We start from the raw sequence: 57,671 nt of genomic DNA, 5'->3' as shown, positions 1-57,671 counted from the left end.
TTTGGGGGGCTGGATAGCCTTGCGGAAGAACTCTATTTTGGAATTGGTGATCATCTCAATGAAAGAGGTATTGCCCTATTGGCAATGGATGGTCCTGGTCAAGGTGCTGCGTTACGATTAAACCATATACATTCAAGATATGATTATAACGTAGCCGGAACTGCTGTGTTAGATTGGGTTCTGGATAATTTAATGGGAGAGGTTGATACAGCCCGAGTTGGTATTGCGGGTGTCTCTATGGGCGGCTATATGGCGGCCCGTTGTGCTGCTTTTGAGCCCCGTTTTAAGGTTTGTATGATTTTTGGTGCTGTATGGTCTTACTACTCCGTATGGGCGGGTAGAAGCGGTAAACACCCATTGGCTGAAATTGTAATGCATATTATGGATGCAGATTCTTATGAGAAGGTGCTAGAGAAACTAAAAGGGTTTACACTCGAAAATGGGGTGGCTGAAAAAATCTCGATGCCAACTTTTGTGATGCATGGGGGTGGAGACAAACAAAATTTTGTTGAACATGCTATAACCTTAGAAAAACATTTAACGTGTGAACATCAAATAAAGATTGTTCCTGAGGGAGAAAGTGGTTCACAACATTGCCAAGTAGATAACTTCATGCCAACATTGGATATGTACGACTGGATAGCTAAAAAAATTAAAGCATAACAGAATAAGAAATCAACTAAACAAAACTATAATTATGGCTGCGGTAAAAAAAGTATTGATTGTAGGTGGAGGAATTGGTGGGCAATCTGCTGCTATTGCTTTTGCTCAAAAAGGTGTAAACGTGGAAATTGTTGAGATACAACCCGCTTTTAACGTGTATGGGGTAGGGATAATTCAGCAAGCTAACGCCTTGAAAGCCTTAGATAAAATAGGTATTGCAGATGAAGCCATGAGGAGAGGCTTGCCATATGGTCAAGTAAGGATGTATGCTGCGGCTGGTAGGCATTATATTGGTGAAGCCGGTCCTTTACCTAGTGATAGGTACCCTAGTCATAACGGAATTTCAAGGCGTACGCTTCATGAGATTATGTATGAGAAGGCGCAAAAATTAGGGATACCCTACAAAATGGGTATTACAGTTGCAGAATTTCAGAATAACGTTGATAATGTTAAAGTAGTATTTAGCGATGGTACAGAAGGAACTTATGATATTGTAGTAGCATCAGATGGTATTCGTTCCAAAACAAGAGAAATGGTTTTTGGTAGTCATCTAAAACCAAAGTTTATGGGACTTTCTGTTTGGCGTTACGCTTTTCCACGCCATAAAGATTTAGATACGGGTTACATGTATTATGGTAAGCGGAGTAAAGTTGGTTTTATACCCATGTCCAAAGACAAAATGTATATGTTCTTGGTGTCAATGGAAGGGCAGGAGTGGATTGGGGAGTCTCAATTTATACCAATGCTTCAAGATTATTTAAGTGAATTTCCGGTAAAGATTGCACAAGATTGCAGTAAACAAATTACGGATCCCAATTTGGTAAATTATCGCACTTTGGAGGCGGTTAGGATTCCGGAAAAGTGGTATAAAAATAGAATAATAATTATTGGCGATGGTGCTCATGCAACGGTACCACAATTGGGCTCCGGAGCAGCATTAGCTATTGAGGATGCCGTGGTTCTTGCAGAGGAACTAGATAAAGTAGAAAATGTACAGGAAGGTTTTCAAAATTTTATGGACAGACGCTACAAAAGAGCAATTGCAGTAGTAGATGCTTCCGAAAAATTGGCAGAATGGGAAGTTCTTGAACTTAGTGGGGAACCCTTACCGGAAAATGCCAATCCTGGCAAGTTGATAGGGCAAACTATAGGAATGCTTATGCAGCCATTTTAATTCAAGATTACATGAAATTAGTCACATATAAATATAAAGACGCTAAACCAAGAACGGGTTGGCTAGTAAAAAATGGTGTCGTGGATATGCAAAAAGCAGATGCTAATTTGCCATTAGATATGCTTACCTTTATAGACCACCATGAACAATTTTTACCTATAGCGCAAAGTCTTGAAAAAAGTGATCCACATTTTGCCTTGGAAGACGTGAAGCTTCTGGCGCCATTACCTAACCCTAGAAGTATTAGGGATTACTTGGGTTTTGAACAACATATGCTAAACGCCAGTAAGGCTTTTGGGCACAGTATAGGAGAGGCTTATTACCAAATACCTGTATTTTATTTTACAAATCACAATGCTGTTTTTGGTCATGGTGATAGTATCAAAAGGCCATTTAACGAAACCAAAATGGACTTGGAATTGGAGCTAGCTGTTATAATGGGCAAAAAAGGAAGTAACATCTCATTAGAAAATGCCAACGACCATATCTTTGGTTATACTATTTTTAATGATTGGACGGCTAGAGCCCTTCAGCGCCAAGAAATGACACTTCCATTAGGGCCTGCAAAAGGGAAGGACTTTGCTAACGCTTTTGGGCCATGTATAGTAACTAAAGATGAGTTTGAAAAGTATAGATGTACCATTAATAGAGAAACACATCCTGAACAGTTAAAAATGCCCAATACAACAGGGGACCGCTTTAATGTAAAGATGATGGCCAGGATAAACGGAGAAACCATTTGCGAAGGCAACTATAAAACAGCGTATTGGACCTTTACACAAATGATTAAAAGGGCCTCTGACAATGTTGAAATTTTACCCGGCGATATACTCGGTAGTGGTACAGTGGGTTGGGGCAGTTTAATTGAAAATAATTTTTCTATTCATAGACCTATAGAACCTGGAGATGTAGTTGAATTGGAAGTGGAAGGAATTGGAATTTTAAGAAATGAAGTGATTTAGTCATTCAAAGGATCTCACTATGAAGATTATTGATTTATCGGTTACCATATCAGAAGAGATAAAAGAACCATTACCCACCAAAATTGTTTATGAGGACCATAAAGAGGGGGCTAAAAAAATGGGTAGCATCTTGTTTAATGGTTTAACCGATGTTTTTCCTAATGGCAATGGTCCTGCCGGAGAGTTTTTAACAGTAACAAGTCACTGCGGTACCCATGTAGATGCTCCCTATCATTATTATCCAACTTGTAATGGCAAGCCGTCTAGGACTATTGAAGAAATGCCATTGGACTGGTTTTTTAGAGATGGCGTGGTATTGGATTTCACAGATAAACCCGAAGGATACCAATTTGGTGTAGAAGATTTGAAAGAAAAATTGAGTGCTATAAAATACACCCTTAAGCCGTACGATATTGTACTTATCAGATGTGATGCAGATAAGAAAATTCACGAAGAAAATTTTGCTAAAATTCATGTTGGGGCCTCTGCGGCGGCTACGCATTGGTTAATTGATAATGGCATAAGAGTCATGGGTACCGACGGTTGGGGTTGGGATATACCCATGCATCTACAAGCAGAAAATTACAGGGCTAATCCAAGGCCCGGAATTATTTGGGAAGCGCATTATGTTGGTATAGAAAAAGAATATTGTCAAATTGAAAAATTAGCTAATTTAGATCAATTACCGCCTTTTGGGTTTAAGGTGGCATGTTTTCCTGCAAAAATTAAAAGAGGTAGTGCTGGATGGACACGCGCTGTAGCAATCTTTGAAAATTAAACTTTTATGATGAATAAACCAGAATCTATTCCGGTTTGGGATTTCAAAGAAATGAACAAAGGGCACTTTGGAAAAAATGCTATTCCAAAAGAATACGTTGGACCCTACAAAAAATTTTATATTAATACTTTAAAAAACGTAGGGGAAAAAATTAATTTCCCATTACCTCCACATAGAAAACCGGTATTCGATTTTATTTTCTTAACAAAAGGAACAACTAAAAGAGGCAAGGCTTTAACCCAGTACGAAATACAAGAAGACACATTTTTCTTTTTACCAGCATACCAAATAACAAGTCATGAATTTGTAAGTAAAGATATAGATGGGTATTTCTGTCATTTTAACATGGATATTTTCTCAGATTGGTTAGCTCCAAACCTATTGCTCCGTAAGTTTCCATTTTTGCAATTTACGGGAAATCCTGTTGTAAAAGTTAGTAAAAGAAGTAGGCCATATTTAATACCTATAATGGATAGGTTAACCAATATATTAAGAGAAAAGAATGAAATCATTCGTCATGATTTAATCGCATCTCACCTTTTAGCGCTTTTTGCAGAAATTAACCATTTTTCAGATGATAAAGAAGTTGTAAAACAAGAGTCTGCATACCTTATTACGGAACGATATAAAGATGCGCTGGTAAAAAAAATTTATGACAATTTGCAAGTTTCAGAATATGCATCTTATTTAAGTATTTCTCCAAATCATTTAAATAAATGTATAAAACAAACCATGGGAGTTTCTGCTCAAGACTTGCTTAGTGAAATGGTATTATTGGAAGCTAAAGTTCTATTAAAACAGACCGATCTTTCAATAAGTCAAATTGCCTTTCAACTGTCTAGGAAAAATCATAGTGATTTTAGTCGTTTCTTTAAATCAAAAACAGGTACTACACCCAAAGAATATCGCCTAAGTTAATAGCTTTCCTATATTTTTTCAATTCATATTAATAACGTGGTAACTGTTTATTTAATGTTAAAAACTGACAATTATCATATTTGATTGATATTGCATATTTATAGATTAATATAGCTTAAATTTTACATTGCCATATTGATAATTTTAGACCAACATTATTAAGAAGATGAATAATAATGTTGCTAAAAATTAACTAAAAACTAAATGTAAAATGAAAACTCAGAAAAGACCTTTAAAGTTACCTATCCTTTTTCAGGTGGCATTTGCTCTTAGCTTTCTTTTTTGCTCCCTAGCCCACGCTCAAGATATTTCTGGGAAAGTGGTAGACGAAAACAACGCTCCGCTCCCTGGTGCAAATGTAATTGTCAAAGGAGAGACAAAAGGAACATCTACAGATTTCGATGGAAACTTTTCCTTAAATGAAGTGGAAATTGGTACTATCCTAATAGTATCTTACACGGGCTATACAAGTCAAGAGATTGCTGCTGCAACGAGCATGCAAATTCAGCTTTTGCCTGGTAATCAATTAGATGAAATAATTGTTACAGCAGAAAATAGAAATGTGTCGGCACAAAAAGTTTCAATTGCCATGGATATTGTAAGTGGAGCTAAGCTTTCTGATCAAGGAATATCAGATATCAGACAATTACAAGGATTGGCTCCAAGTTTAAGTATAGTTCAAAATGAATCGTTTACCCCAATATTTATTAGAGGGGTTGGTACGCAAGAAACAGGTGTTTTAACCGACCAATCGGCCTCTTTAAATATAGATGGTGAATTTGTAAATAGGCCGGTTGCCTTAAACGTAACACTATTTGACTTGGAAAGGATTGAGGTCTTAAAAGGTCCGCAAGGAACTTTGTATGGTAAAAATTCAACTGCTGGGGCGGTTAATATTTTAACGGCAAAACCAAAGCTTGGACAATTAAATGGTAATGTTCAATTAAATTATGGAAACTACAATACTGTTAAAATAAATTCGGCATTGAATGTACCCCTAGGAAATAAAACTGCCATAAGAGCAGCCTTTATAATGGACAAACATGATGGATATAGAGAAAGCAACGGTGATCCTGCAAATGGAGGGTATAGAGGAGAATTAGATAATGGGAACGCTTTAGGGGCACGTCTTGGTTTTTTGACTAAACCTACAGATAAATTATCTATATATATTGCTGGAGAGTATAACGAAGTGGACCAATTGCCAATTGCGCAATATGGTATTAGTAGTGATCCAAACGAGCCTTCTTATGATCCAGGATTTGCTCCTTTTGAAGGTCAACAACCAAAGGATTTTGAAACTGAACTACCGGACGATTGGAATGTAGGGGTTGCGGGTTTTCAAAAAATTAACCAAAGAGCGGTTAGGTCAAATATAACTTATGATTTTACCGAAAATGTACGATTTACTTACCGTGGTGGATTTAGAGATATTTCAATGAGTACTTATCAGCCGTTAAATGGATACGTACCGGAATCTTTTAGTTTTGAAAGAAACAGGGAATTTAGTAATCAAAGTCATGAGTTTAGGTTAAATGGTGAATCTGATAAATTTATATGGCAAACCGGAGTGTTTCTTGGTAAAGATGTAAGTACGGCTACAGGTGGTTTAATATTCGCTTTCGCAACTTTCTTAAGTCCAGAAAACAATCAAAAACCTTATGGTTTTTACAATAATTGGGATACGGAAGTTTCAAATACCGGGGTATTTGGCCAAGCAACCTATAATTTTTCTGACAAACTTTCATTGACAGGAGGACTTAGGTATACTAACGATAATAAAACCCAGAGTGGTTATTCATCAGGGGCACCTTTCGGCCCACCGGGAACACCAGTATATTTTTATCCTAATGGACCAGAAGAAGGGGATCCAGGAACTGAACCAATCGTTGGAGGAGATGAGTCATGGAGTCAATTTACCTGGTTAACAAATTTGGAATATAAGCCTAACGAGAATTCCATGCATTTTGCTAAGATAAGTACTGGGTATAAATCTGGAGGATTTACCATAAGAGGGCCTTTTGACGCTGAATTTTTGACCGCGGTTGAAATAGGAAGTAAAAATAGGTTAGCCGATAATTTTAGATTAAATGCTTCTGCTTTTTATTATGATTATCGTGATCAGCAAATACCTGTTTTTATTGATATTGAGAATGGTTTTGATGTGGCCAATGCAGGTGAGTCTAGAATTATTGGACTAGAATTAGAAGGGGACTATTTGATTACCTATAAGGATCGGTTAAATTTTAATATAAATTATTTAAACTCTAAACTAACCAATTTTGTTACAGAAGTAAATAGGGTTAATGCAGAGGCGGTTGCACAAGATCTAAGTGGAAATAGACCTGCTCAAAGTCCTGAGTTGATAATAAACCTTGGTTATTCTCACAAATTCGATATTGGATCAAAGGGTGCAATCTTAGATGCAGGCTTCAATACTTTATTTAAGTCTAACTATTACGTTACTCCTTTCAACAATAGAATGGATAGACAAGATGCCTATACCAGAACAGATCTTAACTTAACATATACTACGGCCAATAATAAATGGGATTTAGGAGTATATGTGAATAATATTGAGGATACTAGGGTGATTACCTATGCAAGTTACTTAGGGGGACCTGATATTAATCTATACAATTGGACATTTGGTGCACCAAGACTTATAGGCGCTAAACTTGCGTACCGCTTTGGAAAGTGATTTGGCAATAAGATTAAAAATGGTTTATAAGCTTATTTTAAGTTTGAGTTAGTAATTTTTAATTGGAACCGGGGTATGTGCACATGCTCCGGTTTTCACTATGAACAATGCTTATTTAATATAGATTTATGTTTAACCTTCCCTAAATACACTAAAAATAAAAACATGACAAAGGTGCGCGTATTATTAGAATATAGGTTTTTCTTAGTTTTTATATTGGTGTCCTTTGTTGCTTGTAAGCAGCAAGGCACTAATACGAAATCTGATGTAAACAAACATACAAAACCAAATATTTTATGGTTAATTGCTGAAGATATGAGTCCGTATTTAGCGGCCTTTGGCGATTCAACCGTTTCTACACCCAATATTGATAGGTTAGCTTTAGAAGGGGTTACCTATACAAATGTTTATTCACCTTCAGGAGTTTGTGCGCCAAGTAGGGCCGCCATCGCAACGGGGATGTATCCAACAAGTATTGGTGCAAACCATATGCGTACAGGTTCCCATACCGAAAAAACGGGTCTGCCAAAATATGAGTCTGTGCCTCCTGCTCAAGTCAAAATGTTTAACCAAATATTGCGAGAACAAGGGTATTATACCACTAATAACAGCAAAGAAGATTATCAGTTTAACGCTCCCAAAGCTGCCTGGGATGACAGTAGTCCCTATGCACATTGGCGCAATAGCGATGAAGGGCAACCTTTCTTTTCAGTTTTTAGTTTTATGACAACACATGAATCTGGATTATTTGAACCTTATGGTATTCTAAAAAATGAACTTCGGTTATACCAAGCAGGTGATACTACTTATCAAATGGGCCACCCTTATGCGAAAACGGCAATTGAGGAAACTACAATTCATATCCCACAAGATACAAAGTTTGAGGTGCCACCTTATTTGCCAGATACCCCAACAGTTCAACGAGATTTGTGGAAAATGTACAATAACATTGCAGAGATGGACAAACAGGTGGGTGCCATATTAGATCAACTTGAAGCTGATGGTTTGCTGGAAGATACGGTGATTTTCTTTTTTTCAGACCATGGTGGGCCACTGCCTCGACAGAAACGATTGATTTATGATTCTGGGCTCAAGGTACCTATGGTTGTGCGTTATCCAAAGAAAAAAAATGCTGGAACTATAGATGACCAGTTGATAAGTTTTGTGGATTTTGCTCCAACGGTTCTTGAACTTGCCCAAGTAGAATCTCCCGATTATTTACAGGGACAGAATTTTATTGATAGCAAAAAGGAGAGAGAATATATACATGCTGCAGCAGATCGTTTTGATGGCCATACAGATGTTATTCGGGCAGTGCGTGATAAGCGTTTTAAATATGTAAGAAACTATAGACCCGACCAGGGTTATTATTTACCCATTGCATTTCGGGAGAATATTCCAACAATGAAGGAATTGCTTAAACTAAAAGAAGAAAACAAGCTAACCCAAGAACAAGAACAATGGTTTAGAACCTCTAAAGCCCCTGAAGAATTGTTCGATTGTAAGAACGACCCACATGAGCTGAATAACTTGGCAACGAACCCAGAGTATAAAGAAACGCTTCAAGTTTTAAGGAAAGAAATGGATAGGTGGCTCACAGAAATAGGGGATAATCCTGACATGCCCGAAAGGGAATTGATTACCAAATTATGGAATGGTAGTGACGAGCAACCAAAAACAAAAGCCCCAATATTAGAAGTCAAGGACGGGCTCCTTTCTGTAAAATGTAAAACAGAAGGTGCAACAATAGCGTACAAAAGTACCAAGGACAAGGCTTGGCTTTTATACCAAGAACCAATTTCCATTGAAAATAAAGGTCAATTGGAATTTCAAGCACATCGCATAGGTTTTCAACCAAGTGAGATTTTAACGTATCAAAATGAAGGAATGTAATATCATTTCTTAGAATTCAAATTCTAATGCAAACGCAAAAAACAGATGTAATTGTGATTGCTGCAGGCCCAGCCGGGCTAGCAGCTGCAATTAGCGCAGCTGAACAAGACCTTTCTGTAATCGTACTCGAGAAAGAAGCCATTACAGGGGGTACTGCAAACAGGGGCATGGGGCCTTTAGGTATTGAAAGCCGCCATACACGAGCTAGACTTTTGGAGCCAACCAAAGACCAAGCCTTTAAGGCTTTTATGGACTATACCCATTGGCGCGTAGATGCCAAATTGGTTAGGGCATTTCTAAACAAATCTGGTGATACCATTCATTGGTTGGAAAGCATGGGTGTGCAATTTGTGGAACCCGCCACTTATTTTAAAGGTTCCTATTCTACTTGGCATTTGGTAAAGCCAGAAAAAGGTCCTCCAGGACCGGGTGGTGCGGCAACTATGATGAAAATATTGACTCAAAAAGCAAAAGAACTAGGTATTGAGATTTTATTGGAAACCCCAGCCAAAAAGCTTATTACAAAAAACGGGAAGGTAGTTGGTGTCAAGGCAATAAAGAATGGTGAAACCGTTGAAATTTTGTCTAAAGCTGTTGTAATTGCTACTGGAGGTTATGGTAATAACCCAAAAATGATTAAAGACCATACGGGTCTAGAGGTAGATACCGATTTTTATCCGTTTCGTGTTCCGGGGATTACGGGTGACGGTATTCGAATGGCTTGGGAGGTGGGTGCCCAAAAAACCGAAATGGGCATGGAATTGGTTTACGGTATGCCCAATCCATTAAAAGTACCACCAGCATTGCACGAGGCATGTCGCCAACCCCATCTTTTGGTCAATTATGCCGGAGAACGTTTTATGGATGAGTCGGTTATGGCCAATGTCACTTTCACGGCAAACGCTATTGTCCTACAGCAGAGAAAAACGGCTTTTTTAATCTTCAACGATGCCATTTTAAAAATAATGGAAGATGATTTTGATAGCAGAAATAGGGTATTCCCAGCAACGAATTTTAAAAATAGCCAACAGGTAATTGATACCTACCTAAATTCAGGAAACGGTAACTTTTATGTGGCTGATACTCTAGAAGAACTTTGTGACCAAACCGGAATTGAACTGAACGGATTACAGCAAACAATTCATCAGTACAATGGTTTTTGCGCAAGCGGATATGATGAACAATTCAATAAAGAGCACCGGTATTTGCGTCCGCTAAAAGATGGTAAGTGGTATGCGGCGAGGCATTTTCCAAGTGCCTATGGCAGCGCAGGAGGCATTAAAATCAACGAAAAGGCAGAGGTTATAGGCAAAAATTGGAAACCCATACCCGGATTGTTCGCCGCTGGTACTGATGTTTGTTCAATTTATGGGGATAGTTACCCTTTTATCTTTCCAGGAACGTCTATGGGTTTTGCATTGAATACGGGTAGAATTGCAGGAGAACAAATCAATAAAGTACTAACAGCCTAAAAATAATCGGAAATGAAAAAGCTTTTTACCTACGAAAACGGTACAGTGTCTTTAATGGCGCTTACCTTCGGAGCCTTATTTTTTGATCGCTTGGCCCTAAACTATTTAGGCCCATATGTTGCCAAAGACCTTGGTTTAAACAATACACAACTTGGAATTTTAGCCGGGGGTCTGGCTTTGGCTTGGGCGTTTTCAAGTTATTTTACCACAGCTTGGTCAGAAAAAAAGAATCGCAACAAACTTGTTTTTGTAATGGCGGTAATCATTTTTTCAATCTGTTCGTTTGGATCCGGATTTGCCGTTAGCTTTGCTACCCTGTTGATTGCAAGAATAGTTATGGGCCTTGCAGAAGGGCCTGTAATTCCTTTAGCGCAGTTATTCGTTGAGCGCGAATCTTCCAAAGGAAGGTTGGGCTTAAATGTTGGTATTTTACAGGCCGTAGGTGCGGCGTTATTCGGATCTATTTTGGCCCCTGTTGTTCTAATAGGCATCGCTGAAGAAATGAGTTGGCGAGAAGCATTCTATATAGCCGGTATACCTGGGTTGGTTTTGGCTTTGATTGCAATTTTTTTCATAAAAAAATCAACGGCCCAAAGTGTGGTGGATAAAGAAAAACAAAAGCTCAACGTTAAAGAATTGTTTAAGTACCATAATATAAAATGGGGCCTGGTGGTAGCTTGTTGTGTTTTGGGCTGGTGGTTTGCAGTACTTCCTTTCATTACGAAGTATTTTACCGATGTACAAGGCATGTCTGCCCCTGAAATGCAAAAAACAATGGGGCTTTTAGGCGTGTTCATGCTTGTTTTTTCTATGTTTTTTCCTGGAATTTCTGATAAGATTGGCAGAAAAAAAGCCCTTTTAATTGGTATAGGTATTGGCATCCTTTATCCTTTTGCAATATATTTTTTAAATGGCACAGTAATACATTTACCCGCCATGTTGTTGACTTATGGTATGGTGGGCACCATTCCTATTGTTGCAGCCGTCATTCCGTCTGAAGCTGTTCCCAATCATTTGAAAGGGTTGGCCATTGGTTTTATTACAATGGTTGCCGAGGTAGTCGGCGGGGTTATAGTTCCTGCTATTTCTGGAGTTTTATCCGATGTGGTTGACCAATCGGCCTTTTTATGGGTGGCAGCAGTACTAGCTGCATTCGCTTTTTTTGCTACCCTGAAATTAGAAACTAATCCAAACCCAGAAAACCATGTCTAATGTAGTCAATTGCCCAACCTGCGGAGGTAAGGCTAAATACAAAGAAAAAGATGGTGAGCCAATTTATATAGGTCTTACCGATGAAGAAAAAGGAAAAAAAATTCAACAGCTTAAAAAGGCAATGATAAAATTTCGCGAAAAGGCCGAAAATCTAGAACGAGAACTAGAACAACTTAAATCCGAATAAAGATGAAAAAAACTTCAATCATAATGACTCTGGGATTCCTTTGTATAGGATGTGAACCAGCCGTTGAAACTCCGTATAGAGATCTAAATAAAAATGGAAAAAAAGATGTGTATGAAGATACTTCGCAATCCATAAACAAACGCATTGATGATTTGTTATCCCAGATGACGTTAGAAGAAAAAGCTGGACAGCTTTTTAATGCACGATGGAATGGTGAAATGGGCGAACCTCCAGCTGTGATGGATTCCTTAATTGAAAAAGTAAACATCAGCCATATAAATATGCCGGGCATGCCTACGGCTAAGGCCATTTTGGAGCATCACAACCGAGTACAAAAACTGGCCGAAAACACAAGATTGGGCATTCCAGTAACTTTCTATTCAGACCCAAGGCATAATGTTCGATTTAATGAAAGCGTTGGGGAAAATCGATATCATTCCTATTTTCCTTCAGAATTGGGTTTTGGAGCTACTGGAGATGAAGATTTGGTTCGTGAGTTCGGTGATATTTCTAGACAAGAGTACCTTGCTTTGGGTATTAGATTAGCCTTGCACCCCATGGCCGATTTAGCTACAGAACCTAGGTGGTTTAGAGCAAATGCCACTTTTGGCGAAGATGCCGATCTAAGTGCAAAATTGACCAAAGCATACATTGAAGGTTTTCAGGGTAAAGAACTGGGCAAGGAAAGTATACTGACCATGATAAAACATTTTCCGGGTGGTGGACCGCAAAAAGATGGTATGGATTCGCATTTTGCAACAGGTAAAGAACAGGTCTATCCAGGAAATAATTTTGACTATCATTTAAAACCCTTTACAGAAGGTGCTTTTCCGGCAGGCACGGCACAAGTAATGTTGTACTATGGGCAACCAATTGGTATAACTGAGGAAGAAGTTGCCTTTGCGTTCAATAAAGAAATCGTAACAGGTTTATTGCGCGATTCACTCAACTTTAAAGGCGTGGTGTGTACCGATTGGGTATTGATCAACGATAACCCTGCAAAACCAGCTTCCGCCTGGGGTGTTGAACATTTGTCGCCCAAAGAGCGTGTTCAAAAAATTATTGAAGCAGGGGTAGATATGTTTGGTGGTGAAAGTTGTGCTGATTTGGTTGTAGACCTTGTTAACGAGGGTAAAGTGACCGAATCAAGATTAGACGAATCCGTACGTAGAATTTTACATGATAAATTTATTCTAGGCATTTTTGATGACCCCTATTTAAAAGAAGAAAATCTTATTGTTTTTAACAATGAAGACTTTAAAGAAAAGGGTAGAGCGGCGCAACGAAAATCACTCGTAGTAGCCAAAAACGAAAGTAATATACTACCACTGTCAGAAGGTGTAAAGGTGTTTGCAAAGGGTATGGACGCCAAATCATTGGAGCCTTATGCTCAAGTGGTTGATGACCCTAAAGCTGCCGATGTTATTGTATTCAAATTTGGAACGCCTTATACTCCTGTTGATGATCCTGAATATTTTCTACAGAGAATTTTTCAGGAAGGACGTTTGGATTTTCCAGAAGAAGAAAAAAAAGCAATGCTAAAACTCATTGATACGAAGCCTACCGTTTCTATTTTTACCATGCACAGACCTGCCGTAATACCAGAAATAAATAATGCAAGTAAAGCTTTGATAATAGATTTTGATTGTCAGGATGAGATTTTAGCAGAATTGATTTTTGGAAGGTTTAATCCTACCGGAAAATTACCTATTGAGATACCCTCAAGCGTTGAAGCGGTTGAAGCCCAGTTAGAAGATGTACCCTACGATTCTGAAAATCCCCTGTACCCTTTTGGTCATGGCCTAAGCTATTAAAATTACATGTCAACAGAGCTTTTTAAACTACCTAATAAAGTAGCTTTGGTCACAGGGGCAACTAGTGGAATGGGCAAAGCAATTGCCCAAGCCTTAGGGGCTCATGGTGCAAAAATGGCCATAGCCAGCAATGATGAAAACGCCTGTTTTGAAACGGAAAAAGAATTCGCCCAAATAGGTATTACCGTTAAGGGCTTTGTTTTTGATGCGGCAGATAAAAATTCGATTCATGATTTAGCCCAGAACGTAAAAGAACATTTTGGTACCATTTATATTTTGGTAAGTTGTGTGGGTATCGGACCGGCAGTCCCATTTATGGATATAGATTCCAAATTATACAATACCGTAATGGGGATAAATCTTCAAAGCGCCATTTACTTGACCAAGCAAGTAGTGCCCAATATGCAAGCTCAAAAAGAAGGTGTTATCATTTATTTAGCAAGCATTGCCTCAGTTAGGGGAAATAAAAACATCGGACTTTACGGAATATCAAAAGCCGGTCTGGTGCAATTGGCCAAAAATTTGGCCGTCGAATACGGGCCAGATAACATACGGGTAAACGCAATTTCCCCTGGATTAATCGATACGCCCTTTGCAGCTAGTTTAACTGAAAATGAGGTCTTTATGAAAAAACGTCTTGCGTTAACGCCCTTGCGCAGGGTCGGTACTGCTGATGAAGTTGCTGGTGTTGCCGTCATGTTAGCCTCAAAAGCAGGTGGTTTTATAACTGGGCAAAATATAATCGTTGATGGTGGTACCACCATTTCTGATGGAAATTAAAGGGTATGGAATTCAATACGAATATACAATCGGTATTAGATGGGTATCATCAACGAATGGGTGATGAAATGAAATTGATGCAATCAATCTCGCAAGAAGAAGGTATGCGCAGACGTGATGAGTTCTTATTGCCCGTTGGCAAAGAGGTAGGTCAATTTTTGAATAACCTGATAAAAGGGGCCCAATCGAAAAGCATTCTTGAAGTGGGCACTTCTTATGGGTACTCAACACTGTGGTTGGCAGAAGCTGCTATGGCCAATAATGGTAAGGTCATCACTTTGGAAATTGACCAACACAAATCTGACTATGCAGCGCAACAAATTAAAAGCGCAGGTTTACAAGATCATGTGGAATTTAAAACGGTAGATGCCGTTTCATGGTTGAAAAATACTACTGAATGTTATGATTTTGTGCTTTTGGATATATGGAAAGAACTTTATGTTCCGGCTTTAAAGGCCGCGCATACAAAATTGAATCAAGAGGCTTTCATAGTAGCCGATAACATGATTTTTCCACCTAACCATAAAGTGGAAGCCATGGAATATCGGTCAGCCGTTAAAGATTTGAATAAATTCAATAGTGTTTTATTGCCCATTGGCGGCGGATTAGAAGTAAGTAAATTACAATGATGAATAGATTTAAAAATAAGGTGTGTCTGGTAACCGGAGCCGCATCAGGTATTGGTAAAGCTACCGCAATTGCATTTGCTAAAGAAGGCGGTAAGGTCGTTGTTTCGGATCTTAGTGAAGCTGTTCAAGATACATTAGCTGAAATAAAGAAATTTAATGGCGAAGCCGTAATGCAAATCTGTGATATTTCCAACTGGCAGTCGGTTCAAGAATTGTTACGAAAAACGGTAGAAACGTACGGAGCTCTAGATTGTGCAGTGAACTCTGCGGGAATAGCGGGTAAGGTAAGTCTTGCGGTTCATGAATATCCTGAAGAAGGTTGGCATCAACAAATAGGTGTGAATCTAACAGGTGCATGGTATTTTACCAAAGCATGTACCACACAAATGTTGCAAAATGGCGGTGGATCAATTGTGTTGGTTTCTTCGGCAGCAGGTTTACGTGGCCAACCTGAAAATTCGCCATATGCCGCTTCCAAACATGGCGTGGTGGGTATTACCAAAACAGCAGCCATCGAGTATGCTCAAAAAGATATTCGCATTAACTGTATTTGCCCTACGGCTATTGAAACGCCAATGATTATGCATGGAAGAAGAAATTTAATTGAGAACCCCAAGGCTTTGGAAGCAGCCAAGAATGTACAGGCTATGGGTAGAATGGGACAACCGTCAGAAGTCGCCGAGGTAAATCTATGGTTATGTTCAGAACAAGCCTCATTTGTTACAGGATTGGCAATGCCAACGGATGGCGGGGCTTTAGCCAAATAGCAATATTAATTAAGTAACTATGCCCGAAAGAATACGAAGAATAGTAACGGGCCATACCAAAGAAGGTAAGGCCATATTCTTGGATGACCAACAGTTTGACACCCATTTGATACCTTCTGGTGATGCCGAATTTGCTAAAATTTGGACTACCGCAGAGGTGCCGGCCGATCTCAATGACCCTACCGAAGGACGAGATCGTGAAGCAGCAACTACACTTATGGGTGGGTCGGTAATAAGAATCGTAGATATGTTACCTGGTGCCCAATCTCCTTTTCATCGTTCGGCAAGTATAGATTATGGTATTGTATTGAGTGGAGAAATTGAATTGGAGTTGGAAGATGGGGTCAAAAAAACCATTGGCCCAGGCGGTATCATTGTGCAGCGCGGAACCGTTCATTTATGGCGTAACCCCAGTAAAACGGAACATTGTCGAATAGTTTTCATTTTAATAGAAGCCAAACCGTTTGAGGTAGATGGCAAACCACTTGAAGATGTTATGGAACCTTAACAGTTATCAAATAGCTTTCAAATAGCTTGGATTTTAAGGTGTTTTTGAAATCCTAACTTAACAAGCCAAAAACAACCTAAATGACTTTTAGGGTTCGGTAATGTCTGCCTTTTTAAATAAAAGAACAGTCAAACCCGCTGCTAAACATGGTATCGCATAAATCACAAAACTCATATTCATGCTGATCCCTGACGCAATGATATAGCCGGCCAATAAAGGTCCCAATACTGCGCCTAGCCTACCAGCACCAATAGCCCACCCAACCCCGGTATTTCGAATCTCAGTAGGGTATAATCGTGTTGCTAAAGGATACAACCCAATGAAGCCCCCTTGCATCGCAAAACCAATTAAGGCAAACATGACCAAAACCGCGGCAGAACCTGTAAAAAATTGAAAGGTAATCATAAGTATCGCAGCAGCAGATAAAAAGATACATATGGTTTTACGAAGCCCAATTTTTAGCGCCAATCCTCCTAAGGATAAAATACCAATAAACGAACCTAGATTAAATACGGCACCAGAATAATACCCCAATTGCTCTGGCATACCTGCCGAGGAGGTCAACTTTGGTATCCAACTTACCAGAAAGTAAAGCACGCCAAATGCCATGAAAAAAGACGTCCACAGGGTTAGTGTTTTACGTTTGAAATCTCCCAGTAAAAGGGACTTTATTCCGGTTTTTGTTTTTTGTTGGGCAGTTTCTGGTAAGGCCGTAAGCGTTTTTAAATTCATTTTAGTTAAAATGCTATTCGCCTTGGCCAATGCGTTTTTTGGTTTTTGGGTTACCAAATAATCCAGAGATTCCACACATAGAAAGTAGATTAGGGGTACGGCCAATAAAGAGAGGATTCCGGCAATTTTAAATAGCATGCGCCATCCGTATTCGGGTATGATCCAATTGGCCAAAAAGCCCACTAAAGTTGCCCCAATTGCATAAGCCCCAACAACAAAACTTACCCAAAAATCTTTATTTCTACTAGGAGCATATTCTGAGGATAACGATGCTGTGCTGGCCAACATTCCGCCAATACCCAAACCGCTTAAAAAACGTAGTGTTATCAATTGGAAGGTTGATTGGCTAAAAGCGCTACAAAATATGCCTATACCCATGAGCGTGGCACAACCCAACATAATTTTTTTACGTCCTATTTTGTCGGCCTGTGGAGCAATCAGTAGCGCACCTATAGTCATACCAACAACAGCTGCACTAAAAACATAACCCAAAATATCTGGGGGTATATTCCATTCTTTGGCAATAGCGTTGGCTGAAAAGGCAATGACCAATACATCCATACCATCTAGCAGATTCATAAATGCACAGATAAAAATTGTCGTGTACTGCAACAAAGACATCGGGCTTTCATCGATAAGTTTTTTTATGTTCATACTAGTAAATGGATTTATAATTTAATTTAAACTGTTTCGGACTTTTACCCACTTGTTTTTTAAAGAACTTGCTAAAATGGGATGGGTCTTTAAAGTTCAAGGAATAAGCTATCTCAGCAATAGACCTATTTTCTTGTAATAGACTGCGCTTAGCAATAATGGCCAGCTGTTCATGTATAACATGTAACGCAGATTTTTGAACCAATTCGTTGCAAATACGATTTAAATGTACCGTACTTATGTTCAGGTATTCTGCGTAATCACTAACCTTTAAGGTCTCTGCATAATGTGTTTTAATGTCCTTTATAAATTGATTGTAGTAAGCTAATTTTCTTTTACTCTGAGGCAGTTCAAAATCTAAATTTTCACTGACCAAACGGTACAAGCGAACAATTAAAATTTGAATCAGTAAGGTAATAAGCTTATCTCGAGCTATTTTTTTAGTTTTAAGTTCTGAACGTAGCCTTTGGCGCGTACCCATTAACTCTATAAAAGAGGTACTGTCTTCTTCAAAAGGAATGTATCGTAATTTCTGAAAATAAAGACTCATGTTCATTAAACCTGACAAAGCATTCGCAATAAGCTCAGATTTAAGGGTAAGAACTTCCCCGGTTATGGTCTCAGAAAATGAAAAGCCATGTAAAATACCTTGTGGAACATAAATAATGCATGGTGACTCAATTGCAACACTTTTTCCTTCTGAAAAAATAGTGGCACTTCCCTCCTCCAAAAAAAATACTTGTATCAATTGGGTGTGTACGTGTTCAGATATTTCAAAATCATACAATGTCGTTCGCTGTTTCAGAGGTTCCATATGCAATGCCATATTATCCGCATTAAATACCTGCTCCCCAAAAACGCCTTTAAAATTCTGTATTGTACTCATGAGAATGTATTAATTGTACTTAAAAATAGAGTTAAAAGTCATATAATTCACTATTAATGTTTGATATATACAAGTTTTGGATATTTTTCTACCTGATTTTAGAACCCGTCTTTTCTACATTTGGTTACATCGAAATGATGACTATGAAAAAGTTAACGACTAAAGTGGGAATTATAGGTGCGGGACCTGCCGGACTAACACTTTCCAAACAATTGCATGCATGGGGCATTGACAATATTGTTTTAGAGAATCGAAGTCGCGATTATGTTGAAAACAGATTGCGTGCTGGGCTTTTGGAACAAGGTACCGTTGACTTATTAAATGAGCTTGGGGTAGCAGATAATCTAGAAGAAAATGGCATACCTCATCATGGGGTGTTGTTAAGTTTTAATGGCGAACGGGCGCATATTCCTTTTGAAGAATTGACAGGAGGTCGAAGGATAACCATTTACGGACAACGTTTTGTAGTAAGAGACCTTATTGCCGATTTGGTTGATAAAAACAACAAACAGATTTTGTTTGAAGCCGAAGCGACCAAAATTGAAAATGTAGACACTGATAAGCCGGTGATTCATTTTACCCATGATGGGGAAGACTCCGAGCTGCACTGCCAATTTGTGGCCGCTTGTGACGGCTACCACGGAGTCGGCAGAAAAACCTTGCCCACGGGTAGTTTTAATCGTTTTGATATTGAATACCCTTTTAGCTGGCTCGGCATATTGGCCGAAACTCCACCTTCTTCAGATGAATTAATTTACGCTTTCCATGAAGAGGGTTTTGCACTTTTAAGTTATCGTTCTCCCACAGTCAGTCGTTTGTATTTGCAAGTTGATAATGATGACCACGTTGATAATTGGTCCGATGAGCGCATTTGGAAAAATCTACATAAGCGTTTGGCAGCTCCTGGGTTTACTTTGAATGAAGGGCCAATCATTCAAAAAAGTATAACCCCAATGCGTAGTTACATGATAGATAGTATGCAATGCGGTCGAATGTTTTTAGCGGGTGATGCCGCTCATATTGTACCGCCTACGGGAGGTAAAGGTCTAAATCTTGCCGTTGCCGATATTAAAACCTTGTCTGTGGCATTACGCCTGTATTTTGAAAATAATGACGATGGAAAGCTAAAGACATACACGCAAGACTGTTTAAAACGTGTTTGGCGTTACCAACATTTTTCAAATATGATGACCCAGCAGTTTCATAAACACCATGAGGATGGGTCTTTTGATTATAACTTACAAAAATCACAATTCAATTACATAAAAAGTTCGTTGGCAATGCGTACCACCATTGCAGAGAATTACGTTGGAATTGAACACGTTTAAAAAAGAAATTATGAGTACATCTACTTTTACAATGAACCAGTCATTTCCTATGAATGCCTGGTATGCCGTAGCTTGGGATGTGGAGGTGAAAAATGAGTTGCTTCCTCGCACTGTTTGTAATAAAAAACTGGTGCTTTATCGTAAAAAAGACGGTGAGGTCGTGGTATTGGAAGACGCGTGTTGGCATAGACTATTGCCCTTATCCAAAGGGTATTTAAAAGATGATGACAGTTTGGTGTGTGGTTATCACGGTTTAGAGTATAATTGTGAAGGTCGCTGTACCTACATGCCATCACAAGAGACCATTAATCCATCGGCATATGTTAAGTCGTATCCCGTTGAAGAACGACACCGATTTGTTTGGGTATTTATGGGTAATCCCTCTTTGGCCAATCCAGATACTATTCCAGATATGCACTGGAACGATGACCCAGATTGGGCTGGTGATGGAAAAATGATAGAAGTGAAATGCAATTACCGCTTGGTGGTCGATAATTTGATGGACCTAACCCATGAAACCTTTGTGCATGCCGGAAGTATAGGCGACAGAAATGTTGCAGAAGCTCCTTTCGATGTGATTCATGATGATGAAACGGCAACGGTAATCCGTTGGATGAAAGGCATAGACCCACCTCCGTTTTGGAAATCGCAATTGAACAAGGTCATGGATCATGATGGTAGGGTTGACCGATGGCAAATTATCAAATTTCAAGCGCCTTGCACGGTAAATATAGACGTAGGCGTTGCAGTGGAAAACACAGGCGCTCCTAATGGTGATAGGTCGAAAGGAGTAAATGGCTATGTTCTAAATACTATTACCCCATCCACAGAGCAGACCTGTTTGTATTTCTGGGCTTTTGTGCGAAACTACAATCTTAAAGACCAGGCCAATACTATTGAGTTGCGTGAAGGGGTAGCCCGAATTTTTCAGCAAGATGAAGATATTTTAGAGGCCCAACAACAGGCCATTAATAACAACCCGAACAGAGAATTCTACAATCTTAATATAGATGCCGGAGCCATGTGGGCGCGTAGAATTACCGATAAATTAGTAGCTAAAGAAGAAAACGCATAAGATGAGATATCGCAATAGTTGGATACATGCTAAGGTAAGTGCTGTAAGAGAGGTGGCAAAAAACGTACGTGAATTTCAATTGGTGCCAGAGGGTGATACCGTGCCTTTTAGTGTAGGCTCGCATTTAGATTTTTTGTTACCAATAAATAAAAATGTAGAGTTACGCAGCTATTCATTGGTGGGTACCTATAAAAAAAATGAACCCTATACTGTTTCTGTAAAACAATTGCAAAGCAGCAGAGGTGGGTCTGCTTACATGTGGACACTCAAAGTTGGGGACATGGTCAAAATATCGCAACCCACCAATCACTTTGAATTGTCATTGAATACCAAAACCTATCTGCTCATTGCTGGCGGTATCGGTATTACTCCAATTTTGGGTATGGCAGAAGAGCTTTCGAACAAGCCCGATGTTAATTTGACCATGCTCTATTTGGGTAGAAACCCATCCGAAATGCCCTATTTGGAAACCTTGAATACCTTACTTGGCAATCGTTTAAAAACGCATTTCAGTGATGAGGATGGATTCTTTCCTTTGGAAAAAATATTGAATTGGGTAGATGATAAAACACAGGTGTATTTATGTGGTCCCGCACCCTTAATGAATGCGGTCAGAAAAACTTGGGAGCAAAGTAATTATCCCAATGAAAATCTCCGGTTTGAAACTTTTGGCGCTTCGGGTCTTTTTGCTCCACAAAGCTTCAAGGTCACAATTCCTAGATATAACAAAACTTTTGAAGTTAAAGAGCAACAAACCTTGTTGCAGGCCATAGAAGAGCAGGGCATAGAGATGATGTATGATTGTCTGAAAGGTGAATGTGGTTTATGTATGGTCGATATCCAAAAGTTTACCGGTGATATTGACCATAGGGATGTTTTTCTGAGTGAACATGAAAAGGGCGAAAACCAAAAATTATGTACCTGTGTGAGCAGGGTCGCTAACGGAGAACTAAATATTGATGTACCTTATAGAGGTCAACAAGCATAAAACACAATGGCATTTTTAAAAGTACATAACAACGCATTACACTACCAATGGCATGATCAAAAACGGTCAAAAAATATAGTTCTGATTAATTCCCTTGGGTCTAACCTAATGATATGGCACGCCGTTCTACCGATTCTCAAAAAGAATTTTAATGTATTGCTTTTTGATAAGCGAGGCCATGGATTATCTGCTATCAAGAAAGGTAAAGTTTCCATTGACGATTACGCCGATGATGTAATCGTTTTAATGGATTTTTGTGAGATTAAAACAGCTTCAATAGTTGGCCTTTCTATAGGAGGCTTAATAACGTATAGCTTGGTTAGCCGCTACCCCGAAAGATTAGAAAAGTTGATTTTCAGCAATACCGGTGCCAAAATTGGTACTAAAGAAGGATGGGCAGAACGCATTGCGGCTGTAAATGAAAAAGGATTGGATGCCATGGCTCCTGCCATTATTGAAAGATGGTTGTCGCCAAAATATAGAAAAGAGCAACCCGAGGCTACCACAGGCTATACCATAATGGTAGCACAAAATTCCAATCTTGGCTACACACAGGCTTGCGATGCCATAGCTCAAGCGAATTATAGTGCCGTTGCAAAAAACATTAAGAACCCAACCCTTTTTATTGGAGGTTCTGAAGATGTAGGTACCACTCCAGAATTTGTCAAAGAACATGCTTCGCAGATACCTAATAGTACTACCCATATTATTGATGGCGTTGGACATTTGCCGTGTATTGAAGCTCCAGAGGCAGTTGCAAAATGCATTCAAGATTTTTGTTTGGATGATGAAGAGTCATTGTACGATAAGGGTATGAGAACCAGACGTTCAGTTTTGGGTGATGCACACGTAGACAAAGCTGAATGCAATAAAACCGATTTCGATACCGATTTTCAAGAATATATTGTCAATAGTGCTTGGGGCAGTATTTGGTCGCGACCGCATTTGACCAAACGAGAACGTAGTATGATTACCATTGCCCTTTTGGCCGCTTTAGGTCATGAAGAAGAATTAGCTATGCACATTCGGGCTACTAAAAATACTGGAGCCACGCTTGAAGATGTTAAAGAAGTACTCTTACATACTGGTATTTATGCTGGTGTTCCGGTTACGAATGGAGCCTTAAAAATTGCAAAAGAAGTATTGAACATAAAACCAAGTACCGATGAGTAAACGAGATTGGGACATCCATCCACCTTTAATATATCCAGAATATAAGTCCACCAGATTACGCGGACCTAAGAAACCCTTGGTGACCATCAGCGAAGCTTTAATGGAGGCCGCCTTACCCGTATATGGTGAAGATGTACTTGGGGAGTTTGACCACGACCTTACTAAAAATGGTCGCAAAAATGGAGAACCTCTTGGAGAGCGTATTGTAGTTCATGGTACCGTGCGAGATGATTACGGTAGGCCCGTGCCAAATACCTTGATAGAAATTTGGCAGGCCAACGCTGCAGGCAGATACGTGCATAAACTAGATGGGCATGATGCGCCTTTAGATCCTAATTTTTTCGGAGCTGGCCGTGTTATGACCGATAAAAACGGCAAGTATAAATTTTACACCATCAAACCGGGTGCATACCCTTGGGGAAATCATGACAATGCGTGGCGTCCCAACCATATTCATTTTTCATTGTTTGGTACTCATTTAGAAACACGTTTGGTTACCCAAATGTATTTTCCTGGAGACCCTTTATTGAAGTTGGACCCAATTTTTCAGGGCATACCTAAAGCTGGTCAAGAGTTGTTGATTGCTGATTTTAAATTGGAGCACACCGAACCGGAGTTCGCCTTGGGTTATGAGTTTGATATTACGTTGCGTGGACGTAACGAAACCCCATTTGAAAATAAAAAGTAGTAATGAAGCAATTAAAACAAACTCCTTCACAAACCGTCGGGCCTTATTTCGCATATGGTATTACCCCCAAACAATACCAATTTCAACATGGAGAGTTGGCCACAAATATTTTATACAAAAACCAATCTGATGGGGAACGTATAACAATAACAGGTCGTGTATTGGATGGTGATGGAAACGCCGTGAACGATGCGTTGATTGAACTTAGGCAAGACAGCACACCAGCTGGTTTTGGGCGTATGGGCACTGGTACCGAAAGCGATTATTCTTTTCACTTTTCTACATTAAAACCTAGGTCTGATGGTAAGTCCGCACCGCATATCAATGTCACTGTTTTAATGCGTGGTTTGTTGAATCACGTATTCACTCGTATTTATTTCTCTGATGAGGTAATTGCAAATCAACACGACCCTATTTTAAAAAGTATCTCTGACGAAAGACGGCAGACCTTGATTGCAAAAAGAGAAGAGAAAAACGGCAAGATACATTATCATTTTAACATTCATATGCAGGGTACCAACGAAACTGTTTTTTTTGATGCATAAACTATTTTCTAAATATCTCTCAAATTCCGAATTCCGAGAAATTTGTTCCGATGAACAGTTCTTGGCCAAAATGATACGTGTTGAGGTAGCATTGGCACAGGCACAAGCAGAAGAAGGAATTATTCCTGAAGAAGCTGCAAATGCCATAGAAAAGCTGCTTCCTGAACTAAAATTCAATATTGAAGATCTAGCGGAGAATACCGCAAAAAACGGAATTCCGACCATAGGTTTTTTGGCCCAAGCCAAGCAAGAATTGCCAAAAGAATATGCTGGTTTTTTGCACTGGGGCGTAACCTCTCAAGATATTTCAGATACAGCACTAGTGCTTATTTTAAAGGAAGTTTCGGAAGCCGTAAAGTCGGAAATTCAAAGCATTATCAAGGCCTTTGAAATACTGAAAGAAAAACATCAAGGGGTACAACTTGCTGCAAGAACCCGGAACCAAATGGCTGTCCCCGTTTCGTTTCCATTGAAAGTGGATAGCTGGATGAATCCGTTGCAACGGCAATTAAAGCAATGGGAAAGTTTAAGCGAAGATGTCTTTTGTTTACAGCTAGCAGGAGCCGACGGGCAATTAGGAATTTTAGGAGATAAAGCTAAAAACGTTCGAAATAAAGTCGCTAAGAAATTACAGCTTACCCCAGCAGCAGTCTGGCATAACCAGCGCGACCGACTGAGTAATTTTTCTGATGTGTTAAGCACCGTGGCTGCCTCTCTAGGTAAGTTTGGGCAAGATGTATTATCGCTATCACAGACAGAGGTAGGCGAAGTAAAAGAAGGTGTCAAAGGTGGTGGTTCCAGTAGTATGCCACATAAAAATAATCCAGTAAGCAGTGAAGCCCTTGTGGCGTTGAGCTTTGTCGCCATCGATTTTGCTTCGGGAATCAAACGAGCACAAATACACAAGAACGAACGTGATGGTGTAGCATTGGCTATCGAGTGGTTGGTATGGCCCAAATTCATAGAAACAATAGGTGCTTGTTTGCAAAAAGCAAAACAAATAGCCAATGAGCTTCAAGTTGATGCTGAACGAATGAAAGGGAATATCGAAACCCAATCAGGATTGCTTCAATCGGAAAAGGCAACCTATGTTTTGGCAGCACATCTGGGCAAAGACCAAGCAAAACAAAAAGTAGCGGATGCCGCTCAACTAGTACAACAGCATGGCATAACGCTAACAGATGCTTTACAACAATTAACTTCAGAATTTAACATCGATTGGAAATCGATTTTACGATAAAAACAAACAAATGAAAGAAGCCTATATTATCGATGGAATTCGTACGGCATTTGGTAGCTTTAGGGGCAGTTTATCGCCCGTTAGAGCAGACGATTTGGCTGCAATTCCCATAAAAGAACTCCTCAAAAGAAATCCTGAGATTCCCGCAGATGATTTCGATGATGTTATTCTCGGTTGTGCAAACCAAGCTGGTGAAGACAATAGAAATGTTGCGCGGATGGCCTTGCTCTTGGCAGGCATGCCTTTTACTGTTCCTGGCGAGACCGTTAACCGCTTGTGTTCTTCGGGTATGTCTGCCATAGTGCATGCTCAAAGAGCAATAAAAGCTGGAGATGGAGATGTGTTTATTGCCGGTGGGGTAGAACATATGACACGAGGACCTTGGGCTATTTCAAAATCTTCAAAACCCTTTGGTAACGATAGCAAAATCTATGATAGTAGTTTTGGCTGGCGCTTTATCAATCCGAAAATGCAAGAGTTGTACGGTACAGAAGCCATGGGCAATACAGCAGAGAACTTGGTTGAGAAATATGACATTTCCAGAGAAGATCAAGACCAGTTCGCTTATGCTACACAAATGAAAGCCAAAAAAGCACAAAAGTCCGGTAGATTGGCAAAAGAAATTGTAAAAGTTAGTATTCCGCAGAGAAAAGCTGACCCAGCGGTGTTTGATACGGATGAATTCATCAAACCAAATACAACCCCGGAAATCTTGGCTAAACTTCGCACTGCCTTCAAAAAGGAAGGCGGTACGGTAACGGCGGGTAACGCTTCAGGTTTAAACGATGGTGCGGCAGCGACCATTATTGCTTCGGGTGATGCCGTAAAAAAATACAATCTAAAACCCATGGCCAAAATTGTGGCCTCTGCGGTAGCAGGCGTTGAACCACGGATAATGGGAATTGGTCCTGTAGAAGCGAGTAAAAAAGCACTCCAAAAAGCAGGACTTACCTTATCAGACATCGATATTATTGAACTTAATGAAGCTTTTGCCGCACAGGCCTTAGCGTGTACCAGAGCCCTTGGTTTAAAAGACGATGACCCTAGGATTAACCCCAATGGAGGTGCTATTGCCATAGGACATCCGCTAGGAGCTTCGGGTACTCGAATCACCTATTCTGCAGCCTTGGAATTGGTAGAAAAACAAAAGAAATATGCACTGGCCACAATGTGTGTTGGGGTTGGGCAAGGCTATGCAATCATTCTTGAACGCGTTTAAATAAATAACAATGCAAAAGAAACCACAAATAACAGCGGAAGAGGCTGCCAAAATGGTGAATTCTGGAGATACCCTATTATGCGGAGGTTTTGGTATGACAGGCGCACCAGTACATTTATTACATGCGTTAGCAGCAACCAAAACAAAAGAATTGACCTTTATTGGCAATAATGTAGGAGAATCCAATCTTGGAGGCGGTCGCTTGCTGAATAACGGGCAGATAAAGAAAATGGTTGGATCTTATTTTACCAGTAACAAAGATGCTGTAGCTGCGGCTCAAGAAGGTAGGGTAGAATATGAATTATTACCCCAAGGTACTCTTGCAGAGGCCATGCGTGCTGGTGGTGCAGGCTTGGGTGGTTTTTATACGCCTACCGCTTATGGAACGCTTATTGCCGAAGGCAAGGAAACAAAAAATATTGATGGCAAAGACTATGTTTTTGAAAAGGCGATAAAAGGTAATGTTTCGTTCATTCGCGCCCATAAGGCCGATGAGTTGGGTAATTTGGTGTATCGCAGAACAGAACAGAATTTTAATAAAGGAGCGGCTATGGCTTCTGATTTGGTGATTGCTGAGGTGGAAGAAATCGTACCTGCCGGTAGTATTTCGCCAGATGAAATTCATACTCAAGGTTGTTTTGTTCATTATTTGGTACAAGCACACACAACTATTGAAGAGTTGGGTTCATCGGCATCCATAAATTCTAGTATTAAAAAGGTAGATGAAACTAGAATGCGCATTGCCGAACGTGTGTTAAAAGAATTAAAACCCGGTAATGTGGTAAATCTCGGTATTGGTATTCCTACATTGGTAGCCGATTTGATCAAACCAGAAGACTTAATCAACCTGCATACAGAAAACGGAATGTTGGGTGTGGGTCCTGCACCAACCGATGGTGGCGGAGCTATGGATTATCCGGTTAATGCAGGGAAAATTCCCGTTACAGCTTTAAAAGGTAGCAGTTATTTTGATAGTGCCGATTCTTTTGCCATGATTCGCGGGGGTCAGGTAGATGTCGCCGTGATGGGCGGTCTACAAGTAGATGAAAAAGGAAACTTGGCCAATTGGGCCGTTCCCGGTAAACCACTCTTGGGTGTTGGGGGTGCAATGGATTTGGCCTCTGGAGCCAACAAGCTTATCATCACAATGACACATACTGACCGAAAAGGTCGTCCCAAAATAATCCCGGAATGTACGTTACCTTTGACAGCCTATGGGGCTGTTGATATGATTGTGACGGATAAGGCGGTTTTCGAGTTTATAGAAGGTGCGTTAACTTTAATTGAAATATTACCAGGGAGTAATTTTGAGGAAGTGAAAGCGAAAACAACGGCTAAGTTTGTAAATCAATTAACACATTAAATCAAAACTCCGAGTTTTAGAAATGGTACAAAATAAATGATATGGTCAAAAACTTTTTTAAATAATTGGTTTTAAAAAAATTTTATCTCTAGTATTTAAAAATTGAGCAAGGGTGTTCTTTTGAGAATATTTAAAAATGCGATAAGTAATTATACTTTAGATGTAAGAAGTTTACGATTCAACTATTCTATAATTTTGTTCTACGCGGCATCTATATTTTGTTATTATTTTGGGTAATTAAGATTTGTACTTGTGTTAACTTTGAGGTGCATTTAAGCCCTTTTGATTTATTAGTCTTATTAAATCATGTTACTTTTAATGCTATACTAGCAATGAATGAAATTAAGTGATTTTAAATATATAGCGCTACTTTTAATCGTTATTGGATGTAGGCAAGAAGCCAAAACAAATACTAGCTCTAAAGAAGGTTCAAGTATGGAGCCAACGACGGCTAAATTAGTTTTATCTAAACCTTCTAATATAAAATCACCCGTAAATATGGTCTGGGTAAATGGAGGTACTTTTTACCAAGGTGCATTGCCTAATGATACCATGGCCATGCATCATGAAAAGCCACGACATAAGGTAACCGTAAATGGATTTTTTATAGATACGCATGAAGTTACGAACGACCAATTTGCAGAATTTGTAGCGGCTACAAACTACGTTACCGTTGCAGAAAGAGCTATTTCTTGGGACGAGATGAAAAAACAGCTACCGCCAAATATCCCCAAACCACATGATTCTATTTTACAACCCGGTTCTTTGGTCTTTAAAAAAGCGAAATCTAGCTTACCCAACTTGTATGATTACTCCCAGTGGTGGGAATGGAAAATAGGAGCCAATTGGAGGCAACCTAACGGTCCTGGCAGTTCCATTGAAGGCAAGGGAGATTATCCAGTTGTACAAATAGCTTATGAAGATGCCTTAGCTTATTGTGAATGGAAGGGAAGGCGTTTACCAACAGAGGCAGAATGGGAGTATGCGGCAAGAGCGGAAAAGACAAATGAAGTTTATAGTTGGCCCGGGGGGTTGCAACAGCTAAGCGCCAATGCAAATACGTGGGAGGGAGAATTTCCTGTAGAAAATAAGTTGCAAGATGGGTATGAACGCAGGGCGCCGGTAAAAAGTTATCCCGCTAATGCAAATGGTTTGTATGATATGGCAGGTAATGTTTGGGAATGGACGAGCGATTGGTATCATGTAAACTATTATTCTACTATGGCAGAAATAGAAGATTTAATTAACCCAACTGGTCCAGAAAAAGCATACAATCCTAATAATCCCTATGTACAAGAAAAGGTTATAAAGGGCGGTTCTTTTTTGTGTAGTGCTAGCTATTGTGCTAGTTATCGTATTAGTGCCCGTATGGCTACGGGTTTAGATTCAGGGGCAGAACACCTTGGTTTTAGAACGGTTTTAAGTACAGACATGATAGAAAATAAGTAATACATGGTCTGTTTTTGCCAAACAGGTGTCTTTTTCTTAATGAAATGTTAATAAAACTAAGTCTTTAAAATTATTTATTAATAAAATTCTTACATTTAATTCTGGCATAACCATCTAATAAACAAAAGAATTTAAAATTTTAGTTCGGCATCTTAAAACACACGCACCTTATTTTATCTAATTTTAAACTATAAACTTTTATCGAATGGGGTCTACACAAGATGGTTTTATGGTAGTGGCAATTGGGGCTTCTGCTGGAGGTTTGCAAGCAATACATACTTTTTTTGATGCAATGCCCGCTAGTCCAAATATGGCTTTTATTGTGGTGCAACATTTAGCACCCAATTTTAAAAGCCTAATGCCAGAACTTCTGGCTTCGCACACTAAAATGAAAATTTTTGTTGCCGAAGAAAACCAAGAAATTAAACCAAATTGTATATACCTAAATAATAAAGACAACAATCTTGGCATAGAAGATGGCAAATTTACCTTGTTAAAGAAAGCACCAAGGAAGCAATTAAACTTACCCATAGATATCATTTTTAAAATGGTAGCTAATGCGTACAAAGAAAATGCTGTTGGTGTAGTGTTATCCGGTACTGGTTCAGACGGTTCCAAGGGTATTTTTAATTTAAAAGAGGTTGGTGCAACTATTTATGCACAAGACCCTAAATCTGCAGAGTTTGATGGCATGCCAAAATCTGCCATACATACCAATTGCGTAGATTTTATATTATCGCCCCAAAAAATTGCAGAGAACATATTGTGGCTCGCAAACCAAGAGAGAGATTTTCAAACCCTTATAAATCCGCAAAATGCCACGGTTTATGATACCATACTTACTAAGTTATATAAGAATAGTGGTATCGATTTTAGTAAATACAAACCTAATACCTTAATTAGGAGGATGAACAAACGAATGAGTTTATTGCAATTAAACTCACTTGATGTTTACTATCAGTATTTATTAACAAATGAGGAGGAGTTAAAACTTTTAAGCCAAAGCTTTTTAATTGGCGTAACTTCTTTTTTTAGAAATGTAGATGCGTTCAATAGTTTAAAATTTAGCGTAATTCCAGAATTATTTGCCAATAGATTGCCAGATGATACCATAAGAATATGGATACCGGGTTGCTCTATAGGTAAAGAGGTTTATTCCTTGGCTATTTTATTAGATGACTACCTGCAAAGCCAGGAATCTAATTTAAATTTTAAAATTTTTGCAACAGATATAGATAGGTATGCCCTTAAAAAGGCTGGTAATGGCGTTTTTGGTGTTAATGATACCTCAGAAATTGGCGAGGAATACCTAACAAAATATTTTGTAAAAAAGGGAGACCGTTTTCAAATTATAAAACGCATTAGGGAAAAGATTATTTTTTCTTATCATGATCTTACCAATGACCCTCCTTTTATTCAAATAGATTTAATTTCGTGCCGTAATTTATTGATTTATTTAAACAAGGAAACCAAAGAAAAGATTATTAGTGCTTTTGAATTTTCTTTAAATGATAACGGATTTCTCTTCTTAGGAAATAGTGAGTCTTTGGGTAAAGCAGAACAAAATTTTGCTGTGGTGAACAGTAAACAGAAGATATATAAAATCCAAAATGGTAGAAAATCACTAAAGAATAATCCGTTAAAAATTAAAAGCAAAACGCATTCTAAGATTAACTATTTAAACTTGTCCAATAAAGTGGAGCAAAATCATAATTATACAGCTAAAAAAGAAGTACTTTTTTACAAGCATCTGAGTAAAAAACATGCGCCTGTAACTGTTTATGTAAATGAGGATTATGACGTAATCTTTATGTTGGGCGATTTTCAAAAATGGTTTTCACAGAACGACGGTATTTTTAATAACAATCTCTTAGGATTGGTGCCTTCAGAATTAGCAGGTGTAATCCGTAATGGAGTAAGAAGAGCAAAAACGAGCGATAAGGTAATTACCTATAAAAATCTTTCTTGTGTTGTGGCAAGTGGCCAAATACAAACCAATTTGTATGTAGAAAAGGTACAATTGGAGGCAAACGGCGATTTTTTATATATGTTGCAGTTTGGAGAAAGTATTGGCCAAGAAAATACCGAAGAAGTTGTTTTTAATACTGATGACATATCTGGCTTGGCTCAACAACAAATAGATGATTTAGAGTATGAATTAAGCGAAAAAAAGGAAGAATTAGCTAATATATCCGAGGAATTAGAAACCAGCAACGAAGAGTTACAAAGTTCTAACGAAGAACTAATGTCTTCTAATGAAGAATTGCAAAGTAGCAATGAGGAATTGCAATCTGTAAATGAAGAATTGTACACCGTAAACACAGAGTTTCAAGAAAAAAATAAGGAATTAGAAGAGTTGAACAACGATATGAACAACCTTCTAGACAGTACCAACATTGGTACGCTTTTTTTAGACGAAGCTTTAAAAATAAGAAAGTTTACACCGGCCTTAAAAAAGGTTTTTAAGTTAGAATCTCAAGACATTGGTAGGCCTATTTTTAATTTCTCGTCCGTTTTTGAAGAAGAAGCCCGCATGCGAATTTTAAACAAATCTAAAGATGCACTAACTACCTTCAATACTTTAGAGGAACAATTGTCAGACTCTAATGGTAATTGGTATCTAATTAGGATTTCTCCATTTGTTACTAAAGAAAAAAGAATTTCTGGTGTAGTAATAACTTTTGTGGATATCACGGAAATTAAAAAAGCAGAAGAAGAACTTAAATTAAAAACGCAAGAACTTACCATTGCACAAGAGGTTGCTAAAGTAGGTAGCTGGACCCTTAATATTGCCACCAACGAAGTATATTGGTCAGAAGAGTTATTTAAAATGTATGGCTTAGATCCTAAAGATGGGGTGCCGGCCTATGATGATGAAAATCATAGAAAACTGTTTACACCTAAATCATGGGCAACTCTAGAAAAAGCGGTTAGTAAAACTATAGAAACAGGAGAACCATACGCATTGGAGTTACGTTCCATTAGAAATGATGGTAGTAAAGGTTGGATGTATGCCGTAGGTAGGGCCTTAAAAAATGAGACTGGTGAAACCTCTCATTTACAGGGCATTGCGCAAGATATAACAGAGCGTAAACAACTACGTTCAAAACTGCAAAAGGCAGATGAGTTTGCTGGTAAGATGACGCGGCTTTCCCCTTCTGGCATGTATATCTATGATATGGTAAAGGGATCTAATGTTTTCATGAACGAAGGGTACACCAATATTTTAGGATACACTCCGGCAGATATAGAGAAACTGTCACCAGAAGAATTTTTTAATTTGTTTCACCCAGACGATCAACACCACATAGAAAAGCATATGGCCAAGGTTTTGGAGGGTAAGCTAGAAAATATTGTGGAGTATCGCTTTAAACATAAAAAAGGTAATTGGGTTTGGTGTTACTCTATTGATTCTCCTTTTGAACGAGACGAGCAAGGGAACGTTACTAGTTTCTTTGGAGTATTTATAGATATAACCCAAAAGAAAGAAAATGAAGAAAAGCTTAAAAAAGCACTAGTTGAAGCGAATAGTGCCAATATCTATAAAAACCAGTTTTTGGCCAATATGAGTCATGAAATTAGAACACCCCTCAACGGTTTGGTTGGTTTTTCTAATTTATTAAGAGACCACGATTTAGACGTTAACGATAAAAAGGAATATGTTTCTATTATTGAGAACTGTAGCCAGCAATTATTGAGTCTAGTAGATGATATTATTGACTTATCCAAGATAGAAGCAGGTGAATTGGATATGGATTTTATGCCGTGTGAATTAAACCATATGGTTAGGGAATTGGAGATGACCTTTAATGAAATTAAAAAACAGAAAGAAAAAGATAATCTAGAAATAAAAACCTTTGTACCCAACCCAAATATTCCCGTTAATATTAAGACAGATCCAAATAGATTAAAACAGGTATTAATTAACCTAGTAAACAACGCCATTAAATTTACAGACAGCGGAAGCGTGGAGTTTGGTTATGCGATAAAAGGCGATTTTGTTGAATTTAAGATTAAGGATACGGGTATAGGTATTGCAGAAGAAAATTTAAAACTCATTTTTGAACGTTTTGAAAGAATTGGTTTTCAAAACAATGATAAATACAATGGTAAAGGTCTGGGCTTATCTATTTCTAAAGGTATTATTGGGTTGTTAGGCGGAACAATGGATGTTACTTCTACCCTTGGTAAGGGCAGTGAATTTTCTTTTACCATACCTTATACACTTGTAGAAACGGCTAAACCCATAACAGAAAAATCTATAGTTACCAATTATTCCGATTTGTTTGATGATCACAAGATTTTGGTTGCTGATGATAATCGTATTAATAGGCATTATTTAAAAACATTGCTTAAGCGTACCAAATTATTGGTAGATTATGCAGAAAATGGTGAAGAAGCGGTAAGCATGTTTAGACAAAAACCAGATTATGACATTGTTTTAATGGATATTAGAATGCCAATAATGGACGGTTTTGAGGCTAAGGAGGAAATTGTAAAAATTAATCCCAATGCCAAAGTTATTGCGCAAACCGCACATGCCATGTCTAATGATCGCGAACAATGTTTAAGCAAAGGTTTTGTAGATTATATTGCCAAACCACTAGGTAAAGAAGATTTGTTTGAGGTTATAGCAAAGTGGATTTAAGAATTTATAACTATTGCCTCTGCAAACGTTTGGTTTGGCCAGGCTACTAAATCCTTCTGTATTAAATTAGAAACACTATCCTGTAGTTGAGAAAGGTTGTTTTTTAACTTTTTGGCTATTGGTTCAGGGGTTTCTGCATCAATAAAGACATACCCATTCTTAAGTTGTAAGGTTATAAGCGATTTGTAGTCTAGAAAGTGCTCTGCATTCTTTATTAATATAAGGGTAACTTCAAGGTTAAGTGCATATTCAATATTTAAACGCGAGTAGTCGTCTAGTTTTAATTCGTTCGTATCCCAAATAATATGCATGTCCACCAATTTTAAGTAAAATTACAATTTTAAAACGTAAAATTTACATAAAATTTACATTCAGTTGAGGTCAACTTTAACGCTTAATTGAGTATTAGTTTTAGGGTTATTCGGTTGTTGCAAATATCTTTGTGTATTCTACGTAATTTATTTAGATAATGAGATATATAAAACGATTTACTGTTGTAATTGGGGTTCTAATTTTTTTTACAAACTGTAATGCCCAAAACAAGGATTTAGATAGAAATAAAGAGGCAAAATCTATGCGGAAAATGAATAAATCAGAGCTGCCAGAAAATCTCAGCATCTTTAAAGATCAAGAATACAAAGCTATAAATGGTAAACGTTTATTGTTAGACGTTTACAAAAAAAAGGATGCTGTAAACCCTCCGCTTTTGGTTTGGATTCACGGGGGCGCATGGAAACGGGGTAGTAAAGAAGCGTTCATCAGTAAAAACAATAATTTGGTAAATGCAGTTTTGGATAAAGGGTACGCCCTGGCGTCTATTAATTACAGACTAAGTAGTGACGCTATATTTCCTGCTCAAATACAGGATTGTAACGATGCCATTAACTTTTTGTATAAAAATGCGGATACATATGGTTTTAATAAAGATTCTATTGCTTTAATGGGGAGGTCTGCAGGTGGCCATTTAGCCGCATTGGTGGCTACCTCCAATAACTCTGGTAAAAGTGATTTTATTAGTGATAAAAATGGAATTTTATTCAAAGTAAAGGCATTGGTCGATTTTTTTGGCCCAGCAGATTTGATAAATTTTAAAACCTATGGTACGGACAAGGGTTTAGGTACACCAGAAGCTGAGTTGTTAGGGGGTAGTCCGTTAGCGAAAGAAGCGTTGGCAAGGGCGGCAAGTCCTATCTATTATGTTGATGCGCAAACACCGCCTACCATTTTATTTCATGGTACTGCAGATAGAAACGTACCCACTAATCAAAGCGAACTTTTTAAAAGCGAATTAGACAAGTATAATATACCCAGTGAACTTTATTTGGTAGAAGGGGCTAGACATGGAGACCCTGTTTTTGATACGGAGGTATATGTAACCAAAACAATGCAGTTTTTACAACACTATTTTCCCGTAAAATAAACCATAAAAAAAGGAGGTCCAATAAGGCCTCCTTTTTTTGTAGTGTTTTAAGCTTCACAGCTAACACAGTCTTTCTTCTGCTTAAATTTTTGAGCAGCATTCATACTATGTTGGTAATACAAAGATTTTAGACCTAACTTCCAAGCTGTAACATGTATTTTGTTAACTTCTTTGGTTGGCATTTCTGGGTGTACTATAATATTTACAGACTGCCCTTGGTCTATATGGTTTTGTCTATTGGCCGCTTGGTAAATAATATCCATTTGGTCCAACTCAGAATAGGTTTTAAATACCGCTTTTTCTTCTTCTGTCAAGAAATCCAAGTGTTGTACAGAACCATCTCTATCTCTTATGCTTCTCCACACCTCTGATGTGTTCATGCCTTTTTCTTCCAAAAGTTCCATTAAATAAGGGTTCTTAATGGTAACCTTAATTTTGGCAATATCTTTAACGTAGCAGTTAGACCAGATAGGCTCTATCCCTTGTGATACTTGTCCTAAAATAAAAGCAGACGATGTTGTAGGGGCAACCGCGTTTAAAGTGGTATTACGTCTGCCGTAACCCTCTAGCATTTTTGGTTCTCCAAAGCGTGCGGCAAGCTGCTCTGATGCTTTGTAGGAACGTTCTTTTATTTCCCTGAAAATTTCACTGTTTAAATTATAAGCTTCTTGACTGTTGAAGGCCAATTTTTTAGACTGTAATAAACTATGCCATCCCAAAGCACCTAGGCCTAAGGCTCTGTTTTCTTTGGCAAAATTGTAAGCCCTTTCCATAAACAGGAAGGTTTGCTGGTCATCTCTATTATCAGAGTCTTTGTAAACTTCTAATTTTTCTATGAATTCTGTTATAACCGCATCCAAGAAGTGAATCATGGTTTCAACGGCATCTGTTTCTTTCCATTTATCGTAATGCAACAAGTTAATACTAGAAAGTACGCAAACAAAAGACCAATCTTGGCTAGAAGGCAACATAATTTCTGTACACAAGTTACTGGCATAAATACGCTGGTCCTTGTCTTTGTAAACATCTACTGTACCATCATTGGCATTGTCAGAGAAAAATACGTACGGATAACCCATTTCTCCTCTACATTGCAAAACTTTGGCCCAAATGGTACGTTTTTCTACATCTCCATCTATCATTTCTTGCATCCATTGGTTAGGAACCGTTACACCATGTGTTAATTGCTGTATTGGGTTACCCTCTGTACCAATTTCTAAGAATTCTTTGATATCTGGGTGGTCTATTGGTAAATAAGGAGAAAAACGACCTCTTCTAACAGAGCCTTGGCTTACAACATCTACCATAGACTCGAACAACTGCATTATATGTACCGCACCAGAAGCCTCGCCATTATTTTTTACAGCTGCACCACGATGCCTAATTTTTCCAAAGTAACCAGATGTACCACCACCTAGTTTAGACATCATACCAACTTCGGACTGGGTGTATAATATATTACCCATATCGTCATCTATATGAGAACCAAAGCAGCTAATAGGTAAACCACGTTCTTTACCAAAGTTAGACCAAACCGGCGACGCTAGAGAATAAAACCCTTCTGACATGTAATTGTAGAACTTATCCGCAAATCCAGGCATCTCTAAAATTTGCTCAGCACGTACTGCAATTTCCCTTATTCTACCCTCTGGGGTAACACCTTCCGTTAGGTAACCAGATGCTAAGAATTTTCTACTGTACTCGTTTAACCATTTAAAACCTTCCGTTTCTACTGGTTTTTCTTTTAAATCAGATAAGGCAGATTTTCTTGCATTAACTAAATCTAAAGTGGTGTTGTCTTTTTGTTGTAGGGTTTCTTTCCCTATAGTTTCAGTGTTCTTTTCCATAGCTGCTTAAAATAAATCGTCGCTGGTTATACTTTGTGTTCTCTTGCTGTAGTTGATAGATCTTTTTACAAAGAAATCACCGTGCTTGGTTCCAATAATTTCATCATCGAACCATTCGGTTTGTTCCAATAATTTTTCGTCTACCTCAAATATTTTGCTGATTCCTATACTCTCAAGGGAGTTGTTGAATCTATTTTTGATGAATTCGTTGATAACCTCTTTAGGTAAAAAGTCCAATTCTCCATCCTCAAATATCCAATCCACTATTTTACTTTCTGCAACAAAGGCTTGCTCACAGATTTCTTGTATGGTTTGGTGGTATGTTTCATTGAACCAATGTGGATTTTCTTTCTTAATAATATTGATGATATCTATACCAAAATCGCCATGAATTTGCTCTTCTTTAGAAGTAGCTTCTACCACATTAGATATCCCTTTTAGCATGTTTTTATGCTTGTTAAAGGCCATGATTATCAAGAATTGAGAAAATAAGGATACGTGTTCTATAAACAGGGAAAATAACAAGATAGACTCTGCATATTCTTGGTCATTTTCACTTTTTGCGGTTTTAAGGGCAGCTTCTAAATACTGAACCCTTTTCATGATTACCGGTTTCTTCTTTAGGGTTTCAAACTCTCTGTTTAAACCTAATATTTCCAATAAATGGGAGTAAGCATCATGATGCCTAACTTCACTTTCTGCAAATGTTGAACCAACTGCCCCAATTTCCGGTTTAGGCATTCTTTGATAGATATCTCCCCAAAAGCTTTTTACCGCAACCTCTATCTGAGAGATAGCAAGCATCGTGTTTTTAATAGCACTGCGTTCTACCTCGGTTAATCTAGATTTAAAATCTTGGATATCACTCGTAAAATTGAATTCTGTATGTATCCAATAGGAGTGTCTTATAGCAGAAACATATTCGTATAATTCTGGATACTCAAATGGCTTTAAATTAATACGCTTTTCAAAGATATTGGTAGCCCTTTCCTGTGCTCTTTTATTTCTGTAGATAATGTAAGCTTTAGCCACATCATGAAATTGACTTTCCATTAGGCTATTCTCCACAACATCCTGTACTTCTTCTACCGTTGGAACGTAATCTTTTACTTGATTTTTACGTTCTAACAATCTTAGTTGTACATCATCTGCAATTACTTGAGCATCACCTAGTTGACCATGGTCAACAGCTGTCATTGCTTTCATGATTGCGTTTGTAATCTTGTGTAACTCAAAGGGTTGTGTGCTAAAATCCCTCTTCTTTATCTCAGAAATCTGCATAGGTAAAACGGTTTTTGGAAATTAACTAATGGTTCAGATTGTAAAATTCCTATTTTCTTGCCTACAATTTTCATAAGAAGGAAATGGGTTCTCAACATTTTTATTAACAAAGCGTTAAGAGCTTGTAAAACAAGGGTCTGAAGCGTAATAAAATCATTGAAAAATTCAGAAAAATTTGTTCACTAAAAACTAAGATTATTTATCCACAGGGTTATAAACAGTTCTCACATTGAAGTATAAAAAAGAAGATGTCTTATACAGCTTTTAAACAGCTAAAATTTATAAACGGATTTAAATTTTAAAGGAATGTTTTTTTGTCTGCGTTTAAATAAATGTAAATTGCACACCTAAAAAAATACCTATTTCCGTAAAGGCTTACTTTTTCCAAGGAAATAAAGGAAAATTAAAATGTATGGGTGGCGAAAATAGCTTAACCATTGTTTCTCCAGGAAGAATAAATTTAATTGGGGAACATGTAGATTATAATGATGGGTTTGTGTTGCCTGCCGCAATTGCGCAACATATTCAATTTAAGATAAGTAAGAACGGAACAACCAATAAAGCTACGGTTCGCAGTAAGGGTTTTGAAGGAATTTTAGAAATTAACTTAAACGCAATTGCACCAAGACAAGCAGGTTGGGAAAATTATCTGCTGGGTGTTATTAACGAAATACAACAATTAACAGATGGTATTTCTGGCTTTGATTGTGAAATTCAAAGTTTTTTACCCGTGGGTTCCGGTGTAAGTTCTTCTGCCGCTTTGGAATGTGGTTTTGCATTTGCCATTAATGAGTTGTTTGATTTAGGTCTGGACCGTTGGCAAATAGTTAAGTTGAGCCAACGAGCAGAACACAATTATGTTGGTACCAAATGTGGTATTATGGATCAGTTTGCATCGGTAATGGGTAAAGAGGGCTATGCCATGTTGTTGGATTGCAAATCCTTAGACTTTGATTATGTTCCGGCAAACTTTGATCCCTACGTGCTTTTGTTACTAAATTCTAATGTTACCCATGATTTAGCCACGGGAGCCTATAATACAAGAAGACAACAATGCGAAGATGGGTTGTCTTTTTTAGTTTCTAAATACGGGACTGCTCCTTCTTTTAGAAACGTTACTATAGCTATGCTAAATGAGAGTAAGTCTCAATTGGATGCCACGGTATTTAATCGCTGCTATTATGTAGTAGAAGAAATTGCTCGCGTACAAAAGGCTAAAACGCTTTTAAAAGAAAATAATTTGAAGGCTTTTGGAGAACTTATGTACCAAACCCATGAGGGTTTAAAAAATAAATACGAAGTAAGCTGTAAAGAATTAGATTTTTTGGTTGATATGGCCAAGAAAGAAAATGGAATACTTGGTTCTAGAATTATGGGTGGTGGTTTTGGAGGTTGCACCATAAATTTGATTCATAAAGATTGCGTAAATCAATTTATAGATAAGGCCAGTACAGCATATAATAAGGAATATGGTTTGGAACTTACCGCATTTGAGACCCTGCCAAGTAATGGAACTACCTTAATTAAAGAAAATCATGAAATTGGATTATAACGAGCATCCACATAGAAGATACAACATATTAACGGGAGAATGGGTTTTGGTTTCACCGCACCGTACCAAACGGCCGTGGCAAGGCAAACAAGAAAAGTTACCGGAAGTCAAAAGACCTACATACGATCCCACATGCTATCTATGTCCGGGAAATACTAGGGCAGGTGGGGAGCAAACCCCAAAGTATAAGTCGGTCTACAGTTTTACCAATGATTTTTCGGCTTTGTTGGCAGATACCCCTACTACTTTGGAAGAAGATGGCTTGTTAAAAGCGAAGGGCGAAACTGGAATTTGTAAGGTGGTCTGTTTTTCTCCAGACCATAGCTTAACCCTACCTTTAATGGAGCATAAAGCTATTGCAGCTGTAATTGCGTTATGGCAAAAAGAATATAGTGAACTGGGTGGCAAACCTGATATTAACCATGTTCAAATTTTTGAGAACAAAGGTGCTATGATGGGGTGTAGTAATCCGCATCCACATGGGCAAATTTGGGCACAATATTCCATACCACAAGAAGTAGCGCGCAAAACAAAGATGCAAAAGACCTATTTTGAAAAAAATGGTTCCAGTCTTTTGGGCGATTATCTACAACAAGAGCTTGACAAAGACGAACGTGTTCTGTTTCAAAATGAACATTTTGTTGCGTTAATTCCTTTTTGGGCGGTTTGGCCATACGAAGCTATGATTGCGCCTAAAAAACAAATTCAAAATATAGCAGCGCTCACAGAAGAGCAAGCTATGGCTTTTGCAGAGGCCATTAAGGTGGTTACCACCAAATTTGACAATTTATTTGAGGTCTCTTTTCCCTATTCTTCAGGAATGCACCAAGCACCAACAGATGTAGATCATCCAGAATGGCATTTTCACATGAGTTTTTACCCACCTTTGCTACGTTCGGCTACGGTTAAAAAATTCATGGTAGGTTATGAAATGTTTGGTAACCCACAAAGGGATATTACCGCAGAGCAGGCAGCAGAAAAATTAAAGGGATTATCTAGTACGCATTATAGCTTAAAATAGCCGCTTACGGACATCTTGCCCTAAGGAAAATTTTTTGTTGTATTTTTCTGATCGCTTTCCGTAAAATAGAAGGTGTTTAGCTATGCAGAAGACCAAGAAATTTTCATTAAAAACCAGGAGTAAAGTTTTAGATAGGGCAAAAGAAGAAACTTTTGACTTAATAATTATTGGTGGCGGTGTTACCGGAGCCGGTATTTTATTAGATGCTGCCTCAAGAGGTTTAAAAACCCTTTTGTTAGAAAAAGGAGACTTTGCCTCTGGTACCAGTAGTAAATCTACAAAGCTAATTCATGGTGGTCTACGCTATTTAAAACAGATGGATTTTGGTTTAGTGCATGAAGTTGGTACGGAACGGGCCATTGTTCATGATTTAGCGCCGCACTTGGTGGTACCCGAGAAAATGCTTTTGCCCCTAACAGAAAATGGTGCGTATAGCAAATGGCTAACCTCTATTGGTTTAATGGTCTATGATTTATTGGCAAAGGTTACCGGTGACGATAAGCGTAAAATGCTAAATACCAAAGAGGCTTTAAAAAAGGAACCGCTACTACCCGTAAAAGGTCTTACAGGAGCTGGTTACTATGCAGAATACCGTACAGATGATGCCCGTTTAACTATGGAAATTATTAAAACGGCAAGAAACTATGGCGGCATGGCCACTAATTATACAGAGGTGGTTGGTTTTGTCTATGGAACCGATAATAAGGTTAAGGGAGTAACGATAAAAGATTTTGTCAGTGGGCAAAATATTACCATACAAACAAATTATGTGGTTAGTGCCGCTGGTCCTTGGGTAGATGATTTAAGGCAGACTGATAAGTCTAAAAAAGGAAAGCGTTTGCACTTAACCAAAGGTGTGCACTTAGTTGTGCCACATAAAAAATTTCCGGTACAACAGTCTGTTTATTTTGATGTGCCAGATGGTAGAATGATGTTTGCCATACCTAGGGGTAAAATTACATATTTTGGCACCACAGATACCAATTATGATGGCGATAAAGAGAATGTATTGGCCAATAAGGAAGATGTAGATTACTTATTAAACGGAGTAAACTCCATGTTCCCAACCGTTAATCTTAAGCAAAAGCACGTAATATCTTCATGGGCAGGCTTAAGACCTTTAATTCATGAGGACGGCAAGTCTGCATCTGAACTTTCCAGAAAAGATGAAGTATTTGAATCTAAAACGGGTCTTATTAGTATTGCCGGTGGTAAATTAACAGGTTATAGAAAAATGGCTGAGCGTATTGTGGATTTGGTGGCCAAGAAAGCAAAGAAAAACCATAAAAAAGAACTTAACAATTGTATTACGGATGCCATACCGTTATGCGGTAATGATTTTAAAAAATACAAACAAGTAAAAAAATACACGGTTAAGCTCACACAAAAGCTAAAGGCGGAAAACCTTTCTGCTTATGATGCTTGGTATCTGGTTAGTAATTATGGAAAACAAGCCAATCAAATCTGGACTATTTATAATGAGTTGGACCCTGTAGAGTCTAAGTTGAGGTTGGGTAAGGCAGAGTTGCAGTTTACCTTGCAACACGAAATGGTAACCAGCCCTATAGATTTCTTTGTTAGGCGTACCGGTAGATTGTATTTTGATATAGAAAGTATACCTTATCTATGGAATGGTTTAAAGGTTGATTTTAAGAATGCATTGGATTGTACGGATGAAGAATTAAATGCCTATGAAGACGAATTAAATAATTTGATTAAAGAACACTCCAAATTCAAATAAGATACACTTTTTGTATAATCAAAACTAATGCTAAATCATTGTGAATCATATTTTTAAAATTTTTTTTAAAAAAATATAAAAATAACCTTCAAAAAGTTTGCAGCATTGATTTTTTAGCTATGTTTGCCCCGTTAAATGAGTCCAACTAATTAACCGGACGCATTGCCTTTTTATTGAAAACTTTTTTCATGTTCGGGCCTTTGGGGATAAGGAAGTCTACCCAAAAAGCTGTTCTAAGATTAGGACTCCGGATACTAGGGCTGACTTCTAAAGACCGCTTGTTATCAGGACGTGCAACTGTCTTAAATCGCACGTTTAAACCGTATACCGTTTTTGAATTTCGTATCTGAATATTCTTGTTATTCTCTCGTGTTTTTTAGAATTTTAGGATTAACAGATGCATAAACAAAAATGAAAACGAAATATTTTGATCTAATTGATCAAACCTATGACTTTCCGCAGGAGGAATTTCAACTTAAAGACAACAATTTAGAATTTCACGGTATCGATTTAAAAGGATTAATCGCTGAGTATGGCGCACCTTTAAAATTTACGTACCTGCCAAAAATATCAGACAACATACAACGTGCCCAAAAGTGGTTTGCAAAATCCATTAAAAAGCATGGGTATAAGGGTAAATACCACTATTGTTATTGTACCAAAAGCTCGCACTTTCAGCATGTGTTGAATGAGGCATTAAAGAATAATATTCATATAGAAACGTCTTCGGCTTTTGATATCGATATTGTAAATCACCTTAAATCCAAAGGAAAAATAAGCAAAGATACCTTTGTACTTTGCAATGGTTTTAAGCGCGATAAATACATTAACAATATTGCAGACCTTATTAATAATGGACATGAAAATTGCATACCTATTATTGATAATTATGAAGAATTAAATCTGTTGCAGTCCAATATCAACGGTACATTCAATGTGGGTATCCGTATTGCATCAGAAGAAGAGCCAAAATTTGAGTTTTATACTTCAAGATTGGGTATAGGTTATAAAAATATAGTTCCTTTTTACAATCAATCTATCAAAGAGAATGACCAAGTGAATCTTAAGATGCTTCACTTTTTCATCAACACAGGTATTAGAGATACAGCTTATTATTGGAACGAATTATTAAAATGTTTAAAGGTATACATAAGTCTAAAACGCGTATGCCCAACCTTGGATAGCCTTAATATTGGTGGTGGTTTTCCTATTAAAAATTCGTTGGCATTTGAGTATGATTATGCCTATATGATAGATGAAATCATTAATCAGATAAACCAGGCATGCCAAGAAGCTAAAGTAGATGTACCAAATATTTTTACGGAGTTTGGAAGTTTTACCGTGGGCGAAAGTGGTGGTGCCATTTATGAAGTTCTGTATCAGAAACAACAAAACGATAGGGAAAAATGGAATATGATCAACTCATCTTTCATTACAACCTTACCAGATTCTTGGGCCATTAACAAGCGTTTTATTCTGTTGGCTATAAACCGTTGGAATGAGGAGTATGAGCGTGTGCTACTTGGCGGATTAACATGTGATAGTGATGATTATTATAATTCTGAACAACACATGAACGCTATTTATTTGCCTAAGTACAAAAAGGATAAACCCTTGTACATTGGTTTCTTTAATACGGGAGCATACCAAGAGTCTATAGGTGGTTATGGCGGGTTGCAACATTGTTTAATACCGGCACCAAAACATATTCTAATAGATAGGGATGAAAATGGTGAGCTAACTACAAAAGTTTTTGCAGAACAACAGACATCAGCCAAATTTATGGATATCTTAGGGTATACCAAGTAGTTGGGCATTAGCGTAAAAAAACAAAACAACAAATAATTTATAGTACCCTTTTAAAATGAAAAAAAATAGGACCTATGCTGGCATTCCAGACCAATATGCCGCTATGGATAAGTCTAAAGTAGTTTTATTGCCCGTTGCTTATGATGGTACAAGCACGTGGGGCAAAGGAGCAGACAAGGGACCAGAGGCTTTTTTAGAGGCTTCTGAGAATATGGAACTCTATGATATAGAAACCGATAGTGAAGTATATAAAGAAGGCATTTATCTAGCAGATACCTTGGAAGGATTTAATTCTCCTGAAGCTATGGTAACTACGGTGCACGATAAGGTAAAAGAGTTGGTTAAGCGCAATAAATTAGTTACCATGGTAGGTGGTGAGCACTCGGTATCTATTGGTGCTATCCGTGCTTTTTCTGAATATTACCAAGATTTAACCGTTGTACAGATAGATGCGCATGCAGATTTGCGTAAGGAGTACGAAGGTACCAAATACAACCACGCCTGTGCGTTGTATGAGGCCAATGAGACCACCAACTTAATACAAGTAGGTATCCGAAGCATGGACCACGCAGAAACTTTGGTTATGGATTATAACAAGGTGTTTTTTGCACATGAGATGGTTACGGATGATTTTTGGATGGATAACGCTATAGAATTGATGACGGATAACGTCTATATTACGTTTGATTTGGATGCATTTGACCCGTCCATTTGCCCATCTACGGGCACACCAGAACCAGGTGGATTGTTTTGGTATGAGACCTTGGAGTTTTTAAATAAAATTTTTGAAAGTAAAAACGTAGTTGGTTTTGATATCGTGGAGCTATGTCCAAATAAGATAGACCGTTCATCGGACTTTTTGGCTGCAAAATTATATTACAAAATGCTAAGCTATAAGTTTAGAAAAGACGAAATTGATACAGAAGATTTAGATGGAAATGAGCCATCTAACAAAAGAAATTTAAACGCAGAAGATTTTTACGATGAGCAATAAAGGACCTATATCTAATTTTATAGAAAAACACTATTTACACTTTAATGCGGCAGCCTTGGTAGATGCCGCAAAGGGGTATGAGGCACAACTTAATAATGGTGCCAAAATGTTGGTTTCTTTAGCTGGTGCCATGAGTACTGCAGAATTGGGTAAAAGCTTTGCAGAAATGATTCGCCAAGACAAAGTGCAAATTATCTCTTGTACTGGTGCAAACTTAGAAGAAGATATTATGAACCTTGTAGCGCATTCGCACTACAAAAGAGTACCAAACTACAGAGATTTAACGCCGCAAGACGAGTGGGATTTACTAGAAAATGGACTCAATAGGGTTACAGACACCTGTATTCCAGAGGAAGAAGCCTTTAGAAGGCTGCAAAAACACGTTCATAAGATTTGGAAAGATGCAGATGATAAAGGAGAACGTTATTTTCCGCATGAGTATATGTACAAAATGTTACTTTCTGGCGTTTTAGAAGAATATTATGAGATAGATTTAAAAGATTCTTGGATGTATGCCGCGGCAGAAAAAAACTTGCCTATTGTGGTACCCGGTTGGGAAGACAGTACTATGGGTAACATTTTTGCCAGCTATGTGATCAAAGGAGAACTAAAAGCAAGTACCGTAAAATCGGGAATAGAATATATGACCTTTTTGGCAGGTTGGTATAGAGACAACAGCCAAAATGGAATTGGGTTTTTTCAGATAGGTGGTGGTATTGCAGGAGATTTTCCTATTTGCGTAGTACCAATGCTGTATCAGGACATGGAAGAAACAGAAACACCGTTCTGGAGTTATTTTTGCCAGATAAGTGATTCTACTACTAGTTATGGGTCGTACTCCGGTGCGGTGCCAAATGAGAAGATTACTTGGGGTAAACTAGATATAGATACGCCCAAGTTTATTGTTGAATCAGATGCTACCATCGTGGCACCCTTGATTTTCGCTTATTTATTAGATCTTTAAGCTTAGAAAGCAAACGTAATTTTAATTATAAAATGAAAGTATTAACATTTGTATTGGCCTTTGTTCTTACCGCTAGTAATCCTTTTGTAACACAAGATGAAACCGTAGTAGGAACCTACATTGGCTTTGAGAACGACATGTATGTTTTTGTAGACAATGACGAAAACTACTATGAATTCTCTAGTGCGTTACCTGCAGTTACGGATAAAATAGACCTTATGGCAGAGGATGCCAAAGGAAAATTATATCAAGTAACGTATAAGGTAGAAACAGATATAGATGAATTAGATGAAGAATTTGACGTCTATATTATTACAAGTTTAAAGTTATTACAATAACTTAGTAGGGCAGGAGGTTTACTCCTGCCCAATTTTATCGGTATATGAAAAAGTTATGCAAATCTAGATTGGTAGCAATTAGTGGCTCTAAAGTTCTTGTTATGAGAAAGGTAGGAACAGCCTTGCAATATACCCTGCCGGGTGGCATAAAAAAGAAACAAGAAAAATATACCGATGCTTTGGTAAGGGAAACAGCAGAAGAAATAGTTTTATCTATTAATGCAGAAGAGCTAGAGCTGTTCTACACCCATACTAAAAGTGACAAAACTACCCTATACACTAAAAAATATTATTACATAAACCTTGAACCTAACCCTATTGCTGTTATAGAAAAGCATAAATTTTTAAAAACTCTTTGGTTAGATTGGAAAACGGCCATGATTTATATGGATAAGACCGATAAACTAGCTATAAAAACCATCTTTAAATCTAAAAGGGAATTAGAAATAAACAGGGTAAAATCTACTGTTAGAAATATAAAAACGGTTTAAGAAATTACCATTTACCATAATGGAAACTAAAGCACATGCAATGCATGTTGCACAGAGCTTGGATATAGCTCAGTGTGCAACCCTATCTTTGGGCCAACTGCTGTTTGGAGACCGAGACGAACTTTTTTACCGTAACCAAGAAGGCTATTTGTACTTGTTTAAATACGGTATTATCTCTTACTATAATATTCCAGAAACCACTGTAAACCAAATTAAATTACAATTAAAAGAATTTGCTACAGGTTGGGGCGTATCTGATTTTGAAGATAGTATACCGTTAAAATTAACAACTAACCCTGTGGTAAAAAGGGTTAAAACCAATGAGGTAGAACTTAAAGAAGACAACCAAGAAGGTATACGGTTAACCTTAATGCATTTGGCACAATCCGTTGCTTTAGATTATTACGCCAATCTATCAGAACAAATTATGAAAGAAACCCGTATGCATACCACTAATTTAGAATTGCACGGTAAATTGGATATTGGCGGTAAAAAGTTAAAACGCCATATTGGGCATGTGCTTAATATTAACAATCAAATATCAGAGAATTTATACATTTTTGATTCGCATGAAGTAACTTGGGAAGATGTAAGTCTGGATTACTTAGATCAAGATTTAAAAAGATTATTCGATTTAAAAGAGCGTTACAGAACTATTAAAGAACAAGGGGCCATCATCAAGGAAAACCTAAGTTTGTTCAAAGATATAATGGACCATAAAGAAAGTAGCCGCTTAGAATGGATTATCATCATTTTAATTTTGGTAGAGGTGCTAGATTTATTTATTATGCGAATGATTTATTAAAACAAGATTAAATGATGAATAATATTGTAGCAAGTGAGGAATGGTGTAAACTAGAAGAATTGGGAATACCTGCGGTAAAAGCCAGGGTAGATTCTGGAGCAAAAACCTCTTCCTTACAAGCCACAAAAATTAAGATATTTTCTAAAGGGCTAGAAGAATGGGTTCGTTTTGAGGTAAATCCTATTCAAGACAATAGAAGTATATCTATACTATGCCAAGCCAAATTAGTAGGGCTACGTACCGTTAAAAGTTCGCAAGGTATTGCAGAAGAACGTCCAGTAATAAAAACACAGGTAACCATAGGCGACCAGGATTTTGACATTGAGGTAACTTTGGCCAATAGGGATACCATGGAATACAGGATGCTTTTGGGTAGAGAGGCGTTAAACGATCGTTTTTTGGTAGACCCCTCAAAAAGTTTCTTAATGGGAGATATTTCCGAGGAGGAAATAGAAGTGCTTTACAAACCGTATATGCGCAAAAAAGATGGGTTAACTATAGGCTTATTGGCCAGTAATCCAAATTTGTACAGTAACAAACGTATTGTAGAGGCAGGCCAAGCACGCGGACACGAAGTGGTTTTCTTAAACGTAGAAAGTGCCTATATGAAACTAGATGCCATTGCACCACAGGTACGCTATAGAGGAGGTAATGTTTTGGACAAAATGGACGCCGTAATTCCGCGTATAAAACCCTCGGTTACCTTTTACGGCTGTGCCTTACTAAGGCAATTTCATACCCTTGGGGTGTACTGCTTAAATTCTGCGGATGCCATATCAAAGTCTAGGGATAAACTGTACGCCTCTCAGGTATTTTCTAAAAACGATATTCATATTCCCGTAACGGGGTTTGCCAAATCGCCACAAGATACCAAAGACTTAATACGTATGGTAGATGGGGCACCCTTGATTATTAAACTGTTAGAAAGTACCCAAGGTAGAGGTGTGGTTTTAGCAGAAACCAATAAAGCGGCAGAAAGTGTTATTAATGCCTTTAAAAGCGTGCAAACCAACATTTTGGTTCAAGAGTTTATTAAAGAGGCAAATGGTCAAGACATCCGTTGTTTTGTAGTAAATGGTAAGGTGGTTGCTTCAATGCAAAGACAAGCACAAAAAGGCGAATTTAGGGCTAATATTCACCAAGGAGGTAAAGCCTCTTTAATTAAAATTACACCAGAAGAACGTAAGCTGGCTATTAAATCTGCCAAAGCGTTAAATCTGGATGTTGCCGGGGTGGACTTAATACGTAGTAACCGTGGGCCGTTACTGTTAGAGGTAAATTCTTCTCCAGGATTAGAAGGTATAGAAAATGCAACCGGTTTGGATATTGCAAATATTATGATTGAAACAATTGAGCGTAAGCTTAAATTTAAGGCCAGTTAATTACTATAAAGTTTAATTGTCATATTCCTTTTTTATGTCCATACTTTTATTAATGAAGTGTTCTTAATTAAGACTTTAATGGCGATATGGTGTTGTATTAATTAATGGAATTACAAGGCGCAACTAAAAAAGTCGTCTGCTTAAAGAACTTGGAATATGTTTAGAATTTGCATTGTTTTAGTGAGTTTACTATTTGTTTCTTGTGCCGAAATGGTCGAGGAAAAAGTAGGAGACAAAGTCAACGAAAGAAATCAAGTTAATCAGAAGTCAGAATTAACGAATATAAAAGATTGCAAACTATATAGTTTTAAAACATACCAGCAACAAGCAGATTACCTTCTTAAGTTTTTAAAAAAAGCTAAGGAGTCTAAAGGAGCTACTAAGAAGAATTGGGATCAACAATTTTTTTGTGCATTTCCCAATTCTTTTGAAGAAATGCAGCTGGTTTTTGGTTTTGACGAAGACCTTGGAGCTGCACCTTTGTACGACTATGAAAAGGGTAGTAGTGTAATAAAATATTTTAGTGAACTTGAGTCAATACCAGATGCTGTCTACTATAAAAAATACATTGCTATAAATATTGGTGGTAAATGGGAAGCAGACCATATTAGAGAGGCGTTTGGTTTTGCAGATGTATTAGTATCAGATACCCCAGCAGTAGCCAAAGCACTTTCTATGTATACAGATGAAGAAATAGAAAGTGTATTTCGGTTTGTATTTGATGGTCCACACCCTAACAATAAACAAAATTTAGCACGTTACAATCGGGTTAAATCAGAATTAGACAAGATAGATTTAAGATTAAGTGCCGCATGTACAAACGCCTTTAGACAGTTGCTAACTGCTTCTAACTAGAAGGCAACTTAGTATAATGTAATTTTAAGTTATTTCTGCTGAAGTTTGCTAAACCATAAGAATAGGAATCCACATAAAATCCAAGCTGGGAGCGTAACAAAAGACAGAAATATTCCGAAACTAATGGAGATTAAGTAACAACCAATGGCACTTATGGCCCATGCCGCTAAAACCGATGTATTAACCGCTAAATTCTTTTTTTCTGCATAAAAAGGAATATGGTTCCATTTAGCACCAAAATAGTACTCAAAAACTATAATGGCACCTACTGGCGCTAAAATAAATCCATATAATGCCACAAAGTCTAATAGTTTCATGGCAAACGCAGGAAAAAGACCTGCAATAGTAGCGATGCTTCCGGCTAAAATGGTGACCCAAAATGTTGAGGTTCTTGGCAAAATAGCCTGAAAAGCCAAACCGGCCCTGTAAATGGTAGGGTTGGCAGTTGTCCACCCGGCTAAAACTACCGCTATAATTCCAAAAAAGCCAATTGCATTATAGGCCAATGGACCTGGTGCAACTGTTGGTGCCTCACCATTGGCCAGCATGGTTTGCGCTTCTGCAGATTTCAAGTAAACAGCATATAATAATGCCGCCGCTATCCATGCCATAAAATGCCCTACATACATGCCGGCAGCAGTTGTCCATCCAACACTAGGTTTTTTTGCAAATCTAAACACGGATAAATCAGACATACCAATATGCATGGCGGCGTTGGCAAACCAAGACCATATGGCAACATGCCAAAACGTATATTTTATTTGTCCGGGAAATGGCTCGCTTCCTTCTCCCCAAATAGCCCAAAACTCTGAAAAGTTATTTATTTCCAATTGGTTTAAAGCAACTATACCGGACACTAAAAAGGCTAAAACGATTATCGGAGACATCCAGTTGGCTGCTTTTGAAACAGTTTCATAACCCCTGGCGGCAATCAACGAAATTACTATACCAATTACCAAAACTATAACTACCCAAGTAACACCATTTGGCATGGTGTCCGTTAATTTAGGCATTTCCATATCAAAGGGAATACCAACCGCAGTAGCTGAAATGGTAATCATTGAACCGGCCAAAAAACAAAAAAGAATGCCATTTGCTAAATTGTAGAGTACTACCAATTTTTTACCACATATCTTTTCTAGATGATAGTAAAGTGTAAGTCTGTATTTAACTGCAATTTCTGCTGTTAAGAACCGCCAACTTAAAACCGCCAAAAAGTTCCCCAAGAGCAATCCAATTATTAAGTCAAAAGCACTAACGCCGGTAGTTAAAAACAGTGGTCCAATTACAAATTCGGTACCCGCGGCATGTTCTCCTGCGTACATACCCAAAAAGCTTTTCCAACCTTTCCATTTGGATTGTGGTACAGGGGTTCTCTCAAACTCGCCACCCGCTATTTCTTCTATTACTACTTCTTCGTTGCTAATTTGGCTCATGGTTATTCAGTTTGTTTGCAGTTATTCTAACGTATAAAATTAGGCAGGTCAGCTACTTTTTCGCAGCAAAGTTGCTCCAAGACTTGTTGTAGTTGTGTTTTTAGCATAGCCATTGTGTGGTTACCGCCTTTATTGCCTAAAGCACCTACACCATACATAAAAGACCTTCCCATAAAAGTAAATTCAGCACCGCTAGCCAATGCTCTGGCAACATCTGGACCAGACCGCATCCCGCTATCCATCATAATGGTAATTTGGTCCCTGTATTTTTTACTAATTCTTTTTAAAGGAGCTATAGAAGCTTCACCGGCATCTAATTGTCTACCTCCGTGATTAGAAACAATAATACCGTCAAAACCTAATTTTATGGCAGCTTCGGCGTCTTCTTCGCTAGCAACACCCTTTAAAACTAGTTTACCTTTCCATTTATCGCGAATCGGTTTAATTCTTTCTTCATTTAACCTTCCAGAAAAAGTTTTGTCCATAAACTGTCCTAATTGTTTTAGGTTTAATCCTTCTGGTGTGTATGGTTTTAGGGTTTCAAAGGTGGGTGTGCCGTATTTTAAAGTGTTTACTGCCCAGTGTGGCCTACCAAAAATTTGTAAAATATTAGCTATTGTCATTTTTGGGGGCAGCGCCAATCCGTTTCTAAAATCTCTTGGTCTGTAGCCAAAGGTGGGTACATCGCACAATAAAACCAGAACAGGAACTTCTGCGGCCGCTGCTCTGTCTAAAATGTCATTTCTTAAGGCATCATCCGCAGGATTATAAAGTTGAAACCAAGCATTACCATTTGTTAATTCACTAGCCCGTTCAATATTCATAGTAGTTACCGTACTTAGAATAAAAGGTAGGTTGTGCTGCACAGCGGCCTTGGCCAAAATCTCCGGGGAGTTGGGCCACATTAGACCTTGCAGACCAACCGGGGCAACGCCAAAAGGGGCGTCATAGGTTTTACCAAATAGTGTGGTTTTTAAGTTTGCTCCTTTATATTCCCTAATGTATCTAGGTATTAATTTAACGTCTCTTAATTCAGCAGTATTTCTGTGTAGGTTAATATCTTCATTACATCCGCCATCTAAATATTCAAAAGCAAACCGAGGCATTTTTTTATAGGCCTTTGCTCTTAAATCTTCCATTGAAGGGTATTTTGTGTCAAAATCAAAAGCCATATTTAGGTGGTTATAAGTGGACTATGTTTTTTTAACGCATAATTTTTTTGTAAAAATTGCCCATCTAATTTTACATTGGAAATAGCAATTGCCGCTCCTAAAGCAGAGCCTAAAGAGGCATCTGTTGTTTTTATTTTCATTGCAGGAAGTGCCCTTGAAAGTAATTCTACAAAAATTAGGTTATTGGCGAAACCACCATCTATGTACAGGTTGGTAATTACATCTTGCCCAATAGCTTTTTTTATGTAGGTAACTTGGAGCTGTACCAATTCTAAAACCAATTGATGGTAGGCCACTTCATAAGTTTTAAATGGAATTTCGGTTTGTTGATCAAAAACCGAATCTTCTGTTTGTTGCGTTATAAAAAATTGGGATTTACTATTTGTATGCTTTTCAATTATAGCTGCATCAAAAGCTACTTTTTTATGATAATCTAAAGGCTTATTGAAATAGTTGGACAGCCATTCTATTTTGGTATTGTAAATACGGCCTAAAAATAATCTGGAAGCTTTTACGGGTTCGCCATTTATCCGCATATAATTTATACAATTATCCGTCACATCAGTTTTAGATAGTATACCGTTAGAAAAAGGATTTAGGCAAATACTCCATGTTCCGGTAGAGAGGAGAACAAACTTGCTGTCTATGCTTCTTAGATATGGTAACAATGCCGATGAACTATCATGAATGCCCACACCAATTTTTAACCGTTTTTGGTTGTATTTCATGTTTATGCTTGTCTCTGCAGCAACTATGGGAGCAAGTTTTTCATATATGCCCTCTTGGTATACCCAGCTGTGATAGTCTTGTTTGTCATAATCCCAGAGTGCGGTATGGCAACCAATACTGGTATATTCGCTAACCGGTATTCCAGTGAACATAAAACTTAAATACTGGGGCAAGTGCATAGACCATTTGATTTTGTTATACAAGTAGGGCTTGTGGTGTTTTAACCAATATAGCTGCATGCCAGCGTTTAACATACCGCTATTGGTGGTTCCCGTTGTTTGCCCAAATGCTAGTTCTGGTCCATAAGCTTTATAGAAAGAAGCAATAGTCTCTTTGGGTAGTATTTTGGTATAGTTATAGAGCGGGGCAATTACTTGTCCTCTATCATTTAAATGAACCAAACTGGCACCATAAGATGAAAAGTTGATAGCGGTTATATCGTATTTTTTGGCATTTAAAATTTCATGGAAAACTGTCTTCATCCAACGGTGTAAAGCGTCTATGTTTTCGGTTGGATGCCCGTCTTCGTCCGAAATTTGCTCTAACACTATATATTTCCGATAAACTTCCTTGAAATCGGAATCGAAAAGAAAAAACTTCTTGTTGGTTTTACCAATATCAAATACCGCTGTAACCTCTTTTAACATAGTTAAATTCTTATAAACCAGAAGCCACGGAATTTTTGCCTCTTATATCTACTAAGCTTTGTCTAATCTGCAAGTTTCTATAGGTTTCTATTGGTGCTATGGCACCGCCAGCTTTAATTCTAGCCTCGGCTACCAAAGGTCTCACATCTGTATTATAAGCTGCTTGTAGTAATTCTTGACACGCAACAACATCATGCTCTTGTTGTGCGGCTTTTAATTTTTTTTGGTCTACCAATAATGCTTTAGCGTAAGCAATCTGTATTGCTTCCAATGATTGCATTAAATCTTCCAGAGGGTCTTTGGTGTTATGGCTGGCATCTATCATCCAAGCGGGGTATGGATTCTGTTTGTTGTTCTCCATACCATATACCAACTCATTAAAAATAAGAAAAAGGCTATAGGGTTTTATACTACCTACGGTTACATCATCATCCCCATATTTACTATCGTTAAAATGAAACCCGCCCAGCTTGCCTTTTAGCATTAAGGTGGCAACAATTTGTTCTATGTTGGTATTGGGCAAGTGATGCCCTAAATCTACCAAGGTGTATGCTTTGGGGCCACAGGCATTGGCTAGCATAAAAGAAGTACCCCAATCTTGAATAACCGTGCTATAAAAATTAGGTTCGTAAGGTTTGTATTCTATAAATAATTTCCAGTCTTCCGGAAGGGATTTATAGATTTCTTTTAAGCTATCCTCAGTATGGGACAGTGCCGTTTGAAAGTTGTTTTGCCCTGGGAAGTTGGCACCGTCTGCCAACCAAACGGTTAAACTCTTGGATCCCAACTCATCACCAATTCTTATAACCTCTTTATTGTGTGCTATAGCTTGTTCCCTAACGGCTTTATTGGTATTGCAAAGCGAACCAAATTTATAGCTATGCGCCTGATTTTTTTGGTCTTGAAAAGTATTGGAATTAACCGCGTCAAAAACAATTCTATTTGCTTGGGCTTTTTCTTTTATAGCCAATGTATCCTCGGGAATATCCCAAGGAATATGAAGTGAAACAGCACCTGCAGTTTGCGTAAGTTGATGTAGCAAGCCAATATCTTCAATTTTTTGTTCTAAGGAACTAGGCTCTCCTTGATACGAAAACCTACCAAAACGGGTGCCACCGGCACCAAGCGCCCAACTTGGAATAGCTACTTGAAATGCAACCAATCTATCCACTAGTTCATTAACTTGAACCCCGCTTGCTTCTAGTTGATTTGCCAAAAAATCAAAATGTGCATGGTGTTGTCCACTTTTCTTTTGGTTTGCATTATGCAGTTGGTCTTTAGAAATATTCATGCGTTAGTTTGTGTTAGACGTGTAGCAGAAATACGCTACGCATCTCAAAAGTTAATCAAATTATTCTTTGGTAATTATCTTACAAATGCATTTGCCATACCGCCATCTACATTTATGATATTACCTGTGGTTTTGGTTAATAGACCCACTAGGGCAAATACTCCATCTGCTATATCGGCAGGATAGATAATTTTATTTAATAAATTTCTTTTGGCATAATGTGCAGGTAATTCATCTACAGAAATACCATAGGCTTTTGCTCTACCTTCTGCCCAGTCTCCTTCCCATATTTTACTACCCACGATTACGCCGTCTGGATTTACGGTATTAACGCGAATATCATCTGAGCCCAACTCTGCCGCCAATAGCCTAACCATGTGTTGTTGTGCCGCTTTTGCGGTACCATAACCTACATTATTAGGGCCGGATACCAATCCGTTTTTACTGGCTATACTTATAAAATCGCCCCCTAATCCTTGTTGCTTTAAAAGGGTAACGGCTTGTTTTGCTAGTTCAAACTGGCCTTTTACCAATACATTTTGTAAAAGGTCCCAATCTTGTTCTGTGTGGGCTTCTAGTGGTTTGCTAATTGCCAATCCGGCACTGTGTACCACAATGTCTATTCCTCCAAATTCTAAACATGCTTTTTTATACGCTTGGGCTATGGAGTTTGCATCGGTAACATCACAAACAGCATAGGTTGCAACATCTCTTTTATAGGTAGCTTCAGCTTCTTTTAACCGGTCTTCGGCAATATCCGTCAACACAATGTTGGCTCCTTCCTCTGCTAGTTTATCTGCAATGGCTTTACCTATACCCCCACCGGCTCCAGTAACCAAGGCTACTTTTCTAGATAAAGGTTTTTCTTTAGGCATACGTTGTAGCTTGGCTTCTTCTAACAGCCAATATTCTATATCAAAAGCTTCTTGTCTCGGTAAAGAAGTGTAAGCACTTATAGCCTCTGCGCCACGCATTACATTGATTGCATTAATATAAAACTCGCTGGCTACACGGGTAGTCTGTTTATTTTTTGCAAAACTGAACATACCTACTCCAGGGTAGATAATAATTACTGGATTTGGGTCTCGCATTGCCGGACTATTGTCTCGTTTGCAAGTATTGTAATAGGTTGCGTATTCTTGTCTGTATTTTTCGAATGCAGGTTTCAATTGGTCCAAAACAGCTTCAGAATTAGATAAATCCTCATCTGTTGCCAAGTCTAAAACCAAGGGTTGAATTTTAGTTCTTAAAAAATGGTCTGGGCAAGAGGTGCCCATTGGTGCCAATTTACTTAGGTCATTACTGTTTATATACTCTAAAACAACATCGCTATCAGAAAAATGGCCAATCATTCTATTTTCAGAAGAACATAACCCACGTAACAAGGGCATTAACTGTGCTGCCTTTTCCTTACGTTCGTTTGCAGGAAGTGATTGTATTCTTTGCCCCC

48 protein-coding genes (2 of these 48 cut by a window edge) are annotated in these 57,671 nt (G+C 38.0%); 38 read left to right on the top strand and 10 right to left on the bottom strand.

Going from position 1 to position 57,671, the window contains the following annotated elements; all coding sequences use genetic code 11:
- The 15 genes from ACXAGS_RS12225 to ACXAGS_RS12155 all read left to right on the top strand — a co-directional run.
- A protein-coding gene (locus ACXAGS_RS12225; protein ID WP_474907072.1) for an alpha/beta hydrolase family protein crosses the window boundary here: on the top strand, nt 1-663 show its 3' portion. The gene continues 453 nt to the left of window position 1, outside the view; 663 of the gene's 1,116 nt are visible here — the last part of the coding sequence; its start codon lies beyond the left edge, outside the window; it ends in the stop codon at nt 661-663.
- A gap of 34 nt (nt 664-697) precedes the next feature.
- Complete coding sequence (locus ACXAGS_RS12220; protein WP_474907071.1) at nt 698-1,837, top strand: FAD-dependent monooxygenase; 1,140 nt, start codon at nt 698-700, stop codon at nt 1,835-1,837.
- 11 nt (nt 1,838-1,848) lie between these two features.
- A complete protein-coding gene (locus tag ACXAGS_RS12215) occupies nt 1,849-2,799 on the top strand; it encodes a fumarylacetoacetate hydrolase family protein (RefSeq protein WP_474907069.1) in 951 nt (316 codons plus the stop codon).
- A gap of 19 nt (nt 2,800-2,818) precedes the next feature.
- A complete protein-coding gene (locus ACXAGS_RS12210; protein ID WP_474907068.1) occupies nt 2,819-3,577 on the top strand; it encodes a cyclase family protein in 759 nt (252 codons plus the stop codon).
- A 6-nt stretch (nt 3,578-3,583) separates the two neighbouring features.
- Nucleotides 3,584-4,495: a helix-turn-helix domain-containing protein gene (locus ACXAGS_RS12205; protein WP_474907067.1), complete on the top strand. Its 912-nt coding sequence runs from the start codon at nt 3,584-3,586 to the stop codon at nt 4,493-4,495.
- A 211-nt stretch (nt 4,496-4,706) separates the two neighbouring features.
- Complete coding sequence (locus ACXAGS_RS12200; protein ID WP_474907065.1) at nt 4,707-7,196, top strand: TonB-dependent receptor; 2,490 nt, start codon at nt 4,707-4,709, stop codon at nt 7,194-7,196.
- Between the two features lie 165 nt (nt 7,197-7,361).
- Complete coding sequence (locus ACXAGS_RS12195; protein WP_474907064.1) at nt 7,362-9,089, top strand: sulfatase family protein; 1,728 nt, start codon at nt 7,362-7,364, stop codon at nt 9,087-9,089.
- 26 nt (nt 9,090-9,115) lie between these two features.
- Complete coding sequence (locus ACXAGS_RS12190; protein ID WP_474907063.1) at nt 9,116-10,561, top strand: FAD-dependent oxidoreductase; 1,446 nt, start codon at nt 9,116-9,118, stop codon at nt 10,559-10,561.
- Between the two features lie 12 nt (nt 10,562-10,573).
- Nucleotides 10,574-11,773 carry an MFS transporter gene (locus ACXAGS_RS12185; RefSeq protein WP_474907062.1) on the top strand — a complete coding sequence of 400 codons (1,200 nt, stop codon included), beginning with the start codon at nt 10,574-10,576 and terminating at the stop codon, nt 11,771-11,773.
- A complete protein-coding gene (locus tag ACXAGS_RS12180) occupies nt 11,766-11,960 on the top strand; it encodes a hypothetical protein (protein WP_474907061.1) in 195 nt (64 codons plus the stop codon). The genes ACXAGS_RS12185 and ACXAGS_RS12180 overlap by 8 nt, the downstream gene beginning before the upstream one ends.
- A gap of 2 nt (nt 11,961-11,962) precedes the next feature.
- On the top strand, nt 11,963-13,774 hold the full coding sequence (locus ACXAGS_RS12175) for a glycoside hydrolase family 3 protein (RefSeq protein ID WP_474907060.1): 1,812 nt from the start codon (nt 11,963-11,965) through the stop codon (nt 13,772-13,774).
- 6 nt (nt 13,775-13,780) lie between these two features.
- Complete coding sequence (locus tag ACXAGS_RS12170; RefSeq protein ID WP_474907058.1) at nt 13,781-14,554, top strand: SDR family NAD(P)-dependent oxidoreductase; 774 nt, start codon at nt 13,781-13,783, stop codon at nt 14,552-14,554.
- 5 nt (nt 14,555-14,559) lie between these two features.
- Complete coding sequence (locus ACXAGS_RS12165; RefSeq protein ID WP_474907056.1) at nt 14,560-15,183, top strand: O-methyltransferase; 624 nt, start codon at nt 14,560-14,562, stop codon at nt 15,181-15,183.
- A complete protein-coding gene (locus ACXAGS_RS12160; protein WP_474907055.1) occupies nt 15,183-15,950 on the top strand; it encodes an SDR family NAD(P)-dependent oxidoreductase in 768 nt (255 codons plus the stop codon). The genes ACXAGS_RS12165 and ACXAGS_RS12160 overlap by 1 nt, the downstream gene beginning before the upstream one ends.
- A gap of 19 nt (nt 15,951-15,969) precedes the next feature.
- Entirely contained in the window at nt 15,970-16,458 is a 489-nt protein-coding gene (locus ACXAGS_RS12155) for a cupin domain-containing protein (protein ID WP_474907054.1), read from the top strand.
- A gap of 87 nt (nt 16,459-16,545) precedes the next feature.
- Here the strand turns inward: ACXAGS_RS12155 and ACXAGS_RS12150 are convergent, their stop codons facing one another.
- A complete protein-coding gene (locus tag ACXAGS_RS12150; RefSeq protein WP_474907053.1) occupies nt 16,546-17,844 on the bottom strand; it encodes an MFS transporter in 1,299 nt (432 codons plus the stop codon).
- Nucleotide 17,845: 1 nt separating this feature from the next.
- On the bottom strand, nt 17,846-18,730 hold the full coding sequence (locus ACXAGS_RS12145) for an AraC family transcriptional regulator (protein WP_474907052.1): 885 nt from the start codon (nt 18,728-18,730) through the stop codon (nt 17,846-17,848).
- A 143-nt stretch (nt 18,731-18,873) separates the two neighbouring features.
- Here ACXAGS_RS12145 and ACXAGS_RS12140 point away from each other — a divergent pair, with 143 nt between their 5' ends.
- The 11 genes from ACXAGS_RS12140 (at nt 18,874) to ACXAGS_RS12090 (ending at nt 34,446) form a co-directional block, all read left to right on the top strand.
- Nucleotides 18,874-20,058: a 4-hydroxybenzoate 3-monooxygenase gene (locus tag ACXAGS_RS12140; protein WP_474907050.1), complete on the top strand. Its 1,185-nt coding sequence runs from the start codon at nt 18,874-18,876 to the stop codon at nt 20,056-20,058.
- 10 nt (nt 20,059-20,068) lie between these two features.
- Entirely contained in the window at nt 20,069-21,133 is a 1,065-nt protein-coding gene (locus ACXAGS_RS12135) for an aromatic ring-hydroxylating dioxygenase subunit alpha (protein WP_474907049.1), read from the top strand.
- A 1-nt stretch (nt 21,134) separates the two neighbouring features.
- Entirely contained in the window at nt 21,135-22,121 is a 987-nt protein-coding gene (locus ACXAGS_RS12130) for a PDR/VanB family oxidoreductase (protein WP_474907048.1), read from the top strand.
- A gap of 6 nt (nt 22,122-22,127) precedes the next feature.
- Nucleotides 22,128-23,294 (top strand): bifunctional 3-oxoadipate enol-lactonase/4-carboxymuconolactone decarboxylase PcaDC, encoded by a 1,167-nt coding sequence (gene pcaDC, locus ACXAGS_RS12125; protein ID WP_474907047.1) that lies wholly within the window; start codon nt 22,128-22,130, stop codon nt 23,292-23,294.
- Nucleotides 23,287-23,982, top strand: a complete 696-nt coding sequence (pcaH, locus tag ACXAGS_RS12120; RefSeq protein WP_474907046.1) for a protocatechuate 3,4-dioxygenase subunit beta — start codon at nt 23,287-23,289, stop codon at nt 23,980-23,982. The genes pcaDC and pcaH overlap by 8 nt, the downstream gene beginning before the upstream one ends.
- Nucleotides 23,983-23,984: 2 nt before the next feature.
- Nucleotides 23,985-24,527, top strand: a complete 543-nt coding sequence (locus ACXAGS_RS12115; protein WP_474907045.1) for a peptidase associated/transthyretin-like domain-containing protein — start codon at nt 23,985-23,987, stop codon at nt 24,525-24,527.
- Nucleotides 24,520-25,767 carry a lyase family protein gene (locus ACXAGS_RS12110; RefSeq protein ID WP_474907044.1) on the top strand — a complete coding sequence of 416 codons (1,248 nt, stop codon included), beginning with the start codon at nt 24,520-24,522 and terminating at the stop codon, nt 25,765-25,767. The genes ACXAGS_RS12115 and ACXAGS_RS12110 overlap by 8 nt, the downstream gene beginning before the upstream one ends.
- 10 nt (nt 25,768-25,777) lie before the next feature.
- Nucleotides 25,778-26,986, top strand: coding sequence for a 3-oxoadipyl-CoA thiolase (pcaF, locus tag ACXAGS_RS12105; RefSeq protein ID WP_474907043.1), 1,209 nt, complete (start codon nt 25,778-25,780; stop codon nt 26,984-26,986).
- Between the two features lie 10 nt (nt 26,987-26,996).
- A complete protein-coding gene (locus ACXAGS_RS12100) occupies nt 26,997-28,349 on the top strand; it encodes a 3-oxoacid CoA-transferase (protein ID WP_474907041.1) in 1,353 nt (450 codons plus the stop codon).
- 336 nt (nt 28,350-28,685) lie between these two features.
- Nucleotides 28,686-29,798, top strand: a complete 1,113-nt coding sequence (locus ACXAGS_RS12095; protein ID WP_474907039.1) for a formylglycine-generating enzyme family protein — start codon at nt 28,686-28,688, stop codon at nt 29,796-29,798.
- Between the two features lie 205 nt (nt 29,799-30,003).
- Entirely contained in the window at nt 30,004-34,446 is a 4,443-nt protein-coding gene (locus ACXAGS_RS12090) for a chemotaxis protein CheB (protein ID WP_474907037.1), read from the top strand.
- On the opposite strand, the gene ACXAGS_RS12085 is transcribed toward ACXAGS_RS12090, so the two are convergent.
- Nucleotides 34,443-34,757 (bottom strand): hypothetical protein, encoded by a 315-nt coding sequence (locus tag ACXAGS_RS12085; protein WP_474907035.1) that lies wholly within the window; start codon nt 34,755-34,757, stop codon nt 34,443-34,445. The genes ACXAGS_RS12090 and ACXAGS_RS12085 overlap by 4 nt on opposite strands.
- A 158-nt stretch (nt 34,758-34,915) precedes the next feature.
- Between ACXAGS_RS12085 and ACXAGS_RS12080 the strand changes: the two genes are divergently transcribed.
- Nucleotides 34,916-35,866 (top strand): alpha/beta hydrolase fold domain-containing protein, encoded by a 951-nt coding sequence (locus tag ACXAGS_RS12080; RefSeq protein WP_474907034.1) that lies wholly within the window; start codon nt 34,916-34,918, stop codon nt 35,864-35,866.
- A gap of 47 nt (nt 35,867-35,913) precedes the next feature.
- Here ACXAGS_RS12080 and ACXAGS_RS12075 read toward each other — a convergent pair whose 3' ends face one another.
- Nucleotides 35,914-37,713: a ribonucleoside-diphosphate reductase subunit alpha gene (locus tag ACXAGS_RS12075; protein WP_474907032.1), complete on the bottom strand. Its 1,800-nt coding sequence runs from the start codon at nt 37,711-37,713 to the stop codon at nt 35,914-35,916.
- A gap of 6 nt (nt 37,714-37,719) precedes the next feature.
- Nucleotides 37,720-38,994 (bottom strand): ribonucleotide-diphosphate reductase subunit beta, encoded by a 1,275-nt coding sequence (locus tag ACXAGS_RS12070; RefSeq protein WP_474907031.1) that lies wholly within the window; start codon nt 38,992-38,994, stop codon nt 37,720-37,722.
- A gap of 412 nt (nt 38,995-39,406) precedes the next feature.
- On the opposite strand from ACXAGS_RS12070, the gene galK reads away from it, so the two are divergent.
- From galK to ACXAGS_RS12015, 11 genes are all read left to right on the top strand, one after another.
- Nucleotides 39,407-40,546 carry a galactokinase gene (gene galK / locus ACXAGS_RS12065; RefSeq protein ID WP_474907030.1) on the top strand — a complete coding sequence of 380 codons (1,140 nt, stop codon included), beginning with the start codon at nt 39,407-39,409 and terminating at the stop codon, nt 40,544-40,546.
- Nucleotides 40,530-41,567 (top strand): UDP-glucose--hexose-1-phosphate uridylyltransferase, encoded by a 1,038-nt coding sequence (locus ACXAGS_RS12060; RefSeq protein ID WP_474907028.1) that lies wholly within the window; start codon nt 40,530-40,532, stop codon nt 41,565-41,567. The genes galK and ACXAGS_RS12060 overlap by 17 nt, the downstream gene beginning before the upstream one ends.
- Before the next feature lie 82 nt (nt 41,568-41,649).
- Nucleotides 41,650-43,308: a glycerol-3-phosphate dehydrogenase/oxidase gene (locus ACXAGS_RS12055; RefSeq protein WP_474907027.1), complete on the top strand. Its 1,659-nt coding sequence runs from the start codon at nt 41,650-41,652 to the stop codon at nt 43,306-43,308.
- Between the two features lie 411 nt (nt 43,309-43,719).
- On the top strand, nt 43,720-45,117 hold the full coding sequence (locus ACXAGS_RS12050) for an arginine decarboxylase (protein WP_474907025.1): 1,398 nt from the start codon (nt 43,720-43,722) through the stop codon (nt 45,115-45,117).
- Nucleotides 45,118-45,172: 55 nt separating this feature from the next.
- On the top strand, nt 45,173-46,111 hold the full coding sequence (speB, locus tag ACXAGS_RS12045) for an agmatinase (RefSeq protein WP_474907024.1): 939 nt from the start codon (nt 45,173-45,175) through the stop codon (nt 46,109-46,111).
- Nucleotides 46,101-47,075 (top strand): deoxyhypusine synthase family protein, encoded by a 975-nt coding sequence (locus ACXAGS_RS12040; RefSeq protein WP_474907023.1) that lies wholly within the window; start codon nt 46,101-46,103, stop codon nt 47,073-47,075. The genes speB and ACXAGS_RS12040 overlap by 11 nt, the downstream gene beginning before the upstream one ends.
- 32 nt (nt 47,076-47,107) lie before the next feature.
- On the top strand, nt 47,108-47,413 hold the full coding sequence (locus tag ACXAGS_RS12035; RefSeq protein WP_474907021.1) for a hypothetical protein: 306 nt from the start codon (nt 47,108-47,110) through the stop codon (nt 47,411-47,413).
- A gap of 44 nt (nt 47,414-47,457) precedes the next feature.
- Nucleotides 47,458-47,904, top strand: a complete 447-nt coding sequence (locus ACXAGS_RS12030) for an NUDIX domain-containing protein (RefSeq protein WP_474907019.1) — start codon at nt 47,458-47,460, stop codon at nt 47,902-47,904.
- Nucleotides 47,905-47,923: 19 nt separating this feature from the next.
- A complete protein-coding gene (locus ACXAGS_RS12025) occupies nt 47,924-48,709 on the top strand; it encodes an RMD1 family protein (RefSeq protein WP_474907017.1) in 786 nt (261 codons plus the stop codon).
- Between the two features lie 11 nt (nt 48,710-48,720).
- Complete coding sequence (gene rimK, locus ACXAGS_RS12020; protein WP_474907016.1) at nt 48,721-50,091, top strand: 30S ribosomal protein S6--L-glutamate ligase; 1,371 nt, start codon at nt 48,721-48,723, stop codon at nt 50,089-50,091.
- 156 nt (nt 50,092-50,247) lie between these two features.
- Nucleotides 50,248-50,946, top strand: a complete 699-nt coding sequence (locus ACXAGS_RS12015) for a hypothetical protein (RefSeq protein ID WP_474907014.1) — start codon at nt 50,248-50,250, stop codon at nt 50,944-50,946.
- Nucleotides 50,947-50,975: 29 nt separating this feature from the next.
- On the opposite strand, the gene ACXAGS_RS12010 is transcribed toward ACXAGS_RS12015, so the two are convergent.
- The 5 genes from ACXAGS_RS12010 to ACXAGS_RS11990 form a co-directional block, all read right to left on the bottom strand.
- Nucleotides 50,976-52,382, bottom strand: coding sequence for a purine-cytosine permease family protein (locus tag ACXAGS_RS12010; protein WP_474907013.1), 1,407 nt, complete (start codon nt 52,380-52,382; stop codon nt 50,976-50,978).
- A 26-nt stretch (nt 52,383-52,408) separates the two neighbouring features.
- Nucleotides 52,409-53,554 (bottom strand): alpha-hydroxy acid oxidase, encoded by a 1,146-nt coding sequence (locus tag ACXAGS_RS12005; protein ID WP_474907011.1) that lies wholly within the window; start codon nt 53,552-53,554, stop codon nt 52,409-52,411.
- Between the two features lie 2 nt (nt 53,555-53,556).
- On the bottom strand, nt 53,557-54,930 hold the full coding sequence (locus ACXAGS_RS12000) for an FGGY-family carbohydrate kinase (protein WP_474907010.1): 1,374 nt from the start codon (nt 54,928-54,930) through the stop codon (nt 53,557-53,559).
- Between the two features lie 10 nt (nt 54,931-54,940).
- Nucleotides 54,941-56,221: a sugar isomerase gene (locus ACXAGS_RS11995; RefSeq protein WP_474907008.1), complete on the bottom strand. Its 1,281-nt coding sequence runs from the start codon at nt 56,219-56,221 to the stop codon at nt 54,941-54,943.
- Nucleotides 56,222-56,295: 74 nt separating this feature from the next.
- Nucleotides 56,296-57,671, bottom strand: the 3' portion of a protein-coding gene (locus tag ACXAGS_RS11990; protein WP_474907007.1) for a bifunctional aldolase/short-chain dehydrogenase. The gene runs 724 nt beyond the window's last position; only the last 1,376 of its 2,100 coding nucleotides appear in the window; the start codon falls outside the window, past its right edge — the gene reads right to left on this strand; the stop codon is at nt 56,296-56,298.

Source organism: Croceivirga sp. ABH4_376, from assembly GCF_056160685.1.
The sequence above is the reverse complement of the archived record's forward strand: the minus strand, read 5'-3'. Positions and strand labels throughout refer to the sequence as shown.

Bases quoted from the DNA above. Each gene is read 5' to 3' on its own strand.
- ACXAGS_RS12215 (WP_474907069.1), top strand. From the start codon at position 1,849: ATGAAATTAGTCACATATAAATATAAAGACGCTAAACCAAGAACGGGT.
- pcaF (WP_474907043.1), top strand. From the start codon at position 25,778: ATGAAAGAAGCCTATATTATCGATGGAATTCGTACGGCATTTGGTAGC.
- ACXAGS_RS12015 (WP_474907014.1), top strand. From the start codon at position 50,248: ATGTTTAGAATTTGCATTGTTTTAGTGAGTTTACTATTTGTTTCTTGT.
- rimK (WP_474907016.1), top strand. From the start codon at position 48,721: ATGATGAATAATATTGTAGCAAGTGAGGAATGGTGTAAACTAGAAGAA.
- ACXAGS_RS12035 (WP_474907021.1), top strand. From the start codon at position 47,108: ATGAAAGTATTAACATTTGTATTGGCCTTTGTTCTTACCGCTAGTAAT.
- ACXAGS_RS12060 (WP_474907028.1), top strand. From the start codon at position 40,530: ATGAAATTGGATTATAACGAGCATCCACATAGAAGATACAACATATTA.
- ACXAGS_RS12150 (WP_474907053.1), bottom strand. From the start codon at position 17,844: ATGAACATAAAAAAACTTATCGATGAAAGCCCGATGTCTTTGTTGCAG.
- ACXAGS_RS12220 (WP_474907071.1), top strand. From the start codon at position 698: ATGGCTGCGGTAAAAAAAGTATTGATTGTAGGTGGAGGAATTGGTGGG.
- ACXAGS_RS12145 (WP_474907052.1), bottom strand. From the start codon at position 18,730: ATGAGTACAATACAGAATTTTAAAGGCGTTTTTGGGGAGCAGGTATTT.
- ACXAGS_RS12210 (WP_474907068.1), top strand. From the start codon at position 2,819: ATGAAGATTATTGATTTATCGGTTACCATATCAGAAGAGATAAAAGAA.
- ACXAGS_RS12155 (WP_474907054.1), top strand. From the start codon at position 15,970: ATGCCCGAAAGAATACGAAGAATAGTAACGGGCCATACCAAAGAAGGT.
- ACXAGS_RS12165 (WP_474907056.1), top strand. From the start codon at position 14,560: ATGGAATTCAATACGAATATACAATCGGTATTAGATGGGTATCATCAA.
- ACXAGS_RS12090 (WP_474907037.1), top strand. From the start codon at position 30,004: ATGGGGTCTACACAAGATGGTTTTATGGTAGTGGCAATTGGGGCTTCT.
- ACXAGS_RS12130 (WP_474907048.1), top strand. From the start codon at position 21,135: ATGAGATATCGCAATAGTTGGATACATGCTAAGGTAAGTGCTGTAAGA.
- ACXAGS_RS12075 (WP_474907032.1), bottom strand. From the start codon at position 37,713: ATGGAAAAGAACACTGAAACTATAGGGAAAGAAACCCTACAACAAAAA.
- ACXAGS_RS12100 (WP_474907041.1), top strand. From the start codon at position 26,997: ATGCAAAAGAAACCACAAATAACAGCGGAAGAGGCTGCCAAAATGGTG.
- ACXAGS_RS12000 (WP_474907010.1), bottom strand. From the start codon at position 54,930: ATGTTAAAAGAGGTTACAGCGGTATTTGATATTGGTAAAACCAACAAG.
- ACXAGS_RS12185 (WP_474907062.1), top strand. From the start codon at position 10,574: ATGAAAAAGCTTTTTACCTACGAAAACGGTACAGTGTCTTTAATGGCG.
- ACXAGS_RS12050 (WP_474907025.1), top strand. From the start codon at position 43,720: ATGAAAACGAAATATTTTGATCTAATTGATCAAACCTATGACTTTCCG.
- ACXAGS_RS12025 (WP_474907017.1), top strand. From the start codon at position 47,924: ATGGAAACTAAAGCACATGCAATGCATGTTGCACAGAGCTTGGATATA.
- ACXAGS_RS12175 (WP_474907060.1), top strand. From the start codon at position 11,963: ATGAAAAAAACTTCAATCATAATGACTCTGGGATTCCTTTGTATAGGA.
- pcaDC (WP_474907047.1), top strand. From the start codon at position 22,128: ATGGCATTTTTAAAAGTACATAACAACGCATTACACTACCAATGGCAT.
- ACXAGS_RS12195 (WP_474907064.1), top strand. From the start codon at position 7,362: ATGACAAAGGTGCGCGTATTATTAGAATATAGGTTTTTCTTAGTTTTT.
- ACXAGS_RS12180 (WP_474907061.1), top strand. From the start codon at position 11,766: ATGTCTAATGTAGTCAATTGCCCAACCTGCGGAGGTAAGGCTAAATAC.
- ACXAGS_RS12135 (WP_474907049.1), top strand. From the start codon at position 20,069: ATGAGTACATCTACTTTTACAATGAACCAGTCATTTCCTATGAATGCC.
- speB (WP_474907024.1), top strand. From the start codon at position 45,173: ATGAAAAAAAATAGGACCTATGCTGGCATTCCAGACCAATATGCCGCT.
- ACXAGS_RS12140 (WP_474907050.1), top strand. From the start codon at position 18,874: ATGAAAAAGTTAACGACTAAAGTGGGAATTATAGGTGCGGGACCTGCC.
- ACXAGS_RS12170 (WP_474907058.1), top strand. From the start codon at position 13,781: ATGTCAACAGAGCTTTTTAAACTACCTAATAAAGTAGCTTTGGTCACA.
- ACXAGS_RS12080 (WP_474907034.1), top strand. From the start codon at position 34,916: ATGAGATATATAAAACGATTTACTGTTGTAATTGGGGTTCTAATTTTT.
- ACXAGS_RS11995 (WP_474907008.1), bottom strand. From the start codon at position 56,221: ATGAATATTTCTAAAGACCAACTGCATAATGCAAACCAAAAGAAAAGT.
- ACXAGS_RS12110 (WP_474907044.1), top strand. From the start codon at position 24,520: ATGCATAAACTATTTTCTAAATATCTCTCAAATTCCGAATTCCGAGAA.
- ACXAGS_RS12040 (WP_474907023.1), top strand. From the start codon at position 46,101: ATGAGCAATAAAGGACCTATATCTAATTTTATAGAAAAACACTATTTA.
- ACXAGS_RS12115 (WP_474907045.1), top strand. From the start codon at position 23,985: ATGAAGCAATTAAAACAAACTCCTTCACAAACCGTCGGGCCTTATTTC.
- ACXAGS_RS12010 (WP_474907013.1), bottom strand. From the start codon at position 52,382: ATGAGCCAAATTAGCAACGAAGAAGTAGTAATAGAAGAAATAGCGGGT.
- ACXAGS_RS12200 (WP_474907065.1), top strand. From the start codon at position 4,707: ATGAAAACTCAGAAAAGACCTTTAAAGTTACCTATCCTTTTTCAGGTG.
- ACXAGS_RS12030 (WP_474907019.1), top strand. From the start codon at position 47,458: ATGAAAAAGTTATGCAAATCTAGATTGGTAGCAATTAGTGGCTCTAAA.
- ACXAGS_RS12005 (WP_474907011.1), bottom strand. From the start codon at position 53,554: ATGGCTTTTGATTTTGACACAAAATACCCTTCAATGGAAGATTTAAGA.
- ACXAGS_RS12160 (WP_474907055.1), top strand. From the start codon at position 15,183: ATGAATAGATTTAAAAATAAGGTGTGTCTGGTAACCGGAGCCGCATCA.
- ACXAGS_RS12095 (WP_474907039.1), top strand. From the start codon at position 28,686: ATGAAATTAAGTGATTTTAAATATATAGCGCTACTTTTAATCGTTATT.
- pcaH (WP_474907046.1), top strand. From the start codon at position 23,287: ATGAGTAAACGAGATTGGGACATCCATCCACCTTTAATATATCCAGAA.
- ACXAGS_RS12055 (WP_474907027.1), top strand. From the start codon at position 41,650: ATGCAGAAGACCAAGAAATTTTCATTAAAAACCAGGAGTAAAGTTTTA.
- ACXAGS_RS12190 (WP_474907063.1), top strand. From the start codon at position 9,116: ATGCAAACGCAAAAAACAGATGTAATTGTGATTGCTGCAGGCCCAGCC.
- ACXAGS_RS12085 (WP_474907035.1), bottom strand. From the start codon at position 34,757: ATGCATATTATTTGGGATACGAACGAATTAAAACTAGACGACTACTCG.
- galK (WP_474907030.1), top strand. From the start codon at position 39,407: ATGGGTGGCGAAAATAGCTTAACCATTGTTTCTCCAGGAAGAATAAAT.
- ACXAGS_RS12070 (WP_474907031.1), bottom strand. From the start codon at position 38,994: ATGCAGATTTCTGAGATAAAGAAGAGGGATTTTAGCACACAACCCTTT.
- ACXAGS_RS12205 (WP_474907067.1), top strand. From the start codon at position 3,584: ATGATGAATAAACCAGAATCTATTCCGGTTTGGGATTTCAAAGAAATG.